We start from the raw sequence: 55869 nt of genomic DNA on the forward strand, positions 1-55869 counted from the left end.
CGTGGGAGAGTAGGTCATCGCCAAACCTAATAAGTTCCTAGACTATAGTATCTCTCTACGATGATCAGAATAACAAAACCGCCGCAGCTCAAAGCTGCGGCGGTTTTGCGTTTGGGGGGGGCTTTCCGGCGGCCAGCGAACTTTGGCGGCGCGAACGTTAAGCGTGCCGGAAAAAATCTCAAGAAAAATTACCTTTTTTCGTTCGAATGCGCTTGCAGCTCCCGCACTATAAGTCTAAACGAAGGGCATTGGCGCGGGATGGAGCAGCCCGGTAGCTCGTCAGGCTCATAACCTGAAGGTCGTAGGTTCAAATCCTACTCCCGCAACCAATATTAGCGAAGTATCGCTTTCAGAAAGACCCGCCCTTGCCGGCGGGTCTTTCTGCATTTGAGGGGATGTCCCTTTGCTCTGCCCCTGTTCAAATTCGTGTTCCGCCGGCTTTGCGAAGAGGACTATTTGCGTCGGTAGAAGGAAAGAGAGTTTAGCAAAGGGGCGGGTCAGCAGTTCAGCGCTCGGTTGCAGCATCTCTCATTGTTATGCGCCTCACCGTATCTGGCGCCGCAGCAAGCAGACGAAAAACACGCCGCCGATCAGTCCCGTAACGATGCCGATGGGCATATCGTCGGGGGCCATGATGGTTCTGGCCACGATGTCCGCCCATAAAAGGAACACGGCGCCGCATAGGGCTGAGATGGGCAGCAGGCGGCGGTAGTCGCCGCCGACCATGAGGCGCACGATGTGGGGGATCATCAGGCCGACGAAGCCGATCACGCCTGAGAAAGCGACCATGACCCCCGTGATCAGGGCGCCAATGACGAATATCGTGAGCCGGAAACGTGCCACGGGGATACCGAGGGTGGTGGCGGTTTCATCGCCGACGGTCATGGCGTTCAGGTGGCCGGATCTGAACCAGAGATAGGCGCCGCAGCCCAGCAGGATCACGGCGGGGTAGATAAGCTGATCCCATCCCGCCAAGCCGAGGCCGCCGAGCATCCAGAACACGACCGTATGTGTTGCCCGTGGATCGCCGAGGAAAATCAGCACATTGGCGGCGGACATGACGATGAAGGACACGGCGACGCCAGCCAAGACCAGCCGGTCGGCGCTGGTGGCGGCCGCGAATTGCGTGACGGCAAGAACGATCAGTATCGCCCCGAGCGAGCCGAGGAAGGCGAGCAGGGGGACGGTGAGCCCTCCGAGGAACAGCCCCGTGTGCAGTAGGGCCAGAATGGCGCCAAATGCGCCGCCTGCCGAAATGCCCAGCAGATGCGGGTCTGCTAGCGGATTGCGGGTGACGGCCTGAAGGCTTGCGCCGACGATCGCCAATCCCGCCCCGACGAGACAGGCGAGGATGGCCCTCGGCAGGCGGATGTTCCAGACGATGGCCTCCCGCCCGCCGGACCAGTCCACGGCCATGGCGCCGGGGGCGGCCTTGTTGACCAAGATGCCCCAGACGGTTTCGACGGGGACCACGACGGCCCCCACGCTCACCGCAATCGACAGCGATGCCAGCAGGATCGCCATGCCGAACAGGCAAGTGATCCACACCCCCCGCGTGGGTTTCCGAGGCGCTATCGATCGCGGTTTAAACGTCATGAATGCTCACTGCCCCCGAAACGCAGTGGCGAGGGTTTTGACCGCTTCAATGTTGCGCGGACCGGGCGTGGCCTCGACATATTCCAGCACGACGAAACGGTCGTTGCGCACGGCGTCGATGTCGGCGAAGGCGGGGTTCTCCATCATGAAGGCGCGCTTTTGATCGGCGGTGACTTCGCCGTAATTGACGATCACGATGACTTCGGGATCGCGCGCGACCACGGCCTCCCAACCGACGGTGGCCCAGCTTTTCTCAAGGTCGTTCATGATGTTCGTGCCGCCTGCGGCCTCGATCAAGGCGTTCGGCATGGCATAGGCCCCGGCGGTGAAGGGCACATCTTCGCCGCTGTCATAGACAAAGACCCGGGGGGCGGTCTCAAGCGGGGGCAGCGCCGTAAGGAATGCGTCGAGCTTGGCTTGGTAGCCTTCGATCAAGCGCTCGGCGCGATCCGAGACGGCGAAGATCGTGCCGAGATTGCGCAGATCGTTATACATATCCTCCATCGAGGATGGGGCTTTTTGCCCGATATGGATGCAGCTTTCGGTGAGTTCGTAGACTTGGATGCCGAAGGGGGCGAGCGTTTCCGGCGTCACCTCGCCGCCGACCTTCATGCCGTAGTTCCAACCGGCAAAGAAGAAGTCGGCATGCGACCCGATCAGCACCTCCCGCGAGGGGTATTTCGACGACAGTTCCGGCAGCGCCGCGACACCTGCGGTCATCTCTTGGTCCAGTTTGTTCCAGCCCGAGATGCCGGTATAGCCCACCATGCGGTCTGCAAGGCCAAGCACGAGCATCATCTCCAGCAGGTTCACGTCATTGGCGACCGCAGCTTGGGGCGGGTGATCGAGGGTGACTTCGCGGTCGCAGCTTTGCACGGTGGTCTGGGCAAAGGCCGATCCGGCGATCATCAGGGCGGCGAGGGTGGTGAGAGTAAGTTTCATAAGAGTTTTCCGTTTCAATCTGGAAGGGCAAAAGAGAAATGCGCCGCGCCGCTGGGGGTGAGCCGCTCGCGCTGCGCGTCGACGCGAAATGTTTTTGAGACGAGATCATCGGTCAGAACCGTATTTGGCGGGCCGAAGCCCTGCGGATAGCCTTCTTTCAGCACCAGCACCTCGTCACAGATTCCATCGGCCATATTGAGATCATGAAGCGAGACGACGATGGTCATGTTCAATTCGCGGATCAGGGACACGATTTCAAGTTGGTGGCGTATATCGAGATGATTGGTCGGCTCATCCAGAACCAAGACCTGCGGCTCCTGTGCCAAGGCGCGGGCGACCATGACGCGCTGCCTTTCCCCGCCCGAAAGGGTGCCGACATCGCGGTGGGCGAGGGGGCGCAGGCTGAGCCGGTCCAACACGCGGTCGATGATCTCCTTGTCTTTCCGGCTGGATGACGAAAACGCCGCACGATGAGGCGTGCGGCCAAGGCGGACGATCTCCAAGACCGTCAGCCCAAAAGACGGCGTCTGTTCTTGCAAGACGGCGGCGATGCGCCGCGCGGCGGCACGGGCGGAGAGGGACCAAATATCCTGCCCGCCCACATGGATCGATCCCGTTTGGGGCGGTTGAAAACGGTAGAGCAGGCGTAAGAGGGTGGATTTGCCCGCGCCATTCGGCCCCAACACACCCAGAACGCCACCCGCTGCGACGGTGAAAGACGTAGAATGCAGAACCGGCTGGCCCGATTTTGCCGGCGCCCAGCTTACATCCTTTACTACAAGATCGGCAGCCCTCATGAGGCGCGCAGGTGGCTGGGTTTCAGCTCGATCATCGCCGCAGGCACCCGCGCAAGGGTGGATATGCGCAGTTTGCCGGGGCGGTCCAGCGAAGAGCACCAGCCGTCATTCAATGTGGCATAGTGCTGGGCGAAGGCCACAAGGTCGTCGATGTCTTCGTCAGGGTCGATATCACCAAAGAGGTAGGTCGCCTTTGCGCTGGCGTGATAGGCCACCGTGCAGGGGCGATCGCAGCCAGCCATACAGGCCACGCCCGCGATCTCGAAACCCTCAGGGATCGCCGCGCCGGCTGCCGCGATTGCGGCGCTCAGCCTCTGGATCAGGTCAAAGCCCGGGCGGCAATCCGTGCCTTTGTGTTTGCATGAGGTGCAAACCGTAATCCTGTGGTTTTGATGCGTATCCATGTCGCCCTCCGCGAACGCGCGGGGGATCGAGCAGCCATGTTCTACAGCAGGGGAGTTTCCCTGTCGCCATCATGTTCTCCTAACCAGACACCCCGTCTGGGTTGAGTTGCAGTTACGGCCCCTCTCGGCGCCGGTGATGGCAGGTCTCCTGACTCGCGGATCGACGTTCGCCCGAACCTTCCCAAGCCTTAAGCTCAGTGGTTTTTGCCGGGGTCACTCACCGCTCACAGTTGCGGGGGCAGTTACGGTTTCGGCGCGCGTTTCTTGCCTTACCGTATTCCCTTTTCATCCCAGACGCCGCTGCGGCGGCTGGAAACCATCGCCATGATCTGTGGCCGAAGAGCCATGCCGGGTCAAGCTGCTATCCCGCCTGTCGCTCCGGCCCATCGCGCCGGGCGCGCAGCATATCGAGGCTCCGGTTCAGTTCGGGGTTGGTCATATCGCGGGCGATGACGACAATGCGGGACTGCTGGTCGTCCTTTGGCCAGTCGCGCAGGGGGACGGGCGGATCGAAAAGATGCTGGACCCCGTGAAAGACAAAGGGGGTGGGGACGTCTTCCAGATGCACGATGCCTTTGACCCGCAAAAGATCGGACCCGCGCAGCCTGACCAGCGTGTCGAGCCAAAGGTCGAAAGCCTCGGCCGGGATCGGTGCGTCTAGCACGATAGAGGCCGACCCGATCCGCGCATCATGTTGGTGGGTTTGCATCATAGGCGCGGATGCCGTGGGCGCGGCGAAGCCTGAGAGGTTGTCGAGCGGATCCGCCACTGGAACGGGCGTGAGCCATTCCATAACGTTGCCCGCATCAACCGCCCGCCGCATACCGCTGAGCCCCCAGAGCGATGCAATCGGGATAAGCCCGCGTTCGGCCTTGATGACGCGCGCCGTTTGATTGAGGTCGCGCAGCCTGCCTTCAAAGGCGGCAAGCGCTTGCTGGGTCACCAAGTCGGATTTGCTGAGCACCAGCAGGTCGGCCATCGCCACCTGCGAGACGGCTTCGAACTGCTGATCCAGCGTGTCCGGCCCATTCGCGGCATCGACGACCGTCACAACCCCGTCCACGCGGAATTTGCGGGCCAGATAGGGATCGGCCAAAAAGGTCTGGAGAATGGGGCCGGGATCGGCCAGCCCCGTCGTCTCGATCACGACGCGGTCGAATTGCACACGCCACGTTTGCCTGCGGCGCTTGAGGTCTTGCAGCGTCCGCGACAGATCCCCCCTGATCGAGCAGCACAGACAGCCCGATTGCATGAGAATGACCTCTTCGTCGGCGGTTTCGATCAGGTCGTGGTCAAGCCCGGCCTCACCGAACTCATTCACGACGACTGCGATTTTGGGGGCCTCTTCGCTTGCGACGATATGATTGAGCAGCGTGGTTTTCCCCGCGCCGAGGAAGCCGGTCAGCAGGGTGACGGGAATGCGTTTGTCGGTGGCGGGCATGGTTTGCGGGCTCTGCTATGGATAATATGGAGAACGTTATAACATCACAATATGTGGTGCAACCCGTAGGCCGATGCCCCGCGCGTGCCAAATCCATGCGCTCAGCGCCCAAATTTTGGCAGGTCCACCTCAAATTGCCCAATCGAAGGGCGTTGTTGCTGCGCCGCAGAAAGCGACCTCGGGTTAGGGCTTGTTGCAACGCGCCCTGAAATTGAGGCTGCAGGGGCCTCGCTATGGGGCGGCGCCAAGGGAGTTGTCCGGCAAGGGGGGCATCCGCGCGCGATAACAATAAACGCTGTGTGGAAGAGGCATCATCGCGTCTTTGCTTTTCCGCACACCAAACGGGGATACCGTCATGAAATTTTCCACCAAACGCACAGTCACGGCGACCGCTGCCCTTCTGCTCGCAGGTTCAGCCGCCGCTGCGGCCTGCGACGATCCGATCAAGGTTGGCGTGCTGCACTCCCTCTCGGGGACGATGGCCATTTCCGAGACGACGTTGAAAGACACGATGGAGCTTCTGATCGCGCAGCAGAACGCCGCGGGCGGCTTGCTGGGATGTGAGATCGAAGCGGTTGTCGTTGACCCGGCTTCCGACTGGCCCCTGTTCGCCGAAAAGGCGCGTGAGCTTCTTACCGTCTCGGAGGTGGATGTCATCTTTGGCTCTTGGACCTCGGTCTCGCGCAAATCCGCGCTGCCCGTTCTGGAAGAGCTGAACGGCCTGATGTTCTACCCCGTCCAATATGAGGGCGAGGAAAGCTCGCGCAATGTGTTCTACACCGGTGCGGCCCCGAACCAGCAGGCGATTCCGGCCACCGATTATTTCCTTGAGGAACTGGGCGTCGAGAAATTTGCGCTGCTGGGGACTGACTATGTCTATCCCAGAACCACCAACAACATTCTTGAGCAATATCTGCTGGATAAGGGCATTCCCGAAGAGAACATCTTCGTCAACTATACGCCTTTCGGCCATTCCGATTGGTCCACGATCGTGTCGGATGTGGTCGAACTGGGCGCGGATGGCTCGCAGGTGGGCGTGATCTCAACCATCAATGGCGATGCGAATATCGGCTTTTACAAAGAACTTGCCGCGGCGGGCATCTCTGCCGATGACATTCCGGTCGTCGCCTTCTCGGTCGGGGAGGAAGAGCTTTCGGGCCTCGATACCGCTGACCTCGTGGGGCACCTCGCGGCGTGGAACTACTTCCAATCGGCTGAATCCGAGCAGAATGACGAATGGGTCGCCGCGTGGAAAGAGGCGATGGGAGAAGACCGGGTGACCAATGACCCGATGGAGGCGCATTACATCGGTTTCAACATGTGGGTGAACGCGGTCACTGAAGCAGGCACCACGGATGTGGATGCGGTGCGTGCGGCGATGTATGGGCAGGAGTTCCCCAACCTCACCGGCGGGACGGCTGTCATGCTGCCCAATCACCACCTCGCCAAGCCTGTGTTGATCGGTGAAATCACCGAAGACGGCCAATTCGACATCATCAGCCAGACCGAAGAAGTGCCGGGCGATGCATGGACGGATTTCCTGCCTGAATCGGCGGTACTGGTCTCCGACTGGAAAGACCTCGAATGCGGCATGTACAACAAAGAGACCGAGACCTGCGTTCAGTTGACTTCAAACTACTGAACCCAAGAGCCGGGCGCGTCCTCAGCCGTGCCCGGCATCCGTTTTGACCACTCCCTCTTCGAAAGCCCCATACCTCATGGTTCGAATGCTGCTCAGCCTGATGTGCTTGCTGGCCTCTGTCGGTTTTGCATCTGCTCAGGACCTCCAGTCCCTTTTGCAGACCCACGAAGCAGAGGTGGTCAAACCCTCGCGTAAATCGGTCGGTGTCCTATTGGACGATCTGGTGGTCTCGGGCCTGCCGCAGGTGCCAGCCTTTCTGGAGCAATGGGTCGAGCGGAACGTCTGGCAAGACGATACCTCGGGCCTGTTCTACTTTGGGGCCGAGGCGGATGATACGCTCGCGCTGCGCGACATAGATACGGGCGAAGAGGCCACTGCGCCCTCGGATGGGTTCAGCCAATTGCGCCCCAATGGCGGCGTGCGGCGGGTCATCGGCACGGCCTTGGTGCAGTTTCAACTGTCCGATCCCGATCCTGCGCGCCGCCGCGCCGCGCTTGAAAGCATCGCGCGCCGCAGCGATGCCAGCCAGCTTGGCCCGCTCCTGGCCTCCCTCGACGGGGAGGATGACTCCGCCCTGCGCGCGCGCAAGGAGCAATTGGCCAATTTCCTGACCGCGCGCTTTGGGCAGGCGGCTGATGAGCGCATTCGTGCGATTGAAAGCCTGTCCTCCGACACCTCACTCGAAGCGCGGGCGGTGCTGAGCCAGATCCTTTCGGCCAAGACCGGCGTGGCCGAACAGCAGCCCGAGGGGAACATCGCCCGCATTCTTGATCCCACGGCAGCACCCTCGGCAAGCTATGAGACGCTGGTCGAGGCGGGCCTCGCCCCCGCAGTCGTGCCACAAGGCGAGATACGCGCGGCGCTGGAAGCCAATATCGTCGATGGCCGTGTGGGCGGCGTTCCTCTGGCGCAGTTGGATGACCCGGCGCGGCGTGTGGATGCCTATCGCGCGCTTGCCGAGGCAGGCCGCGTGCCGCCTCTGGTAACGCAGGATGATATCGACACCGCTTTGCAGAACGCAGTTTTTTATGAACGCTACGCAGAGGAGGACGCCGCGATCACCGACGCGGCCCGCGCCACGCTCGACGCGGTCGAAACGCGGGTTGGCTGGGCGCAGACGTTGGATTTGACACTCGACGGTCTTTCGCTGGCCTCGATCTATTTCCTCGCCGCGATTGGGCTCGCGATCACCTTTGGGCAGATGGGGGTCATCAACATGGCCCATGGCGAGTTTATCATGATGGGGGCCTATACGGGCTATGTGGTTCAGCTCATCGTTCCCGATTACACGGTGTCGCTTCTGATCGCGCTGCCGCTGGCCTTTGTCGTCACCTTTGGCGCGGGCGTCGCGATGGAGCGGCTGGTGATCCGCCATCTCTACCATCGCCCGCTTGAGACTCTTTTGGCGACCTTCGGCATCTCGATCGCCCTGCAGCAGATCGCCAAGAACATCTTTGGCACGCAGGCCCGCCCGCTGACATCGCCCGAATGGCTGCGCGGGGCGCTGGTGATTTCGGATGTGGTTCAGATCAGTTTCATCCGCATCGCCATTTTCGTGCTGGCGCTGATCTTTCTGTTCTTGCTGCTGTATATTCTCAAGCGTACGCGCCTTGGCTTGGAGGTGCGCGCGGTGACGCAGAACCCCGGCATGGCGGCCTCAATGGGGATCAACCCGGATCGCATCAACATGATGACCTTCGGGCTGGGCTCCGGCATCGCCGGGGTCGCGGGCGTCGGCATCGGGCTTTATGCGCAGGTCACTTCCGAGATGGGCACGAATTACATCGTGCAAAGCTTCATGACCGTCGTGGTGGGCGGTGTCGGATCGGTCTTCGGCACGCTGGCGGGCGCGGGGCTGATCGGCTTCCTGCAAAAGGGGATCGAGTGGTTGAACCCCTCCAACACGCTGGCGGCCCAGACCTACATGATCCTTTTCATCATCCTGTTCATTCAATTCCGGCCCAAGGGCATTGTCGCCCCCAAAGGCCGGGCAGCGGCGGATTGAGCCATGACCCAGACGCACAGCCAACGCAGTTCCTTCATCGGGCGCAATCCTTCGGTTCTCTACTTCCTCGCCGCGCTGGGCCTGTTCACGGCCCTTGTCACGGTGATGTCCGAAGCGGTCGGCACCGGGCTTGTCTCAACCTCTTTCGTCAAGACGCTGGGCAAAACCCTTTGCCTGTGCCTCGTGGCCATCGCGATGGATGTGGTCTGGGGGTATTGCGGTATCCTCAGCCTTGGGCATTTCGCCTTTTTCGGGATCGGGGGCTACGCCATCGGGATGTGGCTCATGTATGCGCGCACCGAAATCATCGTGGCCGACAGCCTCGCTGGTCAGACCATCCCGCCCACGCCGCAGGAGATATCGGACGCCATCGGAAACCAGATTTTCGGCGTTGTCGGCTCATCCGAATTCCCGCTGATCTGGGCCTTTGCGGACAGCCTGTGGATTCAATTGGCCTTCGTCGTGCTGATCCCCGGCGCGCTGGCGCTGGTCTTTGGCTGGCTTGCCTTCCGCAGCCGCGTCAATGGGGTCTACCTGTCGATCCTAACCCAAGCGATGACACTGGCGCTGGCGCTTTACCTCTTCCAGAACGACAGCGAGCTGCGGGGCAACAATGGCCTGTCGGGCCTACAAAACATCCCCGGTTTCGCCGACAGCGGGCAAGACGTGGTCTCAATCGTCTTCTTCCTCGCCTCCGCCGTGGCGCTCGCATTGGGCTATCTGTTCTTCGCTTGGATCACCGACAGCAAGCTGGGCAATATCATCCAAGCCATCCGCGACGATGAATCGCGCGTCCGTTTCCTCGGCTATCATGTGGAAAGCTATAAGCTCTTCGTCTTTACCATCACTGCCATTGTCGCAGGCATCGCGGGCGCGCTCTATTACCCGCAGGCGGGCATCATCAACCCGGCTGAGATCGCGCCCATCGCCTCGATCTATCTGGCGGTCTGGGTCGCCATTGGCGGGCGAGGGCGGCTTTACGGGGCGGTCATCGGGGCGGCGGTGGTCTCGCTCCTGTCCAGTTGGTTCACGGGGGGCGGCGCGCCCAGCATCGATCTGGCGGTCTATACGATCCATTGGGTCGACTGGTGGCTGGTGCTGCTTGGCCTGAGCTTCGTACTTATCACGCTGTTTGCGCCCAAGGGCATCGGCGGCCTCTTTGACAAACTGGTGCGCAAGTCATGACTTCTCTTTTAGAAATGTCCGGAATTTCGAAATCCTTTGACGGATTTCAGGCGATCAAGAACCTCAGCCTCCAGATCGGGGAGCCGGAGTTGCGGGCCGTCATCGGCCCCAATGGGGCGGGCAAAACCACCTTCATGGATATCATCACCGGCAAGACGAAGCCGGATGAGGGCTATATTCGTTTCGGCGAAGACAGCCGCTCGCTCATCGGTCTGTCGGAAAGCCAGATCGCCATGCTGGGGATCGGGCGGAAGTTTCAAAAGCCCACGGTTTTCGAGGCGCAAAGCGTGCGCGAAAACCTTGCCATGGCGCTCAAGAACCCGCGGGGCACCTTCTCGGTCCTGTTCTATCGCAAGAGTGCCGAGGGGGCGGCGCGGCTTGAACAGATCGCCGATGAGATCAACCTGACCGCACATCTCTCCCGCCCTGCCGGAGAATTGAGCCACGGCCAAAAACAATGGCTGGAGATCGGGATGCTGCTTGCGCAATCGCCGCGCCTGCTGCTGGTGGATGAGCCCGCCGCGGGCATGACCGCGCATGAGCGCGAGCACACCACCGACATCCTGAAAAAGGCGGCCGAGACCCGCGCTGTTATCGTGGTGGAACATGATATGGAGTTCGTGCGGCGGCTGAACTGCAAGGTGACCGTATTGCACGAAGGATCGGTGCTCGCCGAAGGGTCACTGGATCATGTGACCAACAATCAAACCGTTATTGACGTTTATTTGGGGCGCACCGATGCTGGAGATTGAGAACCTGAGCCTGAAATACGGGCAATCGCAGATCCTCCATGACATCACCTTGAACGCGCCCGTGGGGCAGGTGACTTGCGTGACCGGCACGAATGGGGTCGGCAAGACGAGCCTGCTGAAAGCCATCGCCGGGCGGCACCCTTTCTCAGACGGGACGATCAGGCTTGGTGGCGTGGAATTGCAGCCGGGTCGTGCGGCACTCTCGGCCAAGGCGGGCGTCGGATATGTGCCGCAGGGGCGTGAGATTTTTCCGCTGATGACCGTGCAAGAGAACCTTGAGACGGGCTTTGCCTGCCTGCCCAAGTCCGAGCGCAAGATCCCGGACGACATTTTCGATCTCTTCCCCGTCCTCGCTGAGATGAAGACCCGGCGCGGGGGCGACCTTTCGGGCGGGCAACAACAGCAGCTTTCCATTGCCCGCGCGCTCATCGCGCGGCCCCGCGTGCTGCTGTTGGACGAACCCACCGAGGGGATTCAGCCCAATATCATCCAGATGATTGGCCGCACCATCCGGCTTCTGCGGGATCGGGGGGAGTTGGCCATCGTGCTGGTCGAGCAGAACTTCGATTTTGCCTATAACAACGCGGATCATTTCCACGTCATGCAGCGCGGCCAGATCACCCAATCGATCCCAAAGGCAGAAGCGAAAAGAGATCAGCTTTTGGATGCGCTTGCGCTCTAGCTGACCCCTCAAAACGGGATCGCGCAGGACTCCGGATGGGGGTTTAGGCGCGGAAACCTCCTATTATTGTGGGGGCGCGTGGCAGCAAAGTCTTGACTTCCCGACCGTCAAACGGTGTACCTGCGCGAAACCTGAAATAGCCCTAGGAAGGGACCATCATGCACGCCTATCGCAGCCATACCTGTGCCGATCTGAGCCTTGAGAACAAGGGTGACAATGTGCGCCTGTCCGGCTGGGTGCACCGGGTGCGGGACCACGGCGGTGTGCTGTTTCTGGACCTGCGCGACCATTACGGCATCACGCAGGTGATCTGCGACCCCGACAGCCCGGCCTTCGCCGAGATGGAAAAGGTCCGCGCGGAATGGTGTGTGCGCATCGACGGCACCGTGAAGGCCCGCGACGAAAGCCTTGTGAACCCCAAGTTGCCCACGGGTGAGATCGAAGTCTACGCACGCGACATCGAAATCTTGGGTTCTGCCGCGGAACTGCCGCTTCAGGTTTTCGGCGATCAGGAATACCCCGAGGAGACGCGTCTGCGCTATCGCTACCTCGACCTGCGCCGGGAGAAGATGCAAAAGAACATGGCGCTGCGCTCTGACGTGGTGGCCTCGATCCGCAAGCGCATGTGGGATCAGAACTTCCGCGAGTTCCAGACGCCGATCATCACCGCCTCCTCCCCCGAGGGCGCGCGCGACTTCCTCGTGCCGTCGCGTCTGCATCCGGGCAAGTTCTACGCCCTGCCGCAGGCCCCGCAGCAGTTCAAACAGCTGCTCATGGTTTCGGGCTTTGACAAATACTTCCAGATCGCGCCCTGCTTCCGCGACGAAGACCCGCGCGCCGACCGCTCGCCCACCGATTTTTACCAGCTCGACATGGAGATGTCCTTTGTCACGCAGCAGGACGTCTTCGACACGATCCAGCCAGTGATCGCAGGCATCTTCGAAGAGTTCGGCGGCGGCAAGAAGGTCGACGAGACTTGGGAGCAGATTTCCTATAAGGATGCCGCGCTGTGGTATGGCTCCGACAAGCCCGACCTGCGCAACCCGATCAAGATGCAGGTGGTGAGCGAGCATTTCCGCGATTCCGGCTTCGCGATTTTCGCCAAACTGCTTGAGCAGGAAGGCACCGAAATCCGCGCCATCCCCGCGCCCACAGGCGGCAGCCGCAAGTTCTGCGACCGCATGAACGCCTTTGCGCAGAAGGAAGGGCTGCCCGGCATGGGCTATATCTTCTGGCGCGATCAGGGCAACGGAATGGAGGCGGCAGGCCCGCTGGCCAAGAACATCGGGCCCGAGCGCACCGAAGCGATCCGCCAGCAATTGGGTCTGGGCGTCGGCGATGCGGCCTTCTTCCTCGGCGGCAAGCCGAAGAGCTTTGAGGCCGTCGCGGGCCGCGCGCGTAACGTCATCGGCGAGGAGTTGAACCTCACCGACAAGGAGCGTTTCGCCTTTGCATGGATCGTGGATTTCCCGATCTACGAGCGCGACGAAGAGACCGGCAAGATCGACTTCGAGCACAACCCCTTCTCCATGCCCCAAGGCGGGATGGAAGCGCTGGAGGGCGACCCGCTCAAGGTGCTGGGCTACCAGTATGACCTCGCCTGCAACGGCTACGAGCTGGTTTCGGGCGCGATCCGGAACCACAAGCCGGAGATCATGTTCAAAGCGTTTGAGATCGCGGGCTACGGCGAAGACGAGGTGCGCAAGCGTTTCGGCGGCATGGTCAACGCCTTCCAATACGGCGCGCCGCCGCACGGTGGCTGTGCTGCGGGCATCGACCGTATCGTCATGCTGCTGGCCGAAGAGCAGAACATCCGCGAAGTCATCCTCTTCCCGATGAACCAGCGTGCCGAAGATCTGATGATGAACGCCCCTTCCGAGCCCAGCAGCGATCAGCTGATGGAACTGGGGCTGCGGGTCATCCCGCAGGAGTGATCCTGTCTGAATGAAACCTCGCCCCCGGCTCAGTCGGGGGTGATATTGCCCGGTAGGATGCCCAGCACCAGAACCGGGCAGCCGCCGCTGCGCCCGGCGGCGATGCGGCTGATCAGCTTGTGGGTGCCGGTGGTGCTGGCCCCGAATTTCGCGCTGACGGTCTTGTCGGTCTCATTGCCGAATTTGTCCAAGCAATTGCCGAGCGATTTGAAAAAATCATTCGACAGTTCGCGCGTCACGATGACGCCCACGTCGATCACCCCCGCTTCAAAGAAGCTGCGAAAGGCGTAAAGGTCGCGGTCATAGGTCTGGTCCTTGCTGTTCCACTCATAGTCGAACGCCACCCGGCCACGCCAGAAATCGACCATATGGTTGTGGATGAAATCCTCGCGGATGATGCGGTCAACCTCGGGGGCGCTGTCGCCTTTGCCGGCGGTGAGTTGCACCAAGAGATCGGCCTTGATCCGCACTTCCTCATGGAAATTCTCGGCTGCTGCATATTGCGCGAAACGGGTGGTGGCCGACATGCGGTTGCCCCCCGGTGCCCGGATTTCATCACGGCTGATGGTGAACTGGCGCAGCACCCGGATGATCGCGGCCAATTCCTCGGGCGCGCGTTGTTGCAGCACTGCGGCGGCGCTGCGGTAGCTGGTCACGGAATAGCGGTCGCGCAGATCGACGGGCAGCAGGTTTTCGACAAGCCTTTCGTCGTCGAAAACCGCGTCGTCGATGCGCCGCGCCAGATTACTCAGCCGCGACACTGGAATTGTAGCTGTAGGTCTTCCAATCGGGCTTGTAATCCGCCTCGGCCTGATTGCCCCAAACAGTCCACCCCTCGCGCACGCCACGCCCGAAGAGTTCGAGGTAGGGGCCCCAAGAGCAGCTTTCGATCAGGTCATATTGCTCATCCGGCTTGCGCGAATGCTCGCGCTTGCGGGTTTGCAGCATGTTCACCTGCCGCCTCCCGGCGTCGAGCGTGCGCACGTTCTTACCACGCACGCCGAAAAGCAAAATCTCGGTCACATTGCGGAAGTAAAACCCCACGCCGCGCCCATCACTGCCGCCATCCTTTCGGATTTTGTGCCAAATGATGTTGGATTTATACTCAAACCCCCAAGCCTTGAGCACCTGCAACCCTTCGGGCAGGAGCGCATTTGGCACCCACATGTAGCAATGCGCGCGGTCTTCGAGGTGATCGGCCACGGGCAGGGCGCAGATATCCTCAACCGTCATCGTGGGATAACGGGCCAAGCGCTTATGCTCGGGCGCGACCTTTCCGGTGCGGTTGGTAAAGCGCCACGGCGGGTCCGCCATGACGCATCCAAACCGGTCTTTGCCCAGAAAGTCGCGTAGGTCTTGTGATGGATTATCGCTCATATCCAATATATTGCGTTCCCTCGGGCTTTCTTGCAACCGCAACCTGCCCGGCGGGGCTGGATATCCACAAGAACGTTAAGGGAACACATTTAGCAGGGAAGAGCGGCTTGGGTCAATCCTCAAGGCTGTCTTCGCGCTTTTCCTCGATGAGTTTGGCTTCCTTTTCCTTACGCTTCAGGAACTTGTCGCCGAAGGCATCGTTCTGTTCCTCGCCGATAACCTTTTTCGCGCGGGTGAAAAGCTCGTCTTCTTCCTCATCCATGTGATGCTCATAATCGTGCTTGAGCTGCTTGAAACGAGTCAGCCAAGCCGACGAGGACATATCGGTTTCGCGCAATTCCTCCATGATGTCGTCAAGCTGTTGGTGCTCATGCACCGAATGGCGGGCGTGATCTTGGCCCCATGTTTCGGACATCAGCGTGGAATAAAAGGTCTCTTCCTCGGCGGCGGCGTGGGATTTCACGTCATGGTAAAAGCGATCCCAGGCCTTGCGGCGCTCGGCGCTGTCGCCTTCGGTGTCGGCAATGGTGTTCAGCAAGGCGCGGTGTTCATCATGATCTTCTTTGATCGCGTCATAGATGGAGGGCATGGGAAAATCCTTTGGTGTTACCTGTGGCTAACGCCGCAGCCACCGGCAGGTTCCCGCCTTAGAAGACCGTGCCCTGCGCCGCTTGGCTGGCAACCTCTTGAAACAGCCCGCCGGTTTGCGCGTGAAATGCGGCCAATGCGACGACCACCAGCCCAAGCGCATTCGCGCCCACAACGATCCAGTCGACCGGCTTTGCGGGTGTCGCGCTGTCCTTGATGTGCTGGCTCATCTCACCCTCCCGGGCCTTTGCGGTTGCGGCGATGCTGAAGGCTGATTGTGGCATCAATGTGTAGCTTGGAGGCCAAGACTGGGGTCTGATGCGATTATTTCGGTTTATTCAGCTTGGCGGCTCGAAAACGCCGGTGCATAACTTTTCCATGAACAGTAAATCTGACCCGCGCCCCGTTGGGCCCCTTGTTGAGAATTGGTCCGAGCCGCCGCGCCCGGGGGGTGAGGTGCTCACCGGCCGTCATGTGGTGCTGGAACCGCTTTCGGCCGAGAAACACGCGGCGCTGCTCTATCCCGCCTATGTGGGTGAGGATCACGTTTGGGATTATCTGCCCTACGGGCCATTCTCGTCGGCGGCGCAGTACCACCGTTGGGTGCGCGACAATGCGGGAAAGGCCGATCCTTATTTCATGGCGGTGAAAGACCGCGCCCGGGATCAATGGCTGGGCGTGGCGAGTTTCCTGCGGATCAAGCCCGGGGCGGGCAGCATCGAAGTGGGTCATATCAACTTCAGCCCCGCGCTTCAGCAGACCCCGGCGGCGACCGAGGCGATATTCCTGATGATGCATTGGGCCTTTGAGGTGGGCTATCGCAGGTTCGAGTGGAAGTGCGACGCGCTCAACCGTCCGTCGCGCCGCGCGGCGCAGCGTCTGGGGCTGAGTTATGAGGGCGTCTTTCGGCAGGCAACCATCGTCAAAGGGCGCAATCGCGACACGGCTTGGTTCGCCGCGATCGACACGGAATGGCCCGCGCTGAAAGAGGCGTTCGAGGTCTGGCTTGCCCCCGGCAATTTCGACGGGCAGGGGCAACAGAAAGAGCGGCTTGGCGATCTGACCCGCCTTGTCCGGGTGGCCGGGGATCCGACGCTTTAACCGCGCGGGCTAGATTGCCAGCTTTTCGGCGAGGCGGTGTTGGATCATACCGGTGATGGCTGCGGTCTCAGGCCCCGCGGGTTGGCCGAGGGCGCGTTTATGGGCCAAGGCGCGGGCGGCTTCTTCCAAACGTTGATCATTTGCCGAACGGGCCACCCCGCACAGGAATTGCGCGACGTAATCCAGCGTTTGATTGTCGGGCGCGTCCCCCAGCACGTCAGCGATATGGGCGATGTCATCTTGGAAGCCGATCCGGTCGGGGGTGACATCCTCATCCGGCAGGATGCGCGGCCCCCGGGGGCGGCGGTCGTCGGACAGCGCGGCGAGGATGGCTTGCTGAAAGGAGGACAGCGAGGTGATCGGCTTGGACAGGAAGCCATCCACCCCCGCCGCACGGGCGTCAGGCTCCATATGGCTGTCGCCGGAAATGGCGATGATCGCCTCGACCCGTGGTGTGCTGTGAACAAGTTCGGCAATCAGGTCCAACCCGCTGCCGTCGGGCAGGCCAAGGTCGACGAGAGCCACGGTAGGGCGGTAAACCTGCAAATGCCGCCGGGCCGAGCGCAGGCAATCCGCCCGTCTGATCCGCGCGCCGGAGCGCAAGCAGAGCAGGCGCATCGCCTCACAGGCGAAACGGCTGTCTTCCACCACCAGAACGGTAAGGCCCAGCAATGGCCGCTCCGCCGTGGGGGTGAGGGTCGGTCTTTCAAAGGGGTCGGTATCGTCCATCATCGCCTCCAACAACAACTGCTGCGCCATCGTTACGCCGCGTTGGCTAATGACGCGTTAACGTGACGCATTGTTGTTTACCGGGGTGACGGGCATAAAGCTGGCAAATCACGAGGAGCATTCAGGATGATCGGACGTCTTAACCATGTGGCCATTGCGGTGCCGGATCTCGAAGCGGCGGCGGATCAGTATCGCCACGCGCTTGGGGCCAAGGTCGGCGCGCCGCAGGCCGAACCGGACCACGGGGTGACCGTGATCTTCATCGAACTGCCGAACACCAAGATCGAATTGCTGCACCCCTTGGGCGAAGACAGCCCGATCAACGGCTTTCTGGAAAAGAACCCGGCGGGTGGCATCCACCACATCTGCTATGAGGTCGAGGACATCCTCGCCGCGCGGGACCATCTGAAATCCACCGGCGCGCGGGTCTTGGGCTCAGGCGAGCCGAAGATCGGGGCGCATGGCAAGCCGGTATTGTTCCTGCACCCTAAAGATTTCAACGGCGCGCTCGTCGAGCTTGAGGAGGTCTGATCATGGGGATCGTTTCGGGGCTCGTCCTCTTTGCCGTCATCTGGTCGATGACATTCCTGATCGCCCTGCCGATCCGGGTGCAAACCCAAGGCGACGCGGGCGAGGTGGTGCCGGGCACCCATGCAGGCGCGCCCGAGCAGCATCATCTGGGCCGCAAGGCGCTGTGGACCACGCTGGTTGCCGCGATCATCTGGGCGATCAGCGCGACGATCATCCTGTCGGGCTGGATCAGCGTGGCGGATATCGAAGGCTGGCTGCATCCGAATGCGGCACCAACGCATGGTACAGGTGGGTAAAGGTCGCCGCGCCTAGGATCGGGATCAGCAGGTTCAGCAGCGGCACCGAAAGCGGCACCGCCATCAGCACCCCGGCCATCCAGATCGTGCCCGCATGGCGGCGACGCAGGCGCTTGGTCTCGTCCCGCCCGTGGCGGCGCAGCGCGGCGAGGGTGAAATACTCCCGCCCCAGCAGAAACCCGTTCAGCCCCCAGAAGATAAACAGCGCCGCTGGGGCGAAGAGCAGGTAAAGCACCAGCGCCAGCAGGTTCGCCCCCACCAGCACGCCCATGAAATTGACCGTGTCGCGGATGGCGTCGCCCATGCCGACTTGGTTCGCGGGGGGCAGATGGGGGTAGTGCACCTCTTCCACCGCATCGGCCACCTCATCGAGAAACATCGAGGTGATCGCCGAGGCCACGGGCACCATCAAAAAGACCGACAGCACCATGAGCAGGATCAGCGCGCTCCAGCTCAGCAGATCGTCGAGCCAGTTGACCTCGCCCAGCACGGGCAGCGAAGCGTCTTCGGGGGTGACCCAATCCACCAGATAGGCAAAGCCCGCCGTGGCCGCGATCAGCAGCGCCAGCGACAGGCCCACGCCCAAAAGCACCACCTTGCGAAAGCGCGCATCGCCCAATTGGCCAAGCGCGCGGGTGAATGACCTGGGGATCGCGCTTACAGCCATGTGGTGATCCCGTCGATGTCCGGGCGCGGACGCTCCGGCGGCGCGGTGGTTTCGGTGCCGATGTGAATGATGCCCGCGATGCGCTCATGCGGGGCGAGAGCCAAACCCTCTTCCATAAAGCCCCGGTCATGGGCGGGCCAACCGCTCAGCCAATTGGCGCCCCAGCCTGCGGCGAGGGCGGCATTCAGAAGCGCGAGGCAAACCGCCCCGGCGGAATAGGTCTGCTCCAGCGGCGGAATTTTGGGTGAGGGTTTTTGCACCTCGATCACCGCCACGGCAAGGTTGCCCTGATCGAACTGGCCACGCCCCTTGGCGATCTCTTCGGCCCCAAGGCCAAGCGCCGCGCCGCGTGTCTCGACCACCTCGGCCAAACGCGCCATCGCGGCATGGTCGATGACCACGAAACGCCAAGGCTCCAACTTGCCATGATCCGGCGTGCGCGCGGCGGCGGTCAGAAGCGGGCGCAGGGCCTTGGCATCGGGCACCGGCAGGCCCAGTGTCTTGGCCGGGCGCGAGCGGCGGTTTTGCAAAAAGGCGAGGGCGGAAGGGTCAGCTACGGGCATCGGGGTCTCTTACAGGTCCAGTTGCTGCGCCATATCGTCAATCGACTGGCGGAGGAAGGCATCAAAGGCGGGCGAGGGTTGGCGCGCGTTGAGCGACCGCGCCATCGGGTCCGGCGCGTCAATCTCGCTGCCGCTCAGTGCGGCGATTGTGGCGTGGCCGCAGAAGGGGACATAGGCCTCCGAATAGCCGCCCTCATGCACCAGCACCAGCTTGCCATTGCAAAGCCGCTCGGCGGTGCTGCGAATGCGTTTGGTCATCTCGGCAAAGGTTTCGGCGGTGGCCTGCATCCGTGCCAGCGGGTCGATGATCGCCGCGTCATAGCCGCAGGCGATGATGATCATGTCAGGGGCGAAAGCCTCGATCGCCGGGATCACCACGCGGTCCATCGCATGAAGATAGGCGGTATGGCCCGAGCCTGCGTGCATCGGCAAGTTGATGTTATAGCCTTCGCCCGCCCCGCGTCCGCGATCCTTCAGGCCGCCGGTGTTGATGGGGTAATTTCCCTCTTGGTGGAGTGAGGCGGTCAGCACGTCATCGCGGTCATAATAAATCGCCTCGGTCCCATTGCCGTGGTGCACGTCCCAATCCAGCACGACGACGCGCTTTGCCAGCCCCTTGGCCTGCGCGGCCTCAATGGCGATGGCGATATTGGCGAGAAGGCAGAAACCGTTGGGCAGGTCCGGCAGGCAATGGTGCCCCGGCGGGCGGCTGAGGGCATAGGCGTTCTGAAGCTCGCCTCGCGCCACGGCATCGATGGCGGCGATGGACAGGCCAGCCGAGAGCGCGGCCAGTTCATAGCCGCCACGGGCAAAGGGCACCGCATGGCCCAGCTCACCACCTCCCGCATCCGAGAGGCGCTTGAAGTCATCAAGATAGGTTTCCGGATGCACCCGCGCCAAGGCTTCCCGGTCGGCGGGGGCGGCGCTGCGGGTGTCGAGTTCGGCGAAGAGCCCCGTCACCTCCATCAGGTTCTTCATCCGGCGCTTGGTCTCGGGGTTTTCCGGCAGGCCCCCGGCGGCGAGGGGCTGCACCAGCCCGCCCACCGGCATGGTAAAGACGTAGTTGCCCCCTGCGTGCCAAAAGCAGCGTTCGTCCCAGAAAAAACCTGTGGTCATCTTGTGCTCCCCTTCATCCTTGCGGGGAAGGTGGCGCAGGGCGGCGGGATTGTCCATGGCGCGGGGGCTCACGCGGGCGGTGGCGCGTGAGGTGGGTGCGGGATTTGGTATTTGGGAAAGGATGAAGGGGGAAGGGGGCGCTTTGGGTGGAAAGCGGGGGGCTTGGGGTGGCCCTAGCGCCTTTGGGGGGGCGCTAGGGTTTTTGGTGGTTAGCCGACCATGCCGACGATCTCATAGGTGCGTTTGAGGATCGGGGCGGTGATCTCGCGCGCTTGTTCCGCACCGCGGGCGAGGATGCGGTCGATCTCGGCCGGGTCGGCCATCAGGCGCTGCATTTCGGCGGTGATCGGGCCCATTCTGGAGACGGCCAGCTCCGCCAGCGCAGGCTTGAAGGTGCCGAATTGCTGGCCGCCAACCTCCGCCAGCACCTGATCGACGGATTGGTCGCTGAGGGCGGCGTAGATGTTCACGAGGTTGCGCGCCTCGGGGCGGTCCTTCAGGCCCTCGGCCTCGGACGGGAGGGCGTCGGGGTCGGTTTTCGCCTTGCGGAACTTCTTGGCGATTGTGTTGGCATCGTCGGTCAGGTTGATGCGGCTCGCGGGCGAGGGGTCGGACTTCGACATTTTCTTGGACCCGTCGCGCAGGGACATGACGCGGGTGGCCGCGCCTTCGATCACCGGTTCGGTGAGCGGGAAGAAGTCGACGCCGTAGTCGTGGTTGAACTTCGCGGCGATGTCGCGGGTCAGCTCAAGGTGCTGTTTCTGGTCCTCGCCCACCGGCACATGGGTGGCGTGGTAGATCAGGATGTCGGCGGCCATCAGCGCGGGGTAGGCGAAAAGGCCCAGCGAAGCGGCTTCGGCGTTTTTGCCGGCCTTGTCCTTCCACTGGGTCATGCGGCCCATCCAGCCCATGCGCGCGACGCAGTTGAAGACCCAAGCCAGCTGCGCGTGCTCAGGCACTTGGCTTTGGTTGATTAGGATGGATTTTTCAGGGTCGATGCCCGAGGCGATGAAGCCGGCGCAGAGCTCGCGGGTGCTTTTCTTCAGGTCCGTCGGGTCTTGCCAGACCGTGATCGCGTGCAGGTCCACCATGCAGTAGATCGATTGCACGCCTTTTTCCTGCGCATCGGCGAAACGTTTCAGCGCGCCGAGGTAGTTGCCCAGATGCAGGTCGCCCGAGGGCTGAATGCCGGAAAACACGCGCGGGGTGAATTGGGTCTCGGACATCTGGAGGCACCTCTGGGCTGGAAAGTCTTGCGCGGCAGGCTTACTTCTGGCCGCGAACCCCGTCAAGGAGCGCCCATGCAAGACCCCGACCTCCAGCCCCCCGTGAACCCGCTGCCGCCCGCGGTTGTCATTCTGTTTCTGGCCATCGCCGGGGTCGAGGTGGTACTCTCTTTGGCCGAGGCCGGGCTGGTGGGTGGCCCCGCTGCCGTAGGCTGGCGACTGGCGCTGGTGCGCGACTTTGGCTTTTCGGGGCTGATCTTTGACGCGATGATTGGCGCAGGCCAGTACCCGATCGAACATATCTGGCGGGTGGTGACTTACCCCTTCATCCATCTGGGCTTTACCCATGCGATCTTTGCCGTGGTGCTGCTTTTGGCCTTGGGCAAGATGGTGGCCGAGGCGATGGGACAACTGGCCTTTCTGGTGATCTTCGTGTTGTCGGGGATCGGCGGGGCGCTGGTTTACGGGGCGCTGTTGAACGATCCGGTCTGGCTCGCCGGGGCCTATCCCAATGTCTACGGGCTGATCGGTGGCTATAGTTTCGTGATGTGGCGGCGGTTGCTGGGCTCGGGCGGACCGCAGTATCAGGCCTTTACGCTGATCGCGCTGCTGATGGGGCTCCAGCTGTTTTGGGGTATGTTTTTCGAGACTGGCTTTCTCTGGGTGGCGGAACTGGCGGGGTTCATCTGTGGTTTCGGGCTGAGCTTTCTGGTCGCGCCCGGGGAATGGGCGCGACTGCGGGCGCGGTTGCAGCAGCGTTAACCGCGCCGCATTGACGATTTGAACTCTGACAGGCGGAATGCGCCGATCAGCTGGCCGACACCGAAGTAGCTGACCGCAGCGATGATAAGCAGCAGCACCAGCGCCAGCCCGCGCCACCACGGAAGGCCAAGCATCGGTTGCAGCGCGGCATTGCCCAGCCAGAGCGCGCCGCCCATGGCGGCGGAGGCGATGAGGATGCGCCAGATGCGTTTGTGGAACCGTGCGTCGAATTTGACGGCGTCGCCAAAGCGCCGTGCGCCGATGGCGAGGCAGGCAAACATCGTCCAGCCTGCCAGCGTCGTGGCGACCGCCGGGGCGATCCAGCCGATGAAGGGGGCAAGGCCGATGGCGAGCACCGCGTTCACCACCATGGCGATCACGGCGAAATGGAAGGGGCGGCGGGTGTCTTCGCGCGCGAAATAGACCGGTTGCAGGATTTTTTGCAGCACGAAGGAGGGCAGGCCGAGGCCGTAAACCATTACCGCCGTGGCAATCGCAGCGGTGTCATCGACGCCCGAGGCGCCGCGCTCGAACAGCACGGTGACCAGCGCGAAGGGGATCACGATCAGCGCGACCGAGGAGGGGATCGTCAGTGCCAGCGAAATTTCGGCGGCGCGGCTGAGCGCGGTTTGCGAGCCTGCGTCGTCTCCGGCCCGCAGGCGGCGCGACAGGTCGGGCAGCAGCACGATGCCCACGGCGATGCCCACCACGCCCAAGGGCAGTTGATAGAGCCGGTCGGCGGCGAAGAGCCATGAGACGGCTTTGTCATATTGGCTGGCCACCAATTGCCCGACCACGAGGTTGATCTGCATCACGCCCGAGGCCAGCGCGGCGGGCAGGGCGATGACGATCATCGCGCGCATGTCGGGGGTCCAGCGCGGGCGGGAGGGGCGCAGCGGGAAACCCGCTTGGGCCGCGGCGCGCCATGTCAGCGCCAGCTGTGCCACACCTGCGACGGGGATCGACCAGATCAGCCAAAGCGCGACCTCGCCTCCGGTGAGCGCGGCAAAGGTCATGGCGGCGATGACGAAGATGTTCAAGAGCACCGGTGCTGCGGCGGCCACGGCAAAGCGTCCCGTGGCGTTGAGGATGCCCGAGAACAGCGCGGACAGTGACATGCACAGGATATAGGGAAAGGCGATGCGGCCAAAGGCGACCGTCATGTCGAAGCGCGGGTCTCCGACGAAGCCTTCGGCGGTCAGCCAGACCAGACCGGGCATGAAGATCATGCCCGAGGCGGTCAGCGCCAACACCACCAGTGACAAGCCGTTGAAGGCATCGCGGGCGAATGTGCCTGCGCCTTCCTCGCCCTCCAGCTTTTTGGCGAACATCGGCACGAAGGCCGCGTTGAACGCGCCCTCGGCAAAGAAGCGGCGGAACATATTGGGCAGGCGGAAGGCGGCGACGAAAGCGTCCATGACCGGGCCGGGGCCGATGAGCGACAGCAGCAGCACTTCGCGCAGGAAGCCGAGCACACGGCTCAGCAGGGTCCAGACCCCGACAGTGAAAAAGCCGGACATAAGACGGATAGGTTTCATCGGAGGAGCCTTAAATTGCGCTGCGGTGATCCCTAGCGCGGGCGGTCACCCGGTGCAATCGCGGTAAACGGCAGGAAATGCCCCGCCGCCCGCCGTGGCAAGGCGGCGCTTATCCCCCCGTGGGGTAGATGAACCCATTGATCGGATAGGTGCTGCCAAAGGCGCCGGGCTGGCTTTCCAAGCGCACGGCGGACCAGTCGTTGTCGTCGGAGACGTCGATCACCGCCATTTTCAGCGAAACCTCGTTGCGCTTCCAATTGGCGTGATCCACCCGGATTTCGCGGGGTGAGACGATATCGGAAACCACAGCGATATGGCCCATCGGCATGGAGCGGGTGGCGCTGAAGGCCATCACGGCACCGACGACGGGATCATCGCCGCGCGGGTAAAGCCCTTTGGCCTTGCCCCACCATGTCTCCGCATTGCCGCGAATCTGGATGCCGCTGACATTGCGGGCGAAGGGCACGCACCAAACGCGCTGGCCCTTGGCGCGCATGTCTTTGGCGGTCTGCACGGCCATGAAATGCCGCTGCGGATCGATGCCGCCGAAATCATAGGTCTGCGGGATGTCAGGCGCTTTGGCGCAGGCTGCCGTGAGAAGAAGTGTGGCGCAGAGGGCCATCAGGCCCCGGTTCGGCAGTGCGGCGCGTGTCACGCTCATATGTCCCTCATTCATGGAATCCCGTCTCAGCGGCGGGTTGCAGGGATTTTGAGGATCTGATGCGCAAAGCAAAGCGGCCAAAGAGCGGGTGGCGAAAACCCGCCGATGAGGCGGAGGCGGGGGGCTAGCCCTCCGCCCGCTCGACCCCTGCGGCAATCGCTTCGCGCAGGCGTTTCTCCAAGGTGCGCTGCTTGGCCTCGGTGTAGTATTTCAGACCGAACATATCCTTGACGTAGAAGGTATCGACCACCTGTTCGCCATAGGTCGCGATCACCGCATTGGCGATATAGACGTTGGAGGCCGCCAAGGTGCGCGTCAGATCATAGAGCAGACCGGGCCGGTCGCGGGTGTCGACCTCGATGATCGTGTAGATTTCCGAACCTTCGTTGTCGAAGGTGATATGTGTGGGCACTTTGAAAGCGCGCTCGCGCTTCTTGACCTTATCGCGGGATTTCAGCGCATCGCGGGCGACGATTTCGCCGCGCAGGGTCTTGAGGATCATCTCGCGCAGCCGCGGCAGGCGGCTGGCCTCATAGGGTTGATCTTCGCTGTCCTGAATCCAGAAAGCGTCGGTGACGAAACCATCCTTCGTGGTGTAGCTGCGCGCATCCACCACATTGGCGCCGACCAGCGCCAGCGCGCCTGCAAGCCGGGCAAAGATGCCGGGGTGATCGGCCATGACGAAACAGGCCCGCGTCGCACCGCGGTCTTCGTCGGGGTGCAGGTCGATACGGATATCGTCGTTGCCGATATCGCGCAGCAGTTCCGCAAAGGCGACATGGGCGGTGACATGGAGGCCCTGCCAATAGGGCGGATAGTGGCGGGCCGTCTCGCGTTGCAGGTGTTTGCGCGGCCAATCGGAGAGCGCGGCGCGCAGGGCTTTCTTGGCCTCCGCGCCCCGGTTCTCGCGGTTGAGGTCTTCAAGCCCGGTTTCCAGCGCCCGCTCGGTCTGGCGATAGAGCGCGCGGATCAGCACCGCTTTCCAGTTGTTCCACGTGTTCGGCCCGACGCCGCGAATGTCACAGACCGTCAGCACGCAGAGTAGGTCGAGCCGTTTGACCGTCTGCACCGCCTTGGCAAAGTCGCGCACCGTGCGCGGATCGGCGATGTCGCGTTTTTGGGCCATGTCGGACATCAGCAGGTGATAGCGGACCAGCCATTCCACTGTGTCGACCTCATCGCGTTTCAGCCCCAGCCGCGGGCCAATGCGCCGTGCCAGTTTCGCGCCGATGATGGAATGGTCCTCGGGCCGCCCCTTGCCGATGTCATGCAGCAGCAGCGCCACATAGAGCACCTTGCGGTTCACACCGCGTTTCAGGATCGAGGAGGCGACGGGCAGTTCCTCTTCCAACTCGCCTTTTTCGATCCGGGCGAGGTTGGCGATGCATTGGATGGTATGTTCGTCCACCGTGTAGGAGTGATACATGTTGAACTGCATCATCGCCACGATCGGCTCGAACTCGGGGATGAAGGCGCCCAAGACGCCCAATTCATTCATCCGCCGCAGGGAGCGTTCGGGATTGCCGTGTTTCAGCAGCAGATCAAGGAAGATGCGGCGCGCCTCTGGCGTGCGACGCATGTCGTCGTCGATCAGCGCGAGGTTGGCCTTGATCAGTCGCATCGCATCGGGGTGGATCAACATGCCCGTGCGCAGCGCTTCTTCGAAGATGCGCAACAGGTTCAGCTTGTCTTGCAAAAACTCTTCATCGTCTTTCACCGCGATGCGGTTGTGGACCACCTGAAACCCTTCGCGGATTTTCGGGCGGCGGCGGAAGATGCGTTCCAGCAGCGGCTCGGCCTTCATATGGGAGGCTTCGAGCCCGCTGACGAAGATACGGGTCAGATCCCCCACCGCGGTGGCATGGCGGAAATAGGCCTGCATGAAGATCTCGACGCCCCGCCGGCCCCCGATATCCTGATAGCCCATGGCTTGAGCGACCTGCACCTGCATGTCGAAGGTCAGCTGTTCCGTCGCGCGCCCGGCAATCAGGTGGAGGTGCCCTCGCACGGCCCAGAGAAAAGCCTCGGCCTCGCGGAAGGTGTCGTATTCATCGGCGCGGAAAACGCCGAGATCGACCAGATCCGCGACCCGGTCCACGTCATGGATGAACTTGGCGATCCAGAACAGCGAATGCAGATCGCGCAGCCCGCCTTTGCCTTCCTTGACGTTTGGCTCGACCATATAGCGCTCACCCTGCTTCAGGTGGCGGTTGTCGCGCTCCTCCAGTTTCGCTTCGATGAAATCCTTTCCCGCGCCTGAGAAAAGTTCGTTCTTGAGCCGTTCGGAAAGCTCTTGCGCAAGGGTCACATCGCCGTCGATGAAACGGTTTTCCAGCAGGGCGGTCTGAATGGTGAAATCATCCGCCCCCAGCCGCAGGCAGTCTTCGATGGTGCGGGTGGCATGGCCGACCTTCAGCTTCAAATCCCACAGGATGTAGAGCATCGATTCGATCACGCTCTCCGACCAGGCGGTGGCCTTGTAGGGGATGAGGAACAGCAGATCGACATCGGAAAAGGGCGCCATCTCTCCCCGGCCATAGCCGCCGACGCCAATCATGGCGAGCCGTTCACCCTCGGTCGGGTTCGGGTTGGGGTGCAGCACCTGCGTGGCGATCTGCAAGACGCAGCGCAGCAGCTGGTCGGTGAGATAGGTGTAGGAAGAGGTCATCGCCCGCGCATCGAAGGGCGATTCGGCAAAGCCTGCCGCGATGGCTTTGCGGCCCGCCTGCTGGGCTTCTTGGATCAAAGGGACGATCTCGGCCCTGAGGGCCGCGCCCTCCAACGTGCTGTCGCGCTGGGCGAGGGCTTGCCAGATGGCTGTGTCGTCAAAGATTTGCTCGGGCGCGCAAATCAGGCGCGGGTGTCGACGCGCGCCTGATGTTGTTGTCGGTTTCGCGAGGTCCAATTCAGAAACCAGCCCCGCCAAAGCCGCGCGGTGCCGGGTCGAGCACGACGACGCGGTTGTCGCGGATCGTGGCCACGGCCAAGGCGCGTTCGTTGGTGCCGTCGCGGCGCAGGCGGAAGATGCCGCTGGCGCCTTGGAAACCCGCCCCTTGGGTCAGCGCGGCCCCGGAAAGCGCGTTGGATTTGCCGCCCTTCACCAAGGAGCCGATTGCCGCGATCCCGTCAAAGGCCAGCCCGGCCAGAGGGTGCGGATCACTGCCATAGGCCGCGGTGTAACGGTTCGAGAAAGCACCGCTCGCCGCCCTGTCGGGCAGGGCGAACCAGCCGCCCTGAACGCCGGGCAGTTCCAGCGTTTGGGCGGGGATGTCCCACCGAGTCAGGCCGACATATTGCGTGGTGGCCGATTGAATGCCCGCCTCGGGCAGAAGCTGCGCGAAGAGCGGCAGAGCACTGGCCGAGGAGGTGGTGAGGAAGAGCGCATTGGCGCCGCTGCCTTCGACGGTTGCTTTGACGCGCGGCACGGCGGCCACGACCGACTCTTGGCTCAGCGCGTAATCGACGGTGCCTGCCAGCGTCGCGCCATTGGCGCTGATCGCTTGAACGATCGCGTCACGGCCCAACTGTCCGGCAAGGTCCTGACCATGCAGCACGACCATTTTGTCTTTGCCATTGCGCTTGGCAAAGCTCACCAACCGGTTGGCGGTATTGGCAAAGGTCGGCCCGAGCACGAAAACATTGCCGCCCGCGATGGTCGGGTTGTTCGAGAAGGAGATCACGTTAACCCCGGAGGAGGCCACCGCCACCCCAGCCGCATTAGCCGCTTCGCCGTAAACCGGGCCGAGGATGATCTTGGCCCCTTCATTCACCGCCTGCGCAGCGACGGATGCGGCTGTGCTGGCGTTGCCCGCAGTGCCATAAACGCGTAGATCGATCTGAACGCCGTCCAGATCGCGCATCGCAAGGCGCGCGGCGTTTTCGAGGTTCTTGGCCAGCAACTCATCACCGGCAGAGCCGCCCCGCGGGACCAAGAGCGCCACCGGAACGGGGGCCGCAGGGTCGATGCGCGGGCCGCCGGAATTGGCGCCGCCCGTGGCGACAGGCTGACAGGCCGCCAGCAGGACCGCGAAGAGCGGCAGCAAGAGCAGGTGCATCTTCTTGCGGATGGCGCGGAAACAGGCAATCATTTGTATTCACTCCCCGGTGGTGGCAAGACGACGATGGTCGCCGGAACATGGCCGCGATCATAGTGACTGCGAAAGGCGGGTCCAGCGTTGAAATTTGACAAGACAGAGCTAGCCCCGGGACTTTATTTCGTGGGCGTCCCCATCGGCACCGCACGCGATATCACGTTGCGCGCGCTCGACACGCTGGCCTCGGCGGATTTGCTGGCGGCAGAGGACACGCGCAGCCTGCGGCGGCTGATGGAAATTCATGGGGTGCCGCTTGATGGGCGCAAGGTGCTGGCGCTGCACGACCACAGCGGCACATCGGTGCAAGAGCGGCTGATCGCGGCCATCCGCGAGGGTAAATCAGTCGCCTATGCGTCGGAGGCGGGCATGCCGCTGATCGCCGATCCGGGGTTTGAATTAAGCCGCGCCGCAGCCGAAGCGGGTGTGATGCAGACCTGCGCGCCGGGACCATCGGCCGTGCTGACCGCGCTGGCCTTGGGCGCCCTGCCGACGGATGCATTTTTCTTTGCGGGTTTCCTGCCCAATAGTAAATCGGCCCGGATCGCGGCGCTGGAAAAGCTGCGCGACGTGCCGGGAACTCTGGTGTTCTACGAATCACCCAAACGGCTCGGCGCCATGCTGCGCGATGCGGCAACCGCACTGGGCGCGGGGCGCAAGGCGGCAATGTGCCGGGAGTTGACCAAGAAATTCGAAGAGATTCAGCGCGATACCCTCGAAAATCTCGCCGAGCTTTATCAAGCGAAGGCACCAAAAGGCGAAGTGGTCGTGCTGATTGATCGCAGCCGTTCAGACTCTGTTAATCACCTTGACCTAGAAACAGATTTGCAACGGGCGCTTACAGAAATGTCGATGCGTGACGCTGTCGATTTGGTGGCGCAGGCCCATGGCCTGCCACGGCGGCAGGTCTATCAAGCGGCATTGGCGCTCGGCAAAGGTTAGAACACGGGGCGGAGCAATGAAAATGCCGCAGGGTGATACGGGGATACGAACTGCGGCCAAGCGCCAACGGGGGCGCATGGCCTATCACGCCGGGATCGCCGCCGAAAACCGGATCGCGCAAGACTATGAGAGGCGCGGTTTTGCCATCGCGCGCCGCCGTTGGCGGGGCCGCGCTGGTGAAATTGATTTGATCCTGCGCGATGGGGCTGCCTTGATCTTTGTCGAGGTGAAACAAAGTCGTAGTTTCGCAAGGGCTGCCGAAAGCCTTTCCGCCCGACAAATGCAGCGCATCTATCGCTCCGCCGAGGAATTTCTTGCCGGCGAACCTGCAGGAAGCCTGACCGAGGTGCGCTTTGACGTGGCGCTTGTCGATGGGCAGGGGGCCACCGAAATCATCGAAAACGCCTTTGGCCACGGCTGACCCATTGCGCATAGGCCCCTGCTGCGCCATCTAAGAAGCGATCCCAGAAGCCTGCACCGTCGGTCCGGGTCGGATCACGACAAAGGTAAGCAGCGGGGGACGCCGATGAAAATCGCCTTTCAAATGGACCCGATCGGGGACGTGAACATCAACGCCGACAGCAGCTTTCGGCTGGCCGAAGAGGCGCAGGCGCGGGGGCATGAGCTGTTCTTCTACACGCCCGATCATCTGGCGTACCAAGAGGGGCGGATCACCGCGCGGGGCTATGACTTTACCGTGCAGCGCGTGCAGGGCGATCATGCCCGGTTCGGAGAAGAGCGCGAGGTCGATTTGGCGGATTTCGACGTGGTCTGGCTGCGTCAGGACCCGCCTTTCGACATGCATTACATCACCTCGACCCACCTGCTGGACCGGCTGAAAGAAACCACCTTGGTGGTCAACGATCCTTTTTGGGTCCGCAATTACCCCGAAAAACTCCTGGTTCTCGACTTCCCCGATCTGACGCCGCCCACCACGATTGCACGCGACCTTTCGACCATCAAAGCCTTCAAGGCGAAGCATGGCGATGTGATCTTGAAACCGCTTTACGGTAATGGCGGGGCTGGTGTGTTCCGGCTGGACGCCAATGACCGCAACCTCATCTCGCTGCATGAATTGTTCACCGGCTTCTCGCGTGAGCCGCTCATTGTTCAGAAATTCCTGCCTGCCGTATCCAAAGGTGACAAGCGCGTCATCCTCGTGGACGGGGAGCCGGTGGGCGCGATCAACCGCGTCCCGGCGGAGGGTGAGACACGGTCGAACATGCATGTCGGCGGGCGGCCTGAGAAGGTCGGGCTGACCGAGCGCGATCTGGAGATCTGCGCCGCCATCGGGCCATTGCTTAAAGAAAAGGGCCAAATCTTTGTCGGGATCGATGTGATCGGCGATTATCTGACCGAGATCAACGTGACCTCTCCCACCGGCATTCAAGAGCTGGAACGGTTCGATGGCGAGAATATCGCCGGAAAAATCTGGGAGGCGATTGAGGCTAAGCGCGGGTGAGCCTGCGCCAGCATCTTCTGAACCGCTACCTGCGTCTGACAGAGAAACCTTTGCTGGCGCATGCAAACCCGCAGTTCCTGCGGGCCACGATGGAGATGCAGGCGCGGCTCTTTTTTAAAGGGCCGCGCGAGGTGCATGCGGAATGGCGTGATCTGCCGGGGGCGGGACCGGCGCTTTGGCTTACGCCGCCGCAGGCCTCCGAGCGGCGTGTGATCCTCTACGTTCATGGCGGCGGGTTCGTGTTTGGCAGTCCGGAGACGCACCGGGCGATGGTCGCGCGCCTATCCCTGCTGACCGGTGCGCGGGCGGTGCTGCCGCGCTATGCGCGGGTGCCAGAGGCGGCTTTTCCCAAGCCTGCGCAAGACATCCGCGCGGCGTGGGATGCGCTTGGTCAGATGGGCATCGCGGCGGGGGACATCGTGATTGGCGGCGACAGCGCGGGCGGCGCGCTGGTCTTTGACCTGTTGGCGCAGCTTTGCCGCGAAGGGGCGGCGCTGCCTGCTGGCGCCTTTGGGCTTTCCCCTTTGTTGGACCTGACGTTTTCGGGCCCGAGTTTCACTCAGAATGCCGAAAGCGACGTGTTGTTGCCCGCCGCCCGCGCGACGGAAATGGCGCGGCTCTATCTTCAGGGGCAGAATGCGGAGAGCCCCCGGGCGAGTCCCATTCTCGCCGATTTCAATGGCGCACCGCCCGTCTGGCTCACCGTAAGTGACAGCGAAATCCTGCGCGATGACAGCCGCCGATTGGCGGCCCGTCTGCGCGAAGCGGGCGTGTCGGCCACCTTGCAGGAGGTCCATGACCTGCCACATGTCTGGCCGCTGTTTCAGAACCACCTGCCCGAGGCGCGGCAGAGCCTCGCGGCCCTCGCCGATTGGATCAATGCCCTGCCGTCGGATCGGGCAGGCGAAAACTGATCGCCTCGGCCATATGGGGGCGGCGGACCTCGGGTTCCCCCGCAAGATCGGCGATGGTGCGCGCGACACGCATGACCCGGTGATACCCGCGCGCCGACAGGGAAAACCGTTCCGCTGCGCGCAGAAGCAGCGTGCGCGCTTCGGCATCCGGGCTGACGACGGTTTCGAGCAGGTCACCCGCCGCATCGGCATTGGCCGAAATCCCGTCATGCGGCGCGTAGCGCGTGGATTGAAGCGCCCGCGCGGCGGCGACCCTTGCCGCGACCTCGGCCGAGGTCTCGCCGTTGGCGGGCAGGTTGAGGTCGCTGTAGCTGACGGGCGGCACGTCGACGCGCAGGTCGAAACGGTCCATCAACGGGCCTGAGATGCGGCCCAAATAGTCTTCGCCGCAGGCCGGGACGCGGGCACAGGCGCGGGCTGGGTCGGGCAGGTAGCCGCATTTGCAGGGGTTTGCCGCCGCGACGAGCATGAAGCGGCAGGGGTATTTCACATGGGCATTGGCGCGTGCGATCATGACCTCGCCAGTCTCGATCGGTTGACGCAGGGTTTCGAGGACCGTGCGGTTGAACTCGGGGAACTCGTCCATGAAAAGCACGCCGTTATGGGCGAGAGATGCCTCCCCTGGACGCGCCTGCCGACCGCCGCCGATGATCGCAGCCATAGAGGCCGTGTGATGTGGCTCGCGAAAGGGGCGGCTGCGGGAAATGCCGCCCTCATCCAGCAGCCCGGCGAGGGAGTGGATCATCGAGGTCTCAAGCGCTTCACCTGCCGTCAGCGGCGGCAGGATGCCGGGCAGCCGCGCGGCCAGCATGGATTTCCCCGACCCCGGCGTGCCGACCAGCATCAGGTGATGCCGCCCGGCGGCGGCGATCTCCAACGCGCGCTTGGCGCGTTCTTGGCCTTTGACCTCGCGCAGGTCGCGGCCCGCCAATGCGAGGGGCACCTCCCCCGGCTCAGCGGGGGCGATCGGTACTTGCCCGGTGTAGTGGCGCACCACGTCGCCCAGATTTGCGGCGGCGATGACCTGTGTCTTGCCCACCCATGCGGCCTCCGCCCCCGACCCTGCGGGGCAGAGCAGGCTTCGGTCCTCGGCGGCGGCGGCCATGGCGGCGGGCAAGGCGCCGACCACGGGCATCAGCGTCCCGTCGAGCGAAAGCTCTCCCAAAGCCACCACATTTTGGGTGATGTCATCGGGCAGGATATCCAGCGCCGAGAGCAGCGCCAGCGCGATGGGCAGGTCGAAATGGCTGCCTTCCTTGGGCAGGTCGGCGGGGGAGAGATTGACGGTGATGCGTTTGGACGGCAGCGCGATGGCCAAGGCGCTGAGCGCCGTGCGCACCCGGTCGCGGGCTTCCGACACGGCCTTGTCCGCCAGTCCGACGATCGAAAAGCCCGGCAGCCCGGCGGTGACCGCGCATTGCACCTCGACGATGCGCGCGTCGACCCCTTGAAATGCGACCGTATAGGCCCGCGACACCATTACCCCTGCTCCGTCTTGCTATGGTTAATCGGTAGGCAAGACGGGTTTAGGAATAGTTAACGGCACTGTGGGTCAGGGCGTATGATTGATCCCTTCGACCCGCCATTGGCCGTTGTCATGGGACAGATGCGTCACCGAGAGGTTGTCGATCTTATGGGCCATCGCCTCCAGCGGGCCGCCACCTTGGGCCTCCTGCACCTGCGTGAGGATCACGCCGAAATGCGCCACGGCGATCACATGGGCATTGGGGTGGGCCGCGTTGATCCGTGCCACCACCCGGTCGACGCGCGCCTTGGTCTGGTTCCAGCTTTCGCCCTCGGGGGCCATGACATCGCCGGGGGTCTCCCAATAGGCGCGGCTGAGGTCCGGGTCACGCGCGGCGACTTCAGAGAAATGCAGCCCGTCCCAAGCGCCGAAATGCAGCTCGCGCAGCTCATGCTCATGGGGCAGGCGGCGGCGGGAGGGCTGGGCCAGCGCATCCGCCGTATGCACAGCGCGGATCAGGTCCGAGGAGACGAGCAGCGCCTCATCCGGCAGATGCAGGTTCAACCGCGCCAGTCGGGGCGCATCGGAAAGGTCCGCCGGGACATCGCGCCAGCCGACGAAGTTCTTCTCATGGGTCGGGCCGTGGCGCACCCAGTGCCAAATGGTCATGGCATCTCCCCTTTCAACAGTTGCGGCAGGCCGACGACGACCTGCACCACCGTCTCTGCCTCGGCGGCCAAGGCGATGTTGAGCCGCCCCTGCGCCTCGCGGAATTGGCGGGCCATGGCGTTCTCGGGCACGATGCCTTGGCCGACCTCGTTCGAGACCACGATCCAATGCGCGGCGCAGCCCCGCAGGGCCTGCAAAAGCTGCGCCTGCGCGGCCTCCAGATCGCTGCCTTCCATCAGGTGATTGCTCAGCCACATGGTTGCGCAGTCGATCAGCACGATTTCGCCGGCGGGCAGTTTCGCCAGCGGTTCGGTCAGATCGAGCGGGCATTCGACGGTGCGCCACCCCGCATCGCGCCTTGCTTGATGCTTGTTCACGCGTTCTTGAACTTCGTCATCCCAGATGCGACCGGTGGCAAGGTAAGTCTTTGACATGCCGCTGGAATTTACGAGGGTCTCTGCCCATTCCGACTTGCCCGAGGCCGCCCCGCCTAGGGCAAAGGTAGTTCTAGGCAACATCTTCTCACCAAATATTTGAACCAAATGGCACGTCTCTGCGTATCTCCACCAAAGGCCCATCACAAGGTGCGCCGCGCATTTCTCAAGGGGGATACCAAATGTCATTGCAAACCGCTCGCGAATTTTCACTCACCCGCACCGCAATGAAGGCCGAATTGCTCGATGCCGAAACGGAGTTGGAATTGGCCTATGCGTGGCGCGATCACCGGGATGAGGCCGCGTTGCACCGTTTGATCACCGCCTACATGCGTCTGGCGATTTCGATGGCGGGCAAGTTCAAGCGCTACGGCGCGCCGATGAACGATCTGATCCAAGAGGCGGGTCTGGGCCTGATGAAAGCCGCCGACAAATTTGACCCCGACCGCGGCGTGCGTTTCTCGACCTATGCGGTCTGGTGGATCAAGGCGAGCATTCAAGACCACGTGATGCGCAATTGGTCGATGGTGCGGACGGGGTCGACCTCCTCTCAGAAATCGCTGTTTTTCAACATGCGTCGCGTGCAGGCCCGTTTGGAGCGTGAGGCCACGGCCATGGGCGAGACGCTGGACAAGCACCAGCTGCGCCAGATGATCTCGACCGAAATCGGCGTGCCGCTGCATGATGTCGAGATGATGGAAGGCCGCCTGTCGGGTTCGGACTATTCGCTGAACGCCACGCAGAGCGCTGAGGATGAGGGCCGCGAGTGGATCGAAGCACTGGCTGATGAAAGCGCGCAGGCGGCGGAGCGTGTCGAGGAAGAGCATGACACGGCGCAGCTGCGCAACTGGTTGCTGGCGGCAATGCAGGGCCTGTCCGAGCGTGAGCAATTCATCGTGCGCGAACGCAAGTTGCGGGATCCTGCGCGTACTTTGGAAAGCCTTGGCGATGAACTCAGCCTCAGCAAAGAGCGGGTCCGCCAGCTTGAGGCCGCGGCCTTTGGCAAGATGCGCAAGTCGCTTGAGATGCAATCGCGTGAGGTCTTTGCCTTTCTGGCCTGACCCCGCATCGCGATGCCCGCCGGGGCTGGCAGATTTCCCCGCCCCGGATTAAGGTCTCCCTAATGCAAACGGGGGGCCTTTATGCTGTCGGGCAAACATATTCTGCTGATCATCGGCGGCGGCATTGCCGCCTATAAATCCCTCGATCTGATCCGGCGTCTGCGCGAGCGTGGGGCCAAGGTAATGCCGGTGCTGACCCGTGCGGGCGAAGAGTTCGTCACCCCGCTTTCCGTATCTGCACTGACCGGCGTGAAGGTCTTTCGTGATCTCTTCGACCTCGGTGATGAGGCCGAGATGGGGCATATCCAACTGAGCCGCGCGGCGGACCTTTTGGTGGTCGCCCCCGCCACGGCAGACCTGATGGCCAAAATGGCGCAGGGGGCGGCGAATGATTTGGCCTCAACCTTGCTTTTGGCCACCGATACGCCGGTGCTGCTGGCACCTGCGATGAACGTGCGGATGTGGCAGCACCCCGCGACGCAGCGCAACATCGCTACTCTGCGCGGCGATGGCATCGCCATGGTCGGGCCGAATGACGGTGACATGGCCTGCGGCGAATACGGGCCGGGGCGGATGGCCGAACCGCTTGAGATTGTCGCGGCTGTTGAGGCGCGGCTGGGGCAGGGGCCGCTTGCGGGCAAGCGCATCCTCGTCACCTCCGGCCCGACGCATGAGCCGATCGACCCGGTGCGCTATATCGCCAACCGCTCTTCCGGGGCGCAGGGCACAGCCATCGCGCGGGCGCTGGCGGATCTGGGGGCCAAGGTCGTCTTTGTCACCGGCCCCGCCGAGGTCGCCCCGCCCGAGGGGGTCGAGGTCGTGCCGGTGCAAACGGCGCAAGAGATGATGCAGGCGGTAGAGGCTGCTCTGCCCGCCGATGCCGCCGTCTTTGCCGCCGCGGTGGCCGATTGGCATGTGCAGGGGGCAGGGGACCGTAAGCTGAAGAAATCTAAAGACGGGCTGCCCAGCCTGTCTTTCGCGGAAAACCCCGATATCCTGAAAACCGTCAGCCAGCGTGGCGAAGGCCGCCCGCCGCTCGTCGTAGGCTTCGCCGCCGAGACCGACGACGTGCTGGCCCATGCCACCGCGAAACGCGTGCGCAAGGGCTGTGACTGGATCGTCGCCAATGACGTCTCCCCCGCCACCGGCATTATGGGCGGGCGCGAGAATGCCGTGACGCTGATCACCGACGCGGGCGCAGAGGACTGGCCGCGCATGGGCAAAGATGCCGTGGCCGCCCGTCTGGCCGAACGTATCGCCGCGGCACTTGCCTGAGGGGGCGCTATGACCACGATCAAACTCTGCTGGGCCGATGGCGCGGACCGCAGCCTGCCACTGCCCGCCTATGAAAGCGCCGGGGCGGCGGGGGCGGACCTGCGGGCCAATCTGCCCGGCGGCACGGTCACCTTGGCCCCCGGCGCCCGGGCGCTGATCTCCACCGGGTTGCAGATGGCGATCCCGCAGGGGTTCGAGGTGCAGATCCGCCCGCGCTCGGGTCTCGCGCTGAAGCATGGGATCACCCTGATCAACAGCCCCGGCACCATCGACAGCGATTATCGCGGCGTCGTGGGGGTGATCATGGGCAATATGGGGGCGGAGGCCTTCACCGTCGAACATGGCATGCGCATCGCCCAGATGGTCGTGGCCCCGGTGGTGCAGGCGGGCTTTGATCTGGCCGAGCGCCTTGATGAGACCGCGCGCGGCGCGGGCGGGTTTGGCTCGACGGGGGCGCAGTGATGCTGGCTGTTTTGATCATCGCGGCGGCGCTTTGGTTTGGCGGCGGCTTCCTCGGCCTGCCGCGCGGGCTGCGCGCGGGGCTGGTCGGGCTGATGTATCTGGCGCTGGTCGCGCTGCATCTGCTGTTTCCGGCCACCCATCCGCTGCGCCTCGCCACCGGCGGCAGTGCCGCGCCTTGGCTGCTGCTGGGCGGCTTCGTTGCGCTGGTGATGCTCTACCGGCAGGGGCTGGCGACCCTGCGCGCGCGCGCCACGCCGGACGCGCCGACTGAAGCCCCCGCCTCGGGCCGTTTTTCGGAGAGTGAGTTGAACCGCTACGCCCGGCACATCGTGCTGCGTGAGGTCGGCGGCCCCGGGCAAAAGGCGCTGAAGAACGCGAAGGTGCTCGTCGTCGGTGCGGGCGGTCTCGGCGCGCCCGTGCTGCAGTACCTCGCCGCGGCGGGCGTGGGCTCCATCGGGGTGATCGACGACGACGCGGTGGAGAACGCGAACCTACAACGGCAGGTGATCCACAAGGACGCCGCCATCGGCACGCCCAAGGTCTTTTCGGCCGAGGCCGAGATGCTGGCGCAGAACCCCCACGTCACCGTGCGCCCCTACCATCGCCGTCTGACCGACGAGATCGCCGAGGATCTGGTGGCCGACTATGACCTCGTGCTCGACGGGACCGACAATTTCGACACCCGCTACCGGGTCAATGCCGCCTGCGTTGCGTCGGGCACGCCGCTCATCTCGGGGGCGCTCAGCCAATGGGAGGGGCAGCTCAGCGTCTTCGATCCCGCCCGCGGCGCGCCCTGTTATCGCTGCATCTTCCCCGAAGCGCCGGCAGCGGGGCTTGCGCCTTCCTGCGCCGAGGCCGGGGTGATCGGGCCACTGCCCGGCGTGATCGGCACGATGATGGCGCTGGAGGCCGTGAAACTCATCACCGGGGCGGGCAGCGTGCTGCGCGGCGAGATGATGATCTACGACGGGCTTTACGGCGAGACCCGCAAGATCGGCCTCAAACGCCGGGCGGGCTGCGAAACCTGCGGCGGGTGATTGCAAGTCACCCCGGCGCGCCCCATCTTGGGCGCAAAGGAGACCTGCATGACCAACCCGCTTCTGACCGATTGGGAGACTCCCTTCGGCATCGCCCCCTTTGACCGCATTTCCGACAATGATTTCGCCCCCGCTTTGGAGGAGGCGCTCACCGCCCACCGGGCCGAGATCGACGCCATCGCCGAGAACCCCGAAGCCCCCAGCTTCGCCAATACCATCGAGGCGCTGGAAGCCTCCGGCGCGGCGCTCGACAAGGTTCTGAGCGTCTTCTTCACCGTGGCGGGCGCGGACAGCAACCCGGCGCGCGAGGCACTGCAGCGCGACTTCTCGCCCAAGCTCGCCGCGCATCAGTCGGCGATCTCGGGCAACGAGAAACTCTTCGCCCGCATCAATGCCGTTTGGGAGGCGCGCGACAGTCTCGACCTCAGCGAGGAACAGGCCCGCGTGCTGACGCTGACGCACCGTGGCTTCGTCCGCTCAGGCGCCGCGCTGACGGGGTCGGAGGCCGAGCGCATGAAGGAGATCAAGGCGCGGCTGGCTGTGCTGGGCACGCAGTTTACCCAGAACCTGCTGGCGGATGAGCGCGACTGGTTCATGCCGCTGTCCGAGGACGATCTGACCGGCCTGCCGGATTTCGTGATCGATGCCGCCCGGGCTGCAGGCGAAGAAAAGGGCACGCAAGGCCCGGTGGTCACGCTGTCGCGCTCGCTCATCACGCCCTTCCTGCAATTCTCGGACCGCCGCGACCTGCGCGAGAAAGCGTTCCGCGCGTGGGAAGCCCGCGGTGCGAACGGCGGCGAAACCGACAACCGAGAGATCGCGGCCGAGACGCTGGCCCTGCGCAAGGAGCGCGCGGCGCTTCTGGGCTACGACAACTTCGCCGCCTACAAGCTCGAAACCGAGATGGCCAAGACGCCCGCCGCCGTGCGCGACCTGCTGATGTCGGTCTGGAAACCGGCCAAGGCGCAGGCCGACGCCGATGCCGAGGTGCTGACCGCGCTGATGCGCGAGGACGGCGTGAACGGGGCGCTGGAGCCTTGGGACTGGCGCTACTACGCCGAGAAGCGGCGCGCGGCGGAGCATGATCTCGATGAGGCGGCGCTGAAACCCTATTTCCAGCTCGACCGGATGATCGACGCGGCCTTCGACTGCGCCAACCGGTTGTTTGGGCTGGAGTTCGCAGCCCTCGACGTGCCGCTCTACCACCCCGACTGCCGGGCGTGGGAAGTGACGCGGGACGGCCAGCATGTGGCGGTCTTCATCGGTGATTATTTCGCGCGCGGCTCGAAACGGTCGGGCGCGTGGTGCTCGGCGATGCGCGCGCAGGCGAAGTTCCCGCGCGAACAGGCGCCCGTGGTGATCAACGTCTGCAATTTCGCCAAGGGCGACCCGGCGCTACTGTCCTACGACGACGCCCGCACGTTGTTCCACGAGTTCGGCCATGCGCTGCACCAGATGCTCTCGGACGTGACCTATGAAAGCGTCAGCGGCACCTCGGTGGCGCGCGACTTCGTGGAGTTGCCGAGCCAGCTTTACGAGCACTGGCTGGACCAGCCCGAGGTGCTGCAGAAATTCGCGACCCATGCGCGGACGGGCGAGGCCATGCCGCCTGAGATGCTCGACAAGGTGCTGGCCGCCGCGACCTTCGACATGGGCTTTCAGACGGTGGAATATATCGCCTCCGCCCTTGTCGATCTGGAGTTCCACGACGGCGAACCACCTGCCGATCCGATGGCGAGACAGGCCGAGGTGCTCAGCAGCATCGGCATGCCGCAGGCGATCCGCATGCGCCACGCCACCCCGCAGTTCGCGCATGTGTTTTCAGGCGATGGCTATTCCAGCGCCTATTACAGCTACATGTGGTCCGAGGTGATGGACGCCGACGCCTTTGCCGCCTTCGAGGAAGCGGGCGGCGCCTTTGACGCGGAGCGCGCCGAGGCGTTGGAGGAGCACATCCTTTCGACTGGCGGCAGCCGTGATCCGGCGGAGCTTTACACCGCCTTCCGGGGGCGTCTGCCGGGGGTTGAGGCGCTGCTCAAGGGGCGCGGGCTGGCCGCCTGAGCCTTGCCGCGTCCGGGGTCAATATCCCCGGTCGCGGTCCACCAGATGCAGCAGGGGCTCGCCGGCCTCGCTGCGGCGGATGTTTTCCGCGATGACTTCCGAGGCCGTGTCGTTGCGCGTGGCCGCCGCGATATGCGGGGTCACGGTGACCTTCGGATGCGCCCAATAGGGGTGATCCTCGGGCAGCGGCTCTACCCGGAAGACATCGAGCGTTGCATGGGCGATCTGCCCGCTATTGAGAGCTGCCAAGAGCGCATCGTCGTCGATCAGCGGCCCGCGACCGGGGTTGATGATGAAGGCACCCTCGGGCATTTGCGCGAGCGTCTCGGCATTCAGAACGTTCTGCGTGGCGGGCGTGTCGGGCATCAGGAGCACGGCGATCTCGGCGCGTTTGAGCGCCTCCGTCAGCCCTTCGTCGCCATGCAGGCAACGTACCCCCTCGATCTGCTTTTCGCTGCGCGACCAGCCGGTCACGTCAAAGCCCAGACCCACCAGCGCCTCGGCCACCGCTTGGCCGAGCGCGCCGATGCCCAACACCGCCACGCTGCGCTCGCGGGCCAGCGGCGGCGTGCGCGGCGCCCATTTGGCATCCTTGCGCAGGATATCGGTATCCATCCCCAGATGATGGCGCAGCACATGGCCCGTACACCATTCCACCATGCCGTGGGTCAGGCCAAAATCCACCATCCGCGCCAGCGGGATCTTCAAGGTCTCGTTGCCGGTGATCGCCTCCACCCCGGCCCAGAGGTTCAGCACCGCCTTGGCGCGGGTATAGGGGGTGAAATCCTGCAAAACGCTGTTGGGGGCATAGACGATATAGTCGACCTCTTCGGGCGGCAGATCGGTGGCCAGCGTGAAATTCTGCCCCGGCAGTGCTTTGCGGAGCGCTTCGTTCAAAGGCTGTTCGTAGCCGTCCCAGCGTTCGGCTTTAGCGGCGAAGAGAATGTTGATCGTCATGAATTACCTCGGTCTATGAACATGCGCCGATTGCACCAAGCCGAAGGCCAGCAGCAGCACCAGCATGGCCGAGCCGCCATAGCTCACCATCGGCAGGGGCACGCCGACCACGGGGGCCAGCCCCATGACCATCGACATGTTAACGGCGAAAAAGAGAAAGAAGTTAAGTGCGATGCCAAGGGTTAGCAGGCTTGAGAAGCGGTCCTTGTTCTTCACCGCCGAGGCCACGCAGAACAGGATGATTAGCGCGTAAAGCCCCAGCAGGGAGACGCCTCCGACGAAGCCGAACTCTTCGGCCAATGTGGTGAAGATGAAATCGGTGTGTTTCTCGGGCAGGAAGTTCAGCCGCGATTGGGTGCCCTGCATATAGCCGCGCCCCGACCAGCCGCCCGAGCCAAGCGCGATCTTGGACTGGGTGATGTGATAGCCCGCGCCAAGCGGGTCTTGGCTGGGGTCGAGAAAGGTGTCGATGCGGCGGTATTGGTAGTCTTTCAGCAATTGCCACGGTGTTCCGCGCGACTGGAAGACGGCGGTGACCAGCCCGATGGCGGCGGTGATGACGGCGGCGAAATAGGCCCAATGCACGCCCGCGAGGAACATCAGCCCGCCCCCTGCAGTCAGCAGCAGGATCGAGGTGCCAAGGTCGGGCTGTTTCAGCACCAGCGCGGTGGGGATCACGATGATCAGAATGGGCACCAGCACCCAGAAGGGGCGGGACACCTTCTTGACCGGTAGCCAGTCGTAATAGGCCGCCAGAAACAGGACCAGCGTGATCTTCATCAGTTCCGACGGTTGCAGCCGCATGAAGCCGATGTCGATCCAACGCTGCGCGCCCATGCCGACAGAGCCGAAAAGTTCGACCGCGACCAGCAGCACCAAGGTCGCCCCATAGGCCACGCCCGACAGGTTGCGCCAAAGCCAGATCGGCACCATCGCCACGGTGAACATGATCGCCATGCCCATGGCGAAACGTTTCATCTGCGGTTCGGCCCAAGGGGAGAATGACCCGCCCGCAACCGAATAGAGCATCAGAAAACCGACGCCCGCGACACTGGTCAGCAGGATCGCCAGCGGCCAGTTCATAAAGAGGATCTTGCGCAGCCCTGTGGGGACGGATTTGACCGTATGCTCAAGATAGCTCATGCCTGATCCTCCCCCTCTAGATTGGCGGTGGTCTCGGGCGTGGTGTTGCGCAGTTCCTCTTGCTGGGTGGCGATGCGGCCCCGGTCGGACTTAGGGTAGGCTTCGAGTGGCGGCTCGCCCCCCGCCATGGCCTGCAACATCACGTCGCGTGCGATCGGGGCTGCGGCTGTCGAGCCGCCGCCGCCGTGCTCCACCAATACGCAGGCTGCGTATTTCGGTTTGTCATAGGGCGCAAAGCAGACAAAGAGCGCGTGGTCGCGGCGTTCCCACGGCAGGTCGGCGTTGCTGGTCACGCCGCGGGCGCGTTCGGCGGCGGTGATGTTGCGCACCTGACTGGTGCCGGTTTTGCCTGCCATGCGCATCGTGTCGTCGATGATGCGGCTGCGGTAGCCGGTGCCGCGGCGATCGTTCACCACATCGTACATCGCCTTGCGCAATTGGCGCAGGTTGTTTTCGTTCAGCCCCATCGGTTCGCCCGCGCCGCTGGGTTGCTCCACCCCGTCGATGGATTTGATCAGCCGCGGCGTCACCGCGCGGCCCGTGGCGATCCGCGCGCTCATCACCGCCAATTGCAGCGGGGAGGAGAGGGTGAAACCCTGCCCGATAGAGGCGTTGACCGTGTCACCCACGACCCAATCCTCACCCCGGGCCGAGCGTTTCCACTGTTTCGTGGGCGCCAGCCCGCCCGCGACCGACGACAGCGCCAGATCATGTTTGATCCCAAGGCCAAAGCGGTTCGCCATGGCGGTGATCTTTTCGATCCCGACTTTTACGGCCAGATCGTAGTAATAGACGTCGCAGGATTGTTTCAGCGAATGTTGCAGATCGACCCAGCCGTGGCCCGCGCGTTTCCAGCAGTGGAACCGCCGCCCCGCGACTTCCAGATGGCCGGGGCAATAGACCGTCTCATCGGGGGTGACGATGCCCTCTTCGATGGCGGCAAGCGCCACGATCATTTTGAAGGTCGAGCCGGGCGGGTAGGTGCCCTGTATGGGTTTGTTCACCAGCGGGCGGTATTTGGAATTGAGCAGCGGGTTGTAATCCGCCGAAGAGATGCCGCCGATAAAGAGGTTCGGGTCGTAGCTGGGCGAGGACGCAAGCGCGGCCAGATCGCCATTCTCGCAGTCGATGATGACCACGGCGGCGCTTTCCTCGCCCAGACGGGCCTGCACATAGCGTTGCAGATTGGCGTCCACGGTCAGTTGCAGATCGGCCCCGGCCTGCCCCTCGCGCCGCTCCAACTCGCGCATCACGCGGCCCGTGGCGTTCACCTCCACATGTTTGGTGCCCGCCGCACCGCGCAGCAGGTTTTCGGCGCGGGCTTCGACGTTGATCTTGCCGATTTGAAAACGCGGGATGCGCAGCACCTGATCGGGGTTCTCCAGCGCGTCGAGGTCGGCTTGGCTCACCCGGCCTACGCGGCCCACCACATGAGCGAAATCCGCGCCGCGCGGGTAGACGCGGGTCAGGCCCACTTCGGGCGTGACGCCGGGCAGGGCCGGGGCGTTGACGCTGACCTTGCTCACGACTTCCCAACTCACGTCATCGACGATGGTGACGGGCAGGAAGGGGGCAGAGCGCGACATTTCGGTCATGGCGCGTTCGCGGGTCTCCTCGTCGATCTCGATGACTTGGGCGAGCCGCTCCATCACGGCTTCCACGTCGCCCGCATCTTCGCGGACCATGACGATCCGGTAGGAGGGCACGTTATCGGCAAGCTGTATGCCGTTGCGGTCGAAAATCTCACCCCGGGCGGGGGGGATCAGGCGGATGTTGATGCGGTTCTCTTCGGCCAGCAGGCGGAACTGATCGGCCTGATCGACCTGTAGATAGCGCATGCGCGCGGCCAGCCCGCCCATGAACAGCAGTTGCGCCCCGCCCAAAAGGGCGGCGCGGCGCGTCAGGCGCGTGTGGGTTGCATCATTGTCGGCGCGGCTTCGTCTCATCTCATCGCTCCCCGATCACACCCGTTTGCCAAGCGCATCCAGATCGCCCGGCGCGGTCTTGCGCACGCCCATGATACCATGGGTCACCGCCACGATCAGCGGATAAGCGAGCGTCGTCAGTGCCAATTCCGTGAGGTTCAGCGTCAGCGAAGGCGTCGGCACCAGCGCAAGGCTCAGCAGAATTCGGTTGGCGAAGATCACCATGGTCAAGATCACCGCCACGGTCAGCCATTCGGCGGCAAAGCTCGCATCCCGCAGGTGCCGCCCCCGCGATTTGAGGTTCTCGACCCCGATCAGGGCCAGCACCGCCCAAAGGCCGGGGGGGCGTTGCAGCAACAGGTCCGCCAGCAGAAAGACCAGCGCCAGAAAAAGCGAGGGCACGTATTCGGGCCGTCTAAGCCCCCAAGCGCAGGCAAAGCCCAGCAGCAGGTCCGGCCCGGCCCAAGCCCGCGGGGTCGTCTCAAGAGGGAGAAGGTGGAAGAACAGGATCACCAGCGCCAGCGCGACAAAGCTCAGGCGCATGACCCAAAGGCGGCTGCGCGACAGATCGGTCATGGCTGCACCCCGACCGGCGCTGCCGGATCGGCCAAGGGGCCGTCGGAGGTGATGACATGGGCGGTGTCCGGCACGGTTTCATTGCCGTGGTGTCGCAGCACGCGCAGGAATTCCAACCGCTCGTAATCCGCCGCCAGCCGCACGCGCAGCCGCCCGCCCGGATCGGCAGCGACCTGACCGATCAGGATGCCTGCCGGAAAGACGCCGCCATCGCCCGAACTGATCACCCGGTCACCGGGGCGGACCAGCTCGCGGTTCTCAATGAAGTCGAGCGGTGGAGCCGCGCTGTTGTCGCCCGCCACGATGGCACGCTGGCCCGAGGGCTGGATCGTCGCCGGAATGCGGCTGGAGGCGTCGGTCAACAGGATCACCCGCGCGGTGTTCTTGCCCACCCCCGCGATGCGGCCCACAAGGCCAATGCCGTCCATCGTGGCCCAGCCCTCGACCAGCCCATCGCGCGCGCCGACGTTCAGGAGCACCGATTGGCGGTAGGGCGAGCCGCTGTCGGCCAGCACCGTGCCGGTGATGAACGTGAGACGCGGGTCAAGCCGCACGTTGTTGAGGTCCAGAAGCCGGGCGTTCTCTTGCTCAAGCTGAAGCGCCGCCTCTTTCCACGCCTGCATCTGCCGCAGTTCCGAGCGCAGCTCGCGGTTCTGCTCGCTCAGGCGCTGGTAGCTTTGGAAGTCGCGCAGCAGGTTGATGGTGCCGGTGACCGGGGCCATGGCCCAGTCGAGATTGGGCACGAAACGGTCGGTGACCTGCGCGCGAAAGCGTTCAACGCGGGGGCTGTCGATGCGCCACAGCAGGAAGATGCCGGTCAGCGCCAATACCAGCACGACCAGCAACAACCGGCGCAGCGGGCCGGTGAAATCGCTGGAACTGGAACGGTCCTTGGCCATCTATGCCGAAACTCCCACCCGGTCAGGCGGGGCGTCTTCGCCGCGTGCCGGGTCTGGCTAACTTGCCAGGGTTAACTGTCGTAGTCGATCGCGTGGCGCAGCTGTTTCTCGTATTCCAGCGCCTTGCCGGTGCCGAGGGCCACGCAGTTGAGCGGCTCATCCGCGACCGAGATCGCAAGGCCGGTCTGCTCGCGCAGCGCCAGATCGAGATCACCCAGCAGCGCGCCGCCGCCCGTGAGCATGACGCCGCGGTCAACGATGTCGGCGGCAAGGTCGGGCGGGGTGGTCTCCAGCGCGGTCATCACCGCCTCGCAGATCTGCTGCACCGGCTCGGCCAGCGCCTCGGCGATCTGGGCTTGGGTGACTTCGATCTCTTTCGGCACGCCGTTCAACAGGTCGCGGCCACGGATCTGCATCGAGGTGCCGCGCCCGTCGTCGGGCATCCGCGCCGTGCCGATGGAGGTCTTCACCCGCTCGGCCGTGGTCTCCCCGATCAGGAGGTTCTGCTGGCGGCGCAGGTAGCTGATGATGCCCTCGTCCATCCGGTCACCGCCGACGCGGACCGAGCGGGCATAAACGATGTCGCCCAGCGAGAGCACCGCGACTTCGGTCGTGCCGCCGCCGATGTCGACGACCATATTGCCTGTGGGGTCGGTGATCGGCATCCCCGCGCCGATGGCCGCGGCGATAGGCTCTGCAATCAGGCCGGCGCGGCGCGCGCCTGCCGACAGCACCGACTGGCGGATCGCGCGTTTCTCAACCGGGGTGGCGCCATGCGGCACGCAGACGATGATCTTGGGTTTCGAGAAGGTCGAGCGCTTGTGCACCTTGCGGATGAAGTGCTTGATCATCTCCTCGGCGGTGTCGAAATCCGCGATGACACCTTCGCGCATTGGGCGGATCGCCTCAATGCTGCCCGGGGTGCGGCCCAGCATGAGTTTCGCATCCTCACCCACGGCGAGCACTTTCTTGACGCCGTCCTTGACGTGATAGGCCACAACCGAAGGTTCGCTCAGCACGATGCCCTTGCCCTTGACGTAAACCAGCGTGTTCGCGGTGCCGAGGTCGATCGCCATATCAGAGGAGAACAGGCCGCGGAATTGATCGAGGATGGACATAGAGTAGCGGAGCCTTGCAACTATTCGGACAGGCCCGCCTGCATGGGTCCACGCGCGGGCTATTGGCTCTTATAGGGCGCACGGGGTCAGGGTGAAAGGGGCAAGACCGCAAAGGTGGCGCGATATTGCCGCCGCGCTATCATAGAGTGGAATATTTAGGGCGCAGCACAGGCGGAGGTCGGCGATACCATGCAGAAGATACAGACACTTGGGGTGCATCACATCACCCTCACCGGGGCGGACCGGCAAAGCTCGATCGACTTTTGGGAGGGGGTGTTGGGGATGCCTTTCATCTTTGACCAGCCCAATCTTGATGACCCGGACGAGGGGCATTTGTATTTCGATCCCGGCGATGGTCGGCTGATTACGATCTTCACCAATGAGAACCGCAAGCGGGTGCACAACCGCACGCCGATGGACCCGGGCTGCGTGCATCATCTGGCCTTCGAGGTGGACCGCGCGATGTTCGATCAGGTGCCCGCGCGGTTGGAGGCGCGGGGCATCGGGCATTCCGGCGTGAAGGACCGGGGCTTCATGCATTCGATCTATTTCAAGGACCCGTTGGGGCTGTTGATCGAACTGGCCTGCTACACTTTCATCCCGCCGCGTGGGTCGAGCCATGCAGAGGTGATGCTGGAGGCCCACAAACTGCGCGTGGCGGCGGGGGATGATCATATCCAGCGCCAGCATCTCGCGGATGCAGTGGTGAAGATCGTGGAGCGGGGGCAGGCGTCGCTGAGTGACGATCGCGGGGCGAAGAATCCGTATTGAGGGGGCTCATGCCACCGGCCCGGAATCAAGCCGCAGGCGCCGGGCCATCGCCTGCCCGCCCGTCACGCCAAAGGCGTGCCGATATACACTGGCGCACCTTTGGTGCGACCGGGTAGGCGATTTGGTGAGGCTGGGTGCGACCTTGCGAGCGCACATCATGGTTGAGCCATAAAGTGGCACGGGGCACCCGCTGGATCGCCAACCCGCGGGCAGGCGGTGCCCCTCGGTTGACGAATGCCTCCCCAGCCCGGAATCAAGCCGCAGGCGCCGGGCATCGCCTGCCCGCCCGGACGGGGAGGCGATTTAGGGAGGCTGGGTATGCCATTTTGAGGGTGCGCCATGGCAGATCAATAAAGTGGTATGAACTAAGGTTTGGTTCGCCACCCCGCGGGCAGGCGATGCCCTACTTCCATACTGTATACGTAAAAAGGCGGGGTTGCCCCCGCCCTATCATTCAACTCACATCTTTATAATTAATCTCGCGCTTGTCCGTGCCGCCCTTCTCGCGCCGCACCAACAGGCGGTTCAGCGCGTGGATATAGGCTCGCACGCTCGCCACCACGGTATCGGTATCCGCCGACTGGCCGGTCACGATCCGGCCCTCTTCCTCCATCCGCACGGAAACCGTCGCCTGCGCGTCGGTGCCTTCGGTTACCGCATGCACCTGATAAAGCTGCAACCGCGCGGAATGCGGCACCAGCGCCTTGATGCAGTTGAACGCCGCATCGACGGGGCCGTCGCCGGTCTGGTTCGTGGTCTGCTCTGCGCCGTCGATCTCAAGTATCATGTCGGCGGTCTGCGGGCCATCGGTGCCGCAAACGACCTTGAGCGATTTCAGGCGAATGCGGTCTTCCTCGGGGTCCGTCGCGGTGCGCATCAGCGCGATGAGGTCGTCTTCGTAGATTTCCTTCTTGCGGTCGGCCAGTTCCTTGAACCGCACGAAGACATCCTTGAGCTGGTTGTCGCCCAGTTCAAACCCGAGGTCTTCGAGCTTGGACCGCAGCGCGGCGCGGCCCGAGTGTTTGCCCATGACGATGTTGGTTTCAGTGAGGCCCACGTCCTCGGGGCGCATGATCTCGAAAGTCTCGGCGTTCTTCAGCATGCCGTCTTGGTGGATGCCGCTTTCGTGCGCGAAGGCGTTCTTGCCGACAATGGCCTTGTTGAATTGCACGGCAAAGCCCGACACGGCGGCGACACGGCGCGAGATGTTCATGATCTTGCGGCTGTCGATGCGGGTCTCATAGGGCATGATGTCATTGCGCACCTTGAGCGCCATGACGACCTCTTCCAGCGCGGTATTGCCCGCGCGTTCGCCCAAGCCATTGATGGTGCATTCGATCTGCCGCGCGCCAGCCTCGACGGCAGCGAGACTGTTGGCCGTCGCCATGCCCAGATCATTGTGACAATGCGTGGCAAAGACGATCTCATCCGCGCCGGGCACGTTTTCCAGAAGCTTCGCGATCAGATCGGCGCTCTCGCGCGGGGCGGTGTAGCCCACGGTGTCGGGGATGTTGATCGTCGTGGCACCCGCCTTGATGGCGATCTCCACCACCCGGTAGAGATAATCAAGCTCGGTCCGCGTGGCATCCATCGGCGACCATTGCACGTTGTCGCAGAGGTTGCGCGCGTGGCTCACCGTCTCATGGATGCGGTCGGCCATCTCGTCTTGGGTGAGGTTCGGAATGGCGCGGTGCAGGGGCGAGGTGCCGATGAAGGTGTGAATGCGCGGCTGGGCTGCGTGTTTCACCGCTTCCCAGCAACGGTCGATATCGCCCAGTTGCGCCCGGGCAAGGCCGCAGATCACGGAATTCTGGCTCTGCCGCGCGATCTCGGACACCGCTTTGAAATCACCTTCTGAGGCGATGGGAAAGCCGGCCTCGATGATGTCGACGCCCATCTCGTCCAAGAGCGAGGCGATCTCAAGCTTCTCGGCATGGGTCATCGTCGCCCCGGGGGATTGTTCGCCATCCCGCAAGGTGGTGTCAAAAATCAGCACACGGTCCTGTTTCGTCATATCTGTCATCCTGGGTTCTTTCTTTGCTGGTATCCTTGGCGCGCAACACATCCCTCTGAGCGGGCGCGCCGAAGGGCACGCTCAGAGGCGGATTAGGTGCAGCAAGTTGGCGCGCAGCAGGCCCGCGCAGTTGCGCGGCAGGGTCGGGATATGGACGGCCTGTGTCATGGGAGTAGTTATACGCCCGTCTTTTCAAATGAAAAGGGGGTGTTGCGGCTTTTGTTTGCCCCTGCGTCAGCGCCGCCTATCTGCCTATAAGCAAGGGAGATCAGGATGCAGCGACAAGCGATACCATGGGCGGCGTCATGAGCGCACGGGTGCTGCTAATTGGGGCCAGCGGCGGGATCGGCGCGGCGCTAAGTGCGGCGTTGCGTGCGCGCGGCGATACGGTGACGGCCCTGTCCCGCGCGGGCGATGGGCTGGACCTGACGGATGAGGCATCGGTCAATGCCGCGCTGGAGGGGCTGAGCGGCCCTTTCGATGCGGTGATCGTCGCCACCGGCGCGTTGGAGATCGACGGGGCCACGCCGGAGAAATCGCTGCGTGCCGTCACGCAAAAGGCGATGCTGGATCAATTCGCGCTGAACGCGGTCGGCCCGGCGCTGGTGCTGCGCCACGCGGCAAGGCTTTTGCCCCGTGACAGGCGCGCGGTTTTCGCCGTGCTCTCGGCGCGGGTCGGCTCCATCGGGGACAACCGTCTGGGCGGGTGGATCAGCTACCGCAGCGCCAAGGCGGCGGTGAACCAGATCGTGCATACCGCCGCGATCGAGCTGACGCGCTCCCATCCGCAGAGCATCTGCGTCGCGCTGCATCCCGGCACGGTCGAGACGCCCTTTACCGAGAAATACCTTGGCCGCCATCCCGCCGTCCCACCGGAGGAGGCGGCGGGCAATCTGCTGCGCGTGATCGACGGGCTGACCCCGGAGGAGAGCGGCGGGTTCTTTGACTGGGCCGGAAAGGCGGTGCCGTGGTGAGTCGTTTGATCTTGGTCTTGGGCGATCAACTCTCGCTGAACCTGTCGTCTCTGCGCGAAGCGAATAAGGCGCTGGATGTGGTGGTCATGGCCGAAGTGGCGCAAGAGGCGGAATATGTCCGCCACCACCCTAAGAAAATCGCGTTGGTCTTTGCCGCGATGCGCAAGTTCGCGGGTGCGTTGGAGAAAGACGGCTGGACGCTGCGCTACACCCCCTTGGACGATCCCGAGAATGCGGGTTCCATCGTAGGCGAATTGCTCCGCCGGGCCGAGGAGACGGGCGCGGGCGAGGTGATCGTGACCGAGCCGGGGGAGTGGCGTCTGATCAACAAGCTAACCCACGCGCCGATCCCCACCCGGCTTTTGCCGGACGACCGTTTCATCGCCAGCCGCAAACGGTTCGAGGATTGGGCCGAGGGGCGCAAGGCGCTCAGGATGGAGTATTTCTATCGCGAGATGCGCCGCGAGACGGGGTTGTTGATGGAGGGCGATGACCCCGCAGGCGGAAAGTGGAATTTCGACCACGACAACCGCAAACCTCCGAAGGAAGGGCTGGATATCCCCGACCCGCTGACCTTCGCCCCCGATGCGGAGGTGGAGGCGGTGCTGGAGCTGGTGGCGGCGCGCTATGGCGATAACTTCGGCGATCTGCACCACTTTGACTTTGCCACGACGCGCGCGGAAGCCTTGCAGGTGCTGGCGCATTTCATCGCCCACGCCCTGCCGCGTTTCGGCGATTATCAGGACGCGATGCTGGAAGGGCAGCCCTATCTCTTTCACGCGCTGATTTCGCCCTATCTGAACCTCGGGCTGCTGGACCCGTTGGAAGTCTGCCGTGCCGCTGAGAAGGCTTGGCAGGCGGGGGACGTGCCGATCAACGCTGCCGAAGGGTTCATCCGCCAAATCCTCGGCTGGCGCGAATATGTGCGCGGCATCTATTTCCTTGAAGGACCGGAGTATGTAGAGCGCAACGTGCTGCGCCATGACCGGGATCTGCCCGGCTTCTACTGGGGGGCCGATACGCAAATGAATTGCCTTCGGCAGGCGATCGGCCAAACGCAGAAACACGCCTATGCCCACCATATCCAACGGCTGATGGTGACGGGCAATTTCGCCCTGCTGGCCGGGGTCGACCCGCATCAGGTGCATGAGTGGTATCTGGAGGTCTACGCCGACGCCTATGAATGGGTCGAAGCGCCCAATACGGTGGGCATGAGCCAATTCGCCGATGGCGGGGTGATCGCCTCAAAACCCTATGTCTCCTCCGGGGCCTATATCAACCGCATGTCGGATTACTGCAAAGGGTGCAGCTATAGCGTCAGCACTAAGGCGGGGCCGAAGGCCTGCCCGTTCAACCTGCTCTACTGGCATTTCCTTGACCGCCACCGCGAGCGGTTTCAGGGCAATATGCGGATGAAGAACATCTATGCCACTTGGGATCGTATGGACGCCGACCGGCGCGAAGCGGTCCTGCGCGATGCGGATAAATGGTTGCAGCGGTTGGACGCGGGCGAGACGGTCTAGGCCGTCGCTGCTTTCAAACGCGGGCCGGGAACGGTTGGCCCCTTGCGCGCCTTTGCCGCCGCCATGCGCCCTGCAATCCTCTGCGCGCTTTGCGGCGCATGGCCCGCTGCCACACAGTCATCGGCATTGCCGCCGTCCTCCAGCAGGATGCGCAGGATGGCGTCCTCTGCGCGGGCCTCTTCTGTATCGGGGGGCGGGCTGGGCGCTGGCCCTTGCATCCATGCCCGCACCGTCTTGCTGCGCCAGTCACAGAGCGCCGGCACCTCGGTTTGGTAAAGGTCTTTGACCGGGTTGAAATCCCCCATCAGGGCCGCAATCCCCATGGCGGCAGCGGATTTGTTCTGTGCGGTGAGCAGCATCTCCCCCGCGTCATCGGCCAAGGCGCGTAGCATCAAGCTACGCAGGGGAGGGGCGAGCATCTCGGCGCTGACCTCTGCCCCGAGCGCAGCCAGTTCATCCCGCAGCGCGGCGTGCAGATTGTCCGACAGCGGCACGGCAATCTGGCGGACATTCTCAGCCCCCAAAGCATCCCGCGCGATTGCCGCCGCGAGCGCGGTATCGTTCCCCTCGGCCTGTTCGATCAGCACTTTGGAAGCGCCGGTTTTGGCAGCATAGTCCCGCAGCCCCACGACCAAGGCGCGGTAGTCCCGTTCCAGCGCCTTTGGCTGCGGCGCGAAGGCGCTTTCGACGATGCTCCAGCCCTCCGGCCCGCGCTCCAGATCGACATGGGCAAGCGCTGTGTCGAAGGCGGGCATCTGCAATGCCAGCTTGCCGCCGGGGTTCAGCGCGAATGTGGCGCCGTCGAAAACCGTCTCACCCTCGCCGCCGGTCATGTTGAGGTGGATCACCGGCAGTTCCGTCTCGATCACCCGCGCGACCATGTGGTTGAGGCGCCGCTCCATCGCGCCGCGCTGATGGGGCGCGGCATGGGGGATCAGCAGCAGTTCGGCCCCCGTCTCGGCCTGCGTTTCGGCCACGTCGCCCGTCTCACCATCCGCGCCGATGGGAGAGCCGATGCGCAGCCCCGCCACCGCATAGGGGCCGCTGATCGGGGCGGGATCGAAGGGCGTGCGCGGTCGGGGCGCGTGTTGCAGCACCCTGTGCGCGATCTTTCCGCCTTGCAGAATAAGGTAAGCGTTGTGGAGCTTGCCCGCCGCGACCCACGGCGCGCCAAGTGCCAAGGCGGGGCCATTGGCGCAATGTGCGGCCAGCGCTTCAAGCTGGGCCAAGACATCGCGCTGAAAGGCAGGGTGTTGCGACAGCCCTTGCGCGTCATGCCCGGTCAGGAAGAGTTCGGGCAGGGCGACCATCTGCGCGCCTGCATCGCGCCCGGCCTGCCATGCGTCGCGGGCCAATGCCGCGTTGCCGGTCAGATCACCGGCGGTGGGGTTCAACTGCCCGAGGGTGAGGCGGAAACGGTCTGGCATGGCAAGGCTCCGGGCTGGCTGGCATCGGGTGGATCTAGCAGATCGGACCGGGGGCGAAACCCCCGTGCGCAGACCTGACCCGCAGCACCGGGTGCGCGGGATCCGCCCAAACCGGCGTACCCCTCTTGCAAACACGTTGCCTCTGCCCTCTATCACCCGTAACCTCGGGCCGAATGCCACTTAACGAGATCGGGAATTTCCGCCCATGTTGCACCGCAGCCTGCCCCTCTGTCTGATCGCCCTTCTGGCCACGCCGCTTGCGGCGCAGGACGGGCAGGTGCTGACCAAGGAATATGACGACGGCGGCATCTATGAGGGCACCTTTCAAGGCGGTCTTCAGCATGGCACCGGGACCTATAAGCTGCCCAATGGCTATGAATACTCCGGCGAATGGGTCGAGGGGGAGATCAAGGGCGAGGGCGTTGCACGCTTCCCTAACGGATCGGTCTATGAAGGCAATTTCGCCAAGGGCAAGCCCGACGGTCTGGGCAAGATCACCTTTGCCGATGGCGGCACCTATGAGGGCGAATGGGAAGCGGGCGCGATCATGGGGCAGGGCGTGGCGATCTACGCCAACGGCGTGCGCTATGAGGGCGAGTTCCGCAACGCCAAACACCACGGCAAAGGCGTGATGCAAAGCCCCGGTGGCTATGAATACAAGGGCGATTGGGTCGATGGCGTCAAACAGGGCGTCGGCACGATCACCTATCCCGATGGCGCGGTCTATGAAGGTGAGATCGAAGCCGGCAAACGCAGCGGCGAAGGCACGCTGACCATGCCCGACGGGCTGGTCTATGTGGGCAAATGGAAAGACGGCCAGATCGACGGCACCGGCACACTGACCCAACCCAATGGCGACGTCTACGAAGGCACGCTGGTCGCGGGCCGCCGTGAGGGCAAGGGCAAGGTCACCTATGAAAACGGTGACACCTATGAGGGCGATTTCAAGGATGACCGCCGCGACGGGCAGGGCACCTTCACCGGCACCGATGGCTATGTCTACACCGGCTCTTGGGTGGCCGGGCAGATCGAAGGCGAGGGGCAGGTGACCTATCCCGACGGGTCGGTCTATGTCGGCACCTTCCGCAATGATCTGGCCGATGGCACGGGCAAGATCACCTATCCCGATGGCTCCACCTATGAAGGCGAATGGGTCGCCGGGGTGATCGAGGGCGAGGGCATCGCCACCTATACCAACGGCGTGGTCTATGAAGGCGCGTTCAAGGACGCCCGTAACCACGGCCAAGGCGTGATGACCTATGCCGATGGCTACCGCTATGAGGGCGGCTGGCAAGACGGCCAGCGGCATGGGCAGGGCAAGGCGACCTATCCCGATGGCACCGTTTACGAGGGGGCCTTTAGGAACGGTCAGCGCCACGGTCAGGGCAAGATCACCATGGCCAGCGGTTTCGTCTATGAGGGCGAGTGGACCGAGGGTGAGATCGAAGGGCAGGGTGTTGCGACCTATGCCAATGGCGATGTCTATGAGGGCACCTTCAAAGCGGGCAAGCGGCAGGGCAGCGGCACCATGCGCTATGCCAGCGGCGAGGAAGCCTCGGGCGAATGGGAGAATGGCGCGCTGAGTGATGAGACCGCCGGGGCCGAAACCTCGGAGGCGGCGGAGGCGGCTTCGGAAGAGGCTGGCGATGAAGAAACGGCCACCGAAACACCCGCCCCCGAGGACAGCACCGGCGCGGATACGTCAGAGGCCACGCCCGCGCAGACCGGCACCGCAGCAGACGGGGGCTGACCCCCGCCTTTGCTGGACAACGCCCGCGCCCTGTGGCAAGCCCGCGCGCAACAGGAGTACGCCAGATGTCCAACCCCACAATCACCCGTTTCGCCCCGTCCCCCACTGGCTATATCCATGTGGGCAACCTGCGCACCGCGCTGATGAACTACCTCATCGCGCGCAAGGCGGGCGGCACTTTCATTCTGCGCATCGATGACACCGATCCCGAGCGCAGCAAGGAAGAATATGTCGACGGCATCAAGCAAGACCTCGAATGGCTGGGTCTGGAGTGGGACCGGGTCGAACGTCAGTCCGAGCGGCTGGATCGCTACCACGCCGCCGCCGATGACCTGCGCGAAAAGGGCCGTTTCTACGAGGCTTTCGAGACGCCGACAGAGCTGG

General features: G+C 63.5%; 53 protein-coding genes, 1 tRNA gene and 1 riboswitch (1 of these 55 only partly in view). Of the genes, 25 read left to right on the forward strand and 29 right to left on the reverse strand.

The window, feature by feature from the left end; genetic code table 11:
• Positions 1-252 precede the first annotated feature (252 nt).
• A tRNA-Met gene (locus tag ACGYLX_RS14840) sits at positions 253-329 on the forward strand.
• A 214-nt stretch (positions 330-543) separates the two neighbouring features.
• On the opposite strand, the gene ACGYLX_RS14845 is transcribed toward ACGYLX_RS14840, so the two are convergent.
• The 5 genes from ACGYLX_RS14845 to ACGYLX_RS14865 all read right to left on the reverse strand — a co-directional run bounded on the left by ACGYLX_RS14845 (position 544) and on the right by ACGYLX_RS14865 (position 5180).
• On the reverse strand, positions 544-1524 hold the full coding sequence (locus ACGYLX_RS14845) for a FecCD family ABC transporter permease (protein ID WP_394450624.1): 981 nt from the start codon (positions 1522-1524) through the stop codon (positions 544-546).
• Between the two features lie 78 nt (positions 1525-1602).
• On the reverse strand, positions 1603-2538 hold the full coding sequence (locus tag ACGYLX_RS14850) for an ABC transporter substrate-binding protein (protein ID WP_394450413.1): 936 nt from the start codon (positions 2536-2538) through the stop codon (positions 1603-1605).
• A gap of 14 nt (positions 2539-2552) precedes the next feature.
• The gene (locus ACGYLX_RS14855) at positions 2553-3335 is read right to left on the reverse strand and encodes an ABC transporter ATP-binding protein (RefSeq protein ID WP_168613368.1); all 783 of its coding nucleotides are present in this window, start codon (positions 3333-3335) and stop codon (positions 2553-2555) included.
• Positions 3332-3739, reverse strand: coding sequence for a DUF1636 domain-containing protein (locus ACGYLX_RS14860; RefSeq protein WP_168613367.1), 408 nt, complete (start codon positions 3737-3739; stop codon positions 3332-3334). The genes ACGYLX_RS14855 and ACGYLX_RS14860 overlap by 4 nt, the downstream gene beginning before the upstream one ends.
• Positions 3740-3859: 120 nt before the next feature.
• A riboswitch (cobalamin riboswitch) is annotated at positions 3860-4075 on the reverse strand.
• A 25-nt stretch (positions 4076-4100) separates the two neighbouring features.
• Complete coding sequence (locus tag ACGYLX_RS14865; protein WP_394450416.1) at positions 4101-5180, reverse strand: CobW family GTP-binding protein; 1080 nt, start codon at positions 5178-5180, stop codon at positions 4101-4103.
• A 355-nt stretch (positions 5181-5535) separates the two neighbouring features.
• Between ACGYLX_RS14865 and urtA the strand changes: the two genes are divergently transcribed.
• The 6 genes from urtA (at position 5536) to aspS (ending at position 13380) form a co-directional block, all read left to right on the forward strand.
• Positions 5536-6822 (forward strand): urea ABC transporter substrate-binding protein, encoded by a 1287-nt coding sequence (urtA, locus tag ACGYLX_RS14870; RefSeq protein ID WP_168613474.1) that lies wholly within the window; start codon positions 5536-5538, stop codon positions 6820-6822.
• A gap of 76 nt (positions 6823-6898) precedes the next feature.
• Positions 6899-8827 carry an urea ABC transporter permease subunit UrtB gene (gene urtB, locus ACGYLX_RS14875; RefSeq protein WP_394450419.1) on the forward strand — a complete coding sequence of 643 codons (1929 nt, stop codon included), beginning with the start codon at positions 6899-6901 and terminating at the stop codon, positions 8825-8827.
• 3 nt (positions 8828-8830) lie between these two features.
• Positions 8831-10012, forward strand: coding sequence for an urea ABC transporter permease subunit UrtC (urtC, locus tag ACGYLX_RS14880; RefSeq protein WP_394450421.1), 1182 nt, complete (start codon positions 8831-8833; stop codon positions 10010-10012).
• Positions 10009-10764 (forward strand): urea ABC transporter ATP-binding protein UrtD, encoded by a 756-nt coding sequence (urtD, locus tag ACGYLX_RS14885; RefSeq protein WP_209219783.1) that lies wholly within the window; start codon positions 10009-10011, stop codon positions 10762-10764. Before urtC ends, urtD begins: the two co-directional genes overlap by 4 nt.
• Positions 10751-11446, forward strand: a complete 696-nt coding sequence (gene urtE / locus ACGYLX_RS14890) for an urea ABC transporter ATP-binding subunit UrtE (protein WP_394450422.1) — start codon at positions 10751-10753, stop codon at positions 11444-11446. Before urtD ends, urtE begins: the two co-directional genes overlap by 14 nt.
• Positions 11447-11604: 158 nt before the next feature.
• On the forward strand, positions 11605-13380 hold the full coding sequence (gene aspS / locus ACGYLX_RS14895; RefSeq protein WP_271692371.1) for an aspartate--tRNA ligase: 1776 nt from the start codon (positions 11605-11607) through the stop codon (positions 13378-13380).
• A 29-nt stretch (positions 13381-13409) separates the two neighbouring features.
• Here the strand turns inward: aspS and ACGYLX_RS14900 are convergent, their stop codons facing one another.
• From ACGYLX_RS14900 to ACGYLX_RS14915, 4 genes are all read right to left on the reverse strand, one after another.
• Positions 13410-14141 carry a BglII/BstYI family type II restriction endonuclease gene (locus ACGYLX_RS14900; protein WP_394450425.1) on the reverse strand — a complete coding sequence of 244 codons (732 nt, stop codon included), beginning with the start codon at positions 14139-14141 and terminating at the stop codon, positions 13410-13412.
• Complete coding sequence (locus tag ACGYLX_RS14905; protein WP_067261508.1) at positions 14125-14757, reverse strand: MT-A70 family methyltransferase; 633 nt, start codon at positions 14755-14757, stop codon at positions 14125-14127. Before ACGYLX_RS14905 ends, ACGYLX_RS14900 begins: the two co-directional genes overlap by 17 nt.
• Positions 14758-14869: 112 nt before the next feature.
• Positions 14870-15346 (reverse strand): hemerythrin domain-containing protein, encoded by a 477-nt coding sequence (locus ACGYLX_RS14910; protein WP_067261510.1) that lies wholly within the window; start codon positions 15344-15346, stop codon positions 14870-14872.
• Positions 15347-15404: 58 nt separating this feature from the next.
• Positions 15405-15575, reverse strand: coding sequence for a hypothetical protein (locus ACGYLX_RS14915; RefSeq protein ID WP_394432070.1), 171 nt, complete (start codon positions 15573-15575; stop codon positions 15405-15407).
• A gap of 148 nt (positions 15576-15723) precedes the next feature.
• Here ACGYLX_RS14915 and ACGYLX_RS14920 point away from each other — a divergent pair, with 148 nt between their 5' ends.
• Complete coding sequence (locus ACGYLX_RS14920; RefSeq protein ID WP_394450427.1) at positions 15724-16446, forward strand: GNAT family N-acetyltransferase; 723 nt, start codon at positions 15724-15726, stop codon at positions 16444-16446.
• A gap of 9 nt (positions 16447-16455) precedes the next feature.
• On the opposite strand, the gene ACGYLX_RS14925 is transcribed toward ACGYLX_RS14920, so the two are convergent.
• Positions 16456-17175 carry a response regulator gene (locus ACGYLX_RS14925; protein WP_394450626.1) on the reverse strand — a complete coding sequence of 240 codons (720 nt, stop codon included), beginning with the start codon at positions 17173-17175 and terminating at the stop codon, positions 16456-16458.
• A 126-nt stretch (positions 17176-17301) separates the two neighbouring features.
• Between ACGYLX_RS14925 and mce the strand changes: the two genes are divergently transcribed.
• Both mce and ACGYLX_RS14935 read left to right on the forward strand, forming a co-directional pair.
• Complete coding sequence (gene mce, locus ACGYLX_RS14930) at positions 17302-17706, forward strand: methylmalonyl-CoA epimerase (RefSeq protein ID WP_067261515.1); 405 nt, start codon at positions 17302-17304, stop codon at positions 17704-17706.
• A gap of 2 nt (positions 17707-17708) precedes the next feature.
• Positions 17709-18002, forward strand: a complete 294-nt coding sequence (locus ACGYLX_RS14935) for a DUF1467 family protein (protein ID WP_067261517.1) — start codon at positions 17709-17711, stop codon at positions 18000-18002.
• Here the strand turns inward: ACGYLX_RS14935 and ACGYLX_RS14940 are convergent.
• The 4 genes from ACGYLX_RS14940 to trpS all read right to left on the reverse strand — a co-directional run bounded on the left by ACGYLX_RS14940 (position 17935) and on the right by trpS (position 21574).
• Positions 17935-18669 (reverse strand): EI24 domain-containing protein, encoded by a 735-nt coding sequence (locus tag ACGYLX_RS14940; RefSeq protein ID WP_394450429.1) that lies wholly within the window; start codon positions 18667-18669, stop codon positions 17935-17937. The genes ACGYLX_RS14935 and ACGYLX_RS14940 overlap by 68 nt on opposite strands.
• Positions 18660-19232 carry a nitroreductase family protein gene (locus ACGYLX_RS14945; protein WP_394450431.1) on the reverse strand — a complete coding sequence of 191 codons (573 nt, stop codon included), beginning with the start codon at positions 19230-19232 and terminating at the stop codon, positions 18660-18662. Before ACGYLX_RS14945 ends, ACGYLX_RS14940 begins: the two co-directional genes overlap by 10 nt.
• Before the next feature lie 9 nt (positions 19233-19241).
• Positions 19242-20348 carry a class II histone deacetylase gene (locus ACGYLX_RS14950; RefSeq protein WP_394450433.1) on the reverse strand — a complete coding sequence of 369 codons (1107 nt, stop codon included), beginning with the start codon at positions 20346-20348 and terminating at the stop codon, positions 19242-19244.
• A gap of 209 nt (positions 20349-20557) precedes the next feature.
• The gene (trpS, locus tag ACGYLX_RS14955) at positions 20558-21574 is read right to left on the reverse strand and encodes a tryptophan--tRNA ligase (RefSeq protein ID WP_394450435.1); all 1017 of its coding nucleotides are present in this window, start codon (positions 21572-21574) and stop codon (positions 20558-20560) included.
• Positions 21575-21649: 75 nt separating this feature from the next.
• On the opposite strand from trpS, the gene ACGYLX_RS14960 reads away from it, so the two are divergent.
• Positions 21650-22336, forward strand: coding sequence for a rhomboid family intramembrane serine protease (locus ACGYLX_RS14960; protein WP_394419918.1), 687 nt, complete (start codon positions 21650-21652; stop codon positions 22334-22336).
• Here the strand turns inward: ACGYLX_RS14960 and murJ are convergent.
• From murJ to ACGYLX_RS14980, 4 genes are all read right to left on the reverse strand, one after another.
• On the reverse strand, positions 22333-23874 hold the full coding sequence (gene murJ / locus ACGYLX_RS14965; RefSeq protein WP_394450437.1) for a murein biosynthesis integral membrane protein MurJ: 1542 nt from the start codon (positions 23872-23874) through the stop codon (positions 22333-22335). The genes ACGYLX_RS14960 and murJ overlap by 4 nt on opposite strands.
• A gap of 109 nt (positions 23875-23983) precedes the next feature.
• Positions 23984-24535 (reverse strand): CHAP domain-containing protein, encoded by a 552-nt coding sequence (locus tag ACGYLX_RS14970; RefSeq protein ID WP_394412617.1) that lies wholly within the window; start codon positions 24533-24535, stop codon positions 23984-23986.
• Positions 24536-24659: 124 nt separating this feature from the next.
• Positions 24660-27440, reverse strand: a complete 2781-nt coding sequence (locus tag ACGYLX_RS14975) for a [protein-PII] uridylyltransferase (RefSeq protein ID WP_394450439.1) — start codon at positions 27438-27440, stop codon at positions 24660-24662.
• Position 27441: 1 nt separating this feature from the next.
• Positions 27442-28623 (reverse strand): penicillin-binding protein activator, encoded by a 1182-nt coding sequence (locus ACGYLX_RS14980; protein WP_394450441.1) that lies wholly within the window; start codon positions 28621-28623, stop codon positions 27442-27444.
• An 87-nt stretch (positions 28624-28710) separates the two neighbouring features.
• Between ACGYLX_RS14980 and rsmI the strand changes: the two genes are divergently transcribed.
• From rsmI to ACGYLX_RS15000, 4 genes are all read left to right on the forward strand, one after another.
• Positions 28711-29568 carry a 16S rRNA (cytidine(1402)-2'-O)-methyltransferase gene (rsmI, locus tag ACGYLX_RS14985; RefSeq protein WP_394450443.1) on the forward strand — a complete coding sequence of 286 codons (858 nt, stop codon included), beginning with the start codon at positions 28711-28713 and terminating at the stop codon, positions 29566-29568.
• Between the two features lie 22 nt (positions 29569-29590).
• A complete protein-coding gene (locus ACGYLX_RS14990) occupies positions 29591-29989 on the forward strand; it encodes a YraN family protein (protein ID WP_394450628.1) in 399 nt (132 codons plus the stop codon).
• 105 nt (positions 29990-30094) lie between these two features.
• On the forward strand, positions 30095-31030 hold the full coding sequence (gshB, locus tag ACGYLX_RS14995; RefSeq protein ID WP_394450445.1) for a glutathione synthase: 936 nt from the start codon (positions 30095-30097) through the stop codon (positions 31028-31030).
• Positions 31027-31944: an alpha/beta hydrolase gene (locus ACGYLX_RS15000; RefSeq protein WP_394450447.1), complete on the forward strand. Its 918-nt coding sequence runs from the start codon at positions 31027-31029 to the stop codon at positions 31942-31944. The genes gshB and ACGYLX_RS15000 overlap by 4 nt, the downstream gene beginning before the upstream one ends.
• Here ACGYLX_RS15000 and ACGYLX_RS15005 read toward each other — a convergent pair.
• The 3 genes from ACGYLX_RS15005 to cobU all read right to left on the reverse strand — a co-directional run bounded on the left by ACGYLX_RS15005 (position 31907) and on the right by cobU (position 34596).
• Positions 31907-33424, reverse strand: a complete 1518-nt coding sequence (locus ACGYLX_RS15005) for a YifB family Mg chelatase-like AAA ATPase (protein ID WP_394450449.1) — start codon at positions 33422-33424, stop codon at positions 31907-31909. The two genes, ACGYLX_RS15000 and ACGYLX_RS15005, sit on opposite strands and share 38 nt — an antisense overlap.
• 72 nt (positions 33425-33496) lie before the next feature.
• Positions 33497-34078, reverse strand: a complete 582-nt coding sequence (locus ACGYLX_RS15010; protein WP_394450452.1) for a histidine phosphatase family protein — start codon at positions 34076-34078, stop codon at positions 33497-33499.
• A complete protein-coding gene (cobU, locus tag ACGYLX_RS15015; protein ID WP_394450454.1) occupies positions 34075-34596 on the reverse strand; it encodes a bifunctional adenosylcobinamide kinase/adenosylcobinamide-phosphate guanylyltransferase in 522 nt (173 codons plus the stop codon). The genes ACGYLX_RS15010 and cobU overlap by 4 nt, the downstream gene beginning before the upstream one ends.
• 98 nt (positions 34597-34694) lie before the next feature.
• Between cobU and ACGYLX_RS15020 the strand changes: the two genes are divergently transcribed.
• The 5 genes from ACGYLX_RS15020 (at position 34695) to ACGYLX_RS15040 (ending at position 40408) form a co-directional block, all read left to right on the forward strand.
• On the forward strand, positions 34695-35573 hold the full coding sequence (locus ACGYLX_RS15020; RefSeq protein WP_067265311.1) for an RNA polymerase factor sigma-32: 879 nt from the start codon (positions 34695-34697) through the stop codon (positions 35571-35573).
• A gap of 81 nt (positions 35574-35654) precedes the next feature.
• Positions 35655-36848, forward strand: a complete 1194-nt coding sequence (coaBC, locus tag ACGYLX_RS15025; protein WP_394450456.1) for a bifunctional phosphopantothenoylcysteine decarboxylase/phosphopantothenate--cysteine ligase CoaBC — start codon at positions 35655-35657, stop codon at positions 36846-36848.
• 9 nt (positions 36849-36857) lie between these two features.
• Positions 36858-37310 (forward strand): dUTP diphosphatase, encoded by a 453-nt coding sequence (gene dut / locus ACGYLX_RS15030; protein WP_394450458.1) that lies wholly within the window; start codon positions 36858-36860, stop codon positions 37308-37310.
• Complete coding sequence (locus tag ACGYLX_RS15035) at positions 37310-38347, forward strand: HesA/MoeB/ThiF family protein (RefSeq protein ID WP_394450460.1); 1038 nt, start codon at positions 37310-37312, stop codon at positions 38345-38347. The genes dut and ACGYLX_RS15035 overlap by 1 nt, the downstream gene beginning before the upstream one ends.
• 48 nt (positions 38348-38395) lie before the next feature.
• Complete coding sequence (locus tag ACGYLX_RS15040; RefSeq protein ID WP_394450462.1) at positions 38396-40408, forward strand: M3 family metallopeptidase; 2013 nt, start codon at positions 38396-38398, stop codon at positions 40406-40408.
• Positions 40409-40426: 18 nt separating this feature from the next.
• On the opposite strand, the gene ACGYLX_RS15045 is transcribed toward ACGYLX_RS15040, so the two are convergent.
• From ACGYLX_RS15045 to ACGYLX_RS15070, 6 genes are all read right to left on the reverse strand, one after another.
• Positions 40427-41365, reverse strand: coding sequence for a 2-hydroxyacid dehydrogenase (locus ACGYLX_RS15045; RefSeq protein WP_394450463.1), 939 nt, complete (start codon positions 41363-41365; stop codon positions 40427-40429).
• A gap of 3 nt (positions 41366-41368) precedes the next feature.
• On the reverse strand, positions 41369-42508 hold the full coding sequence (gene rodA / locus ACGYLX_RS15050) for a rod shape-determining protein RodA (RefSeq protein WP_067265296.1): 1140 nt from the start codon (positions 42506-42508) through the stop codon (positions 41369-41371).
• Positions 42505-44454, reverse strand: coding sequence for a penicillin-binding protein 2 (mrdA, locus tag ACGYLX_RS15055; protein WP_067265293.1), 1950 nt, complete (start codon positions 44452-44454; stop codon positions 42505-42507). Before mrdA ends, rodA begins: the two co-directional genes overlap by 4 nt.
• Positions 44455-44469: 15 nt before the next feature.
• On the reverse strand, positions 44470-45009 hold the full coding sequence (locus ACGYLX_RS15060) for a rod shape-determining protein MreD (protein WP_067265291.1): 540 nt from the start codon (positions 45007-45009) through the stop codon (positions 44470-44472).
• Positions 45006-45908, reverse strand: coding sequence for a rod shape-determining protein MreC (gene mreC / locus ACGYLX_RS15065; protein ID WP_067265288.1), 903 nt, complete (start codon positions 45906-45908; stop codon positions 45006-45008). Before mreC ends, ACGYLX_RS15060 begins: the two co-directional genes overlap by 4 nt.
• A 71-nt stretch (positions 45909-45979) precedes the next feature.
• A complete protein-coding gene (locus tag ACGYLX_RS15070; RefSeq protein WP_040700660.1) occupies positions 45980-47026 on the reverse strand; it encodes a rod shape-determining protein in 1047 nt (348 codons plus the stop codon).
• 189 nt (positions 47027-47215) lie between these two features.
• Here ACGYLX_RS15070 and ACGYLX_RS15075 point away from each other — a divergent pair, with 189 nt between their 5' ends.
• Complete coding sequence (locus ACGYLX_RS15075) at positions 47216-47797, forward strand: VOC family protein (protein WP_067265286.1); 582 nt, start codon at positions 47216-47218, stop codon at positions 47795-47797.
• 454 nt (positions 47798-48251) lie between these two features.
• On the opposite strand, the gene ACGYLX_RS15080 is transcribed toward ACGYLX_RS15075, so the two are convergent.
• Positions 48252-49820, reverse strand: coding sequence for a 2-isopropylmalate synthase (locus ACGYLX_RS15080; RefSeq protein WP_394450465.1), 1569 nt, complete (start codon positions 49818-49820; stop codon positions 48252-48254).
• Positions 49821-50116: 296 nt separating this feature from the next.
• On the opposite strand from ACGYLX_RS15080, the gene ACGYLX_RS15085 reads away from it, so the two are divergent.
• Both ACGYLX_RS15085 and ACGYLX_RS15090 read left to right on the forward strand, forming a co-directional pair.
• Positions 50117-50785 carry an SDR family NAD(P)-dependent oxidoreductase gene (locus tag ACGYLX_RS15085; RefSeq protein ID WP_394450467.1) on the forward strand — a complete coding sequence of 223 codons (669 nt, stop codon included), beginning with the start codon at positions 50117-50119 and terminating at the stop codon, positions 50783-50785.
• Positions 50779-52308 carry a cryptochrome/photolyase family protein gene (locus ACGYLX_RS15090; RefSeq protein WP_394450468.1) on the forward strand — a complete coding sequence of 510 codons (1530 nt, stop codon included), beginning with the start codon at positions 50779-50781 and terminating at the stop codon, positions 52306-52308. Before ACGYLX_RS15085 ends, ACGYLX_RS15090 begins: the two co-directional genes overlap by 7 nt.
• Here the strand turns inward: ACGYLX_RS15090 and ACGYLX_RS15095 are convergent.
• A complete protein-coding gene (locus tag ACGYLX_RS15095) occupies positions 52305-53735 on the reverse strand; it encodes a nitrilase-related carbon-nitrogen hydrolase (RefSeq protein ID WP_394450470.1) in 1431 nt (476 codons plus the stop codon). The genes ACGYLX_RS15090 and ACGYLX_RS15095 overlap by 4 nt on opposite strands.
• 205 nt (positions 53736-53940) lie before the next feature.
• Here ACGYLX_RS15095 and ACGYLX_RS15100 point away from each other — a divergent pair, with 205 nt between their 5' ends.
• On the forward strand, positions 53941-55485 hold the full coding sequence (locus ACGYLX_RS15100; RefSeq protein ID WP_394450472.1) for an MORN repeat-containing protein: 1545 nt from the start codon (positions 53941-53943) through the stop codon (positions 55483-55485).
• A gap of 65 nt (positions 55486-55550) precedes the next feature.
• A protein-coding gene (gltX, locus tag ACGYLX_RS15105) for a glutamate--tRNA ligase (RefSeq protein WP_394450474.1) crosses the window boundary here: on the forward strand, positions 55551-55869 show its 5' end (the start). It continues 1019 nt past the right edge of the window; 319 of the gene's 1338 nt are visible here — the first part of the coding sequence; its start codon is at positions 55551-55553; the stop codon falls past the right edge of the window.

It is taken from the genome of Sulfitobacter sp. 1A13496 (assembly GCF_043557225.1).
Classification (GTDB): Bacteria; Pseudomonadota; Alphaproteobacteria; order Rhodobacterales; family Rhodobacteraceae; genus Sulfitobacter; species Sulfitobacter faviae.

Excerpts from the sequence above, each read along its gene's own strand:
- ACGYLX_RS14845 (WP_394450624.1), bottom strand. The coding sequence starts at position 1,524 with ATGGCGATCCTGCTGGCATCGCTGTCGATTGCGGTGAGCGTGGGGGCC.
- ACGYLX_RS14850 (WP_394450413.1), bottom strand. The coding sequence starts at position 2,538 with ATGAAACTTACTCTCACCACCCTCGCCGCCCTGATGATCGCCGGATCG.
- ACGYLX_RS14855 (WP_168613368.1), bottom strand. The coding sequence starts at position 3,335 with ATGAGGGCTGCCGATCTTGTAGTAAAGGATGTAAGCTGGGCGCCGGCA.
- ACGYLX_RS14860 (WP_168613367.1), bottom strand. The coding sequence starts at position 3,739 with ATGGATACGCATCAAAACCACAGGATTACGGTTTGCACCTCATGCAAA.
- ACGYLX_RS14865 (WP_394450416.1), bottom strand. The coding sequence starts at position 5,180 with ATGCCCGCCACCGACAAACGCATTCCCGTCACCCTGCTGACCGGCTTC.
- urtA (WP_168613474.1), top strand. The coding sequence starts at position 5,536 with ATGAAATTTTCCACCAAACGCACAGTCACGGCGACCGCTGCCCTTCTG.
- urtB (WP_394450419.1), top strand. The coding sequence starts at position 6,899 with ATGGTTCGAATGCTGCTCAGCCTGATGTGCTTGCTGGCCTCTGTCGGT.
- urtC (WP_394450421.1), top strand. The coding sequence starts at position 8,831 with ATGACCCAGACGCACAGCCAACGCAGTTCCTTCATCGGGCGCAATCCT.
- urtD (WP_209219783.1), top strand. The coding sequence starts at position 10,009 with ATGACTTCTCTTTTAGAAATGTCCGGAATTTCGAAATCCTTTGACGGA.
- urtE (WP_394450422.1), top strand. The coding sequence starts at position 10,751 with ATGCTGGAGATTGAGAACCTGAGCCTGAAATACGGGCAATCGCAGATC.
- aspS (WP_271692371.1), top strand. The coding sequence starts at position 11,605 with ATGCACGCCTATCGCAGCCATACCTGTGCCGATCTGAGCCTTGAGAAC.
- ACGYLX_RS14905 (WP_067261508.1), bottom strand. The coding sequence starts at position 14,757 with ATGAGCGATAATCCATCACAAGACCTACGCGACTTTCTGGGCAAAGAC.
- ACGYLX_RS14910 (WP_067261510.1), bottom strand. The coding sequence starts at position 15,346 with ATGCCCTCCATCTATGACGCGATCAAAGAAGATCATGATGAACACCGC.
- ACGYLX_RS14915 (WP_394432070.1), bottom strand. The coding sequence starts at position 15,575 with ATGAGCCAGCACATCAAGGACAGCGCGACACCCGCAAAGCCGGTCGAC.
- ACGYLX_RS14920 (WP_394450427.1), top strand. The coding sequence starts at position 15,724 with ATGAACAGTAAATCTGACCCGCGCCCCGTTGGGCCCCTTGTTGAGAAT.
- ACGYLX_RS14925 (WP_394450626.1), bottom strand. The coding sequence starts at position 17,175 with ATGGACGATACCGACCCCTTTGAAAGACCGACCCTCACCCCCACGGCG.
- mce (WP_067261515.1), top strand. The coding sequence starts at position 17,302 with ATGATCGGACGTCTTAACCATGTGGCCATTGCGGTGCCGGATCTCGAA.
- ACGYLX_RS14935 (WP_067261517.1), top strand. The coding sequence starts at position 17,709 with ATGGGGATCGTTTCGGGGCTCGTCCTCTTTGCCGTCATCTGGTCGATG.
- ACGYLX_RS14940 (WP_394450429.1), bottom strand. The coding sequence starts at position 18,669 with ATGGCTGTAAGCGCGATCCCCAGGTCATTCACCCGCGCGCTTGGCCAA.
- ACGYLX_RS14945 (WP_394450431.1), bottom strand. The coding sequence starts at position 19,232 with ATGCCCGTAGCTGACCCTTCCGCCCTCGCCTTTTTGCAAAACCGCCGC.
- ACGYLX_RS14950 (WP_394450433.1), bottom strand. The coding sequence starts at position 20,348 with ATGACCACAGGTTTTTTCTGGGACGAACGCTGCTTTTGGCACGCAGGG.
- trpS (WP_394450435.1), bottom strand. The coding sequence starts at position 21,574 with ATGTCCGAGACCCAATTCACCCCGCGCGTGTTTTCCGGCATTCAGCCC.
- ACGYLX_RS14960 (WP_394419918.1), top strand. The coding sequence starts at position 21,650 with ATGCAAGACCCCGACCTCCAGCCCCCCGTGAACCCGCTGCCGCCCGCG.
- murJ (WP_394450437.1), bottom strand. The coding sequence starts at position 23,874 with ATGAAACCTATCCGTCTTATGTCCGGCTTTTTCACTGTCGGGGTCTGG.
- ACGYLX_RS14970 (WP_394412617.1), bottom strand. The coding sequence starts at position 24,535 with ATGAGCGTGACACGCGCCGCACTGCCGAACCGGGGCCTGATGGCCCTC.
- ACGYLX_RS14980 (WP_394450441.1), bottom strand. The coding sequence starts at position 28,623 with ATGATTGCCTGTTTCCGCGCCATCCGCAAGAAGATGCACCTGCTCTTG.
- ACGYLX_RS14990 (WP_394450628.1), top strand. The coding sequence starts at position 29,591 with ATGCCGCAGGGTGATACGGGGATACGAACTGCGGCCAAGCGCCAACGG.
- gshB (WP_394450445.1), top strand. The coding sequence starts at position 30,095 with ATGAAAATCGCCTTTCAAATGGACCCGATCGGGGACGTGAACATCAAC.
- ACGYLX_RS15005 (WP_394450449.1), bottom strand. The coding sequence starts at position 33,424 with ATGGTGTCGCGGGCCTATACGGTCGCATTTCAAGGGGTCGACGCGCGC.
- ACGYLX_RS15010 (WP_394450452.1), bottom strand. The coding sequence starts at position 34,078 with ATGACCATTTGGCACTGGGTGCGCCACGGCCCGACCCATGAGAAGAAC.
- cobU (WP_394450454.1), bottom strand. The coding sequence starts at position 34,596 with ATGTTGCCTAGAACTACCTTTGCCCTAGGCGGGGCGGCCTCGGGCAAG.
- ACGYLX_RS15020 (WP_067265311.1), top strand. The coding sequence starts at position 34,695 with ATGTCATTGCAAACCGCTCGCGAATTTTCACTCACCCGCACCGCAATG.
- coaBC (WP_394450456.1), top strand. The coding sequence starts at position 35,655 with ATGCTGTCGGGCAAACATATTCTGCTGATCATCGGCGGCGGCATTGCC.
- dut (WP_394450458.1), top strand. The coding sequence starts at position 36,858 with ATGACCACGATCAAACTCTGCTGGGCCGATGGCGCGGACCGCAGCCTG.
- ACGYLX_RS15035 (WP_394450460.1), top strand. The coding sequence starts at position 37,310 with ATGCTGGCTGTTTTGATCATCGCGGCGGCGCTTTGGTTTGGCGGCGGC.
- ACGYLX_RS15040 (WP_394450462.1), top strand. The coding sequence starts at position 38,396 with ATGACCAACCCGCTTCTGACCGATTGGGAGACTCCCTTCGGCATCGCC.
- ACGYLX_RS15045 (WP_394450463.1), bottom strand. The coding sequence starts at position 41,365 with ATGACGATCAACATTCTCTTCGCCGCTAAAGCCGAACGCTGGGACGGC.
- rodA (WP_067265296.1), bottom strand. The coding sequence starts at position 42,508 with ATGAGCTATCTTGAGCATACGGTCAAATCCGTCCCCACAGGGCTGCGC.
- mrdA (WP_067265293.1), bottom strand. The coding sequence starts at position 44,454 with ATGAGACGAAGCCGCGCCGACAATGATGCAACCCACACGCGCCTGACG.
- ACGYLX_RS15060 (WP_067265291.1), bottom strand. The coding sequence starts at position 45,009 with ATGACCGATCTGTCGCGCAGCCGCCTTTGGGTCATGCGCCTGAGCTTT.
- mreC (WP_067265288.1), bottom strand. The coding sequence starts at position 45,908 with ATGGCCAAGGACCGTTCCAGTTCCAGCGATTTCACCGGCCCGCTGCGC.
- ACGYLX_RS15070 (WP_040700660.1), bottom strand. The coding sequence starts at position 47,026 with ATGTCCATCCTCGATCAATTCCGCGGCCTGTTCTCCTCTGATATGGCG.
- ACGYLX_RS15075 (WP_067265286.1), top strand. The coding sequence starts at position 47,216 with ATGCAGAAGATACAGACACTTGGGGTGCATCACATCACCCTCACCGGG.
- ACGYLX_RS15080 (WP_394450465.1), bottom strand. The coding sequence starts at position 49,820 with ATGACAGATATGACGAAACAGGACCGTGTGCTGATTTTTGACACCACC.
- ACGYLX_RS15085 (WP_394450467.1), top strand. The coding sequence starts at position 50,117 with ATGAGCGCACGGGTGCTGCTAATTGGGGCCAGCGGCGGGATCGGCGCG.
- ACGYLX_RS15095 (WP_394450470.1), bottom strand. The coding sequence starts at position 53,735 with ATGCCAGACCGTTTCCGCCTCACCCTCGGGCAGTTGAACCCCACCGCC.
- ACGYLX_RS15100 (WP_394450472.1), top strand. The coding sequence starts at position 53,941 with ATGTTGCACCGCAGCCTGCCCCTCTGTCTGATCGCCCTTCTGGCCACG.